This is a genomic window from Streptomyces sp. DSM 15324, assembly GCF_001514285.1.
Classification (GTDB): domain Bacteria; phylum Actinomycetota; class Actinomycetes; order Streptomycetales; family Streptomycetaceae; genus Streptomyces.
In genome coordinates, this window is record NZ_KQ949036.1 from 114,273 (window position 1) to 170,831 (window position 56,559).

Here is a 56,559-nt window from a genome sequence, read left to right on the forward strand (position 1 = left end):
CCGCATGCTCTCCATCGGCCGCACCAGCCGGAAGCCCCGCAGATGGTGGGCGCGCGCCTCCTCCAGCCGCCCCAGCCGCAGCAGCGGCACCAGCGACGAGGCCAGCACCGTGTGCGGCTCGTGCGCACAGGCGTACTCGCCCTCCAGGACCGGCGCCCACACCCGCAGCGCCTCCTCGTCCCGGCCCCGCTCCGCCTGCCACCAGCCCTGGCCGTGCAGCTCGCACGCGTGACAGTCCGCCATCGCGTCCCGGTCCGCGGCCAGCCACGCGGCGAACGCCCGCTCCGCACGCGGGACGTCCCCCACGTGCGCGGCCACACTGAACTCGGCACTGCGCACCGCCCGCTCCGAGTGCCCGGCGAGCCGGTAGCGGTGCTCCATCTCGCCCAGCCACTTCTCCACGGACGCCAGCGGGACGTGCGGCTGGTCGAGCATCCCGGCCGACATCCACTTGAAGACCCAGTGCAGCGCATGCGTCTCGTGGTCGTCGAAGTCCCCGGGCCGCTCGTCCCACAGGCGCAGCAGCCGCGCGAACGGGACGAACATCTTGTCCTTCTCGGAGCTGTAGTTGTAGACCTTCAGCTGGTGCCCGAGCGCCTCGATCACCGCCAGCGGGATGTTCAGCTTCTCGGCCTCCGCCAGCAACTGCTCCGCACGCGCGTTGCGCGCCGGCCCCTCCGGCTGCTCGCCGTTCTCCGCCATCGCCCGGCGGAGCGCATCGAAGTCCCTGATCTCACTCATCGGTGGTCGTCCTCCCCGTGTGCGGACCCCCGTGTGCGGACCCCCCGTGCGTGGCCCATTCCAGAAGGCCGATGAACGCCCGGTTCAACAAGGCCGAGTCCGCGGGCCTGAGCGGCCGCTGCGCCATCAGCAGCGCCTGCCCGTACAGGGACTCCGCGGCGGTGCCGATCAGTTCCGCCTCCCGCAGCGAACTGATCCGCCGGATCAGCGGGTTCAGATGGTTCAGCACCAGACGCGCGCGTGGGGCGCCGCCGCGCAGCGAGCCCAGGATGCCCGCCCACAGATCGTCCGCCTGCGCCTCGGCCTCCGCCCGCGCCTGTTCGTGCCGTGCCGCCCGGTCGTCCAGGTGCAGCGCGGGCACGGACAGCGGATGGAACGCCCGCAGGACGACGTCGCAGCCCAACGGGTCCAGCTTCGCCCGCGCGGCCGCCATGAACCCCGCCAGCGCCAGCTCCTCCGCCGGGTCCACCGCGTCCAGGTGCGCCGTCACCGTGTCCGCGTCCAGCTCGGCGACCACCGTCCCCGGCCGTACCGACGGCAGCGCCTCGACCAGCTCGCTGTCGTACGTGTAACCGCCGTTGACCACACCGACGCCCTGCGCGGCCGCGATCGGCGCCACCTGCCGGTACTCCTCCACCGTCCGCGTGAAGTGCACCACCGGGTGCCGCTGCGCGAACTCCTCCAGCGACAGCGGCCCGTCGCTCGTCTCGAACGGCAGCCACGGCAACATGGTCCGCAGCATCTCCGCATCGTGCCGGGCCAGCGACTTCACCCCCAGGTGGTGCACGGCCAGGAACGCCGAGAGCCGCTCCGGATCACCCGCCGCGAGCCCCGTCAACCAGGACCGGATCCGCTCCCCGAGCGCCTCCCGCACGGCGGCCAGCGTCTCGTCCTCGTACAGCGCCTCGCGCGAGGCCGTCGGCCGCAGGCTGTCCGTGTCGAGGACACAGCGCACGAAGAACGCCCAGTCGGGCAGCAGCTGTTCGGCCCGTTCGGTCAGCAGCATGCCCTTCAGGTGCACCCGGTGCGCCGCCCGCTGGGCCGGGCTCACGGCCGCCGGCAGCACGTACGCCACCCCGCGGATCCCCGCCAGCGGTACGTCCAGATCGATCGTGTCCAACGGCGTGAACCCGAACAACCCGTGGCAGTGCCGCGCCAGCGCCACCCGCCGGTTCGCGGGGGAGGGGTACGGCCGGTCCCAGGGCGCCGGCAGATCGGTGACCGCCTCCTCGCCCACCCGGACGTCGTAGGGCAGCAGCGAGCCGAAGTCCCGCGCCAGCCTCAGCACACGCTCCTCGGTGAGCCACTCCCCGGCCCCGGCGCGCGCCACCAGCTGCACGGTGGTGCCCGGCTCGGGCCGCTCGTCGTGGGGCAGGGTCCGCACGGTGTACGAACCGTCGTCGCGCGCCGTCCACTCCACCGGCGGCGCGGCGGGCGTACGGGCACTGCGGCTGACCACCCGGATCCGCTCGGCGACCACGAAACAGGCCAGCAGCCCGATGCCGAACTGCCCGAGGAAGTCGGACCGCGCCTCCTGGAGGCCCTCCGCCCGCTTGGAGCTGCGCCCGATGGTCGCCAGCAGGTCGTGCACATCGGCCTCGGTGAGCCCGATGCCGGAGTCCTCCACCCGCAGGGTCCCGCCCGAGGCGTACAGCCTGACCCGCGCCGGGGCGCCGGGCTCCTCGGCCCGCCGGGCGGTGATGGCGTCCACGGCGTTCTGCAGCAGCTCCCGCAGATAGACCCTGGGGCTGGAGTAGAGGTGATGGGACAGCAGGTCCACCAGACCACGCAGGTCGACCTGGAACGTGTGAGGTGACGGTGATGCCTGGGATGACTGTGAGGTCTGGGAGTCCATCGCTGCAGCGCCGCGAAGTGGGGACGAGCACGGCGCGGGGTCGGGCGGTCCCGGTGGGGCGGTGACCGCGGATGATGGCCGGAGGCGCGTCATCCTAGAGCCCGAACGAGCCGTCTGACCAGGTGTTTCAGGACACGTATCGAGCAATGTCAGTGGCGTGGTGTGCAATGGATCCCGTGCCCGCACTCGAAGAACCACTGAAAAAGGTGCTCGGCCCACCTACCGCGAAGGTGATGGCCGAGCACCTCGGCCTGCACACCGTCGGCGACCTCCTGCACCACTATCCCCGCAGATACGAGGAGCGCGGCCAGCTCACCCACCTCGCCGACCTCCCCATGGACGAGCACGTCACGGTGGTCGCCATGGTTGCCGACGCCCGCCTGCACTCCTTCGCCTCGGCCAAGGCCCCCCGCGGCAAAGGGCAACGGCTGGAAGTCACCATCACCGACGGCAGTGGCCGAGTCCAACTGGTCTTCTTCGGCAACGGCGTCCACAAACCCCACAAGGACCTCCTGCCGGGCACCCGGGCGATGTTCGCCGGCAAGGTCTCCCTGTTCAACCGCCGTGTCCAGCTGATGCATCCGGCGTACGAACTGCTCCGCGGCGACACCGACGAGTCGGTGGAGACCTGGGCGGGCGCCCTGATCCCCCTCTATCCGGCGACCGCCAAACTGGAGTCCTGGAAGATCGGCAAGGCGATCCAGACCGTCCTGCCCAGCGCCCAGGAGGCCGTCGACCCGCTTCCGCCCGCCCTGCGCGAGGGCCGCGGCCTGGTCACCCTCCCCGAGGCCCTCCTCAAGATCCACCGCCCCCACACCAAGGCCGACATCGCCGACGCCCGCGCCCGCCTCAAGTGGGACGAGGCCTTCGTCCTCCAGGTCGCCCTGGCCCGCCGCCGGCACGCCGACGGCCAACTCCCGGCCGTCCCGCGCCGACCGTCCCCCGACGGCCTCCTCACGGCCTTCGACGACCGCCTCCCCTTCACCCTCACGGAGGGCCAGCGGAAGGTCTCCGCGGAGATCTTCGACGACCTCGCCACCGCCCACCCGATGCACCGCCTGCTCCAGGGCGAGGTCGGCTCCGGGAAGACGCTGGTGGCCCTGCGCGCCATGCTCGCCGTCGTCGACGCCGGGGGGCAGGCCGCCATGCTGGCGCCCACCGAGGTGCTCGCCCAGCAGCACCACCGCTCGATCGTGGAGATGATGGGCGAGCTGGCCGAGGGCGGCCTGCTGGGCGGTGCCGAGCAGGGGACCAAGGTCGTGCTGCTCACCGGCTCCATGGGCGCCGCCGCCCGCCGCCAGGCCCTGCTCGACCTGGTCACCGGCGAGGCCGGCATCGTCATCGGCACGCACGCGCTCATCGAGGACAAGGTCCGGTTCCACGACCTGGGCCTGGTCGTGGTCGACGAACAGCATCGCTTCGGCGTCGAACAGCGCGACGCCCTGCGCGGCAAGGGCAAGCAGCCCCCACACCTCCTCGTCATGACCGCCACGCCCATCCCGCGCACCGTCGCGATGACCGTCTTCGGCGATCTGGAGACCTCCGTCCTCGACCAACTCCCGGCCGGCCGCTCGCCCATCGCCAGCCATGTGGTCCCCGCCGCCGACAAACCCCACTTCCTGGCCCGCGCCTGGGAACGGGTCCGCGAGGAAGTGCAGAACGGCCATCAGGCGTACGTCGTCTGCCCCCGCATCGGGGACGAGGAGGACGACCCGAAGAAGGCCCGCAAGCCCGCGGCGGACGAGGCCGACAAGCGCCCCCCGCTGGCCGTCCTGGAGGTGGCCGACCAGCTCTCCAAGGGCCCTCTGCACGGCCTGCGCGTCGAAGTCCTCCACGGCCGTATGCCCCCCGACGACAAGGACGCGGTCATGCGCCGCTTCGCCGCCGGGGAGACTCACGTCCTGGTCGCCACGACCGTCATCGAGGTCGGCGTCAACGTCCCGAACGCCACCGTCATGGTGATCATGGACGCCGACCGGTTCGGCGTCTCCCAGCTGCACCAGCTCCGCGGCCGCGTCGGCCGGGGCTCCGCCGCCGGTCTCTGCCTCCTGGTCACCGAGACGCCCGAGGCGGGCCCCGCCCGCCAGCGGCTGAACGCCGTCGCCTCCACCCTCGACGGCTTCGAGCTCTCCCGCCTCGACCTCGAACAGCGCCGCGAGGGCGATGTCCTCGGCCAGGCCCAGTCCGGCGCCCGCACCTCCCTGCGGGTCCTCGCCGTGATCGAGGACGAGGAGGTCATCGCGGAGGCGAGACAGGAGGCGGTGGAGATGGTGGCGGCGGATCCGGAGCTGACGGGACTTCCCGGTCTGCGGACGGCCCTGGACGCCCTCCTGGACGAGGAGAGGGAGCAGTACCTGGAGAAGGGCTGACGGGCAGTTCCGGTCAGCGGCGCGGGGACCTGCGCGAGCAACCACGACGTACCTGCTGCCAGACTGAATCCGAAACCACCCCGGACCAAGGACCAAAGATGACCCGCGTGATCGCCGGCGCAGCCGGCGGACGTCGCCTCGCCGTACCCCCGGGCACCGGAACCCGCCCCACCTCGGACCGCGCGCGAGAGGGCCTGTTCTCCACCTGGCAGTCCCTCCTCGGCGGCCCCTTGAACGGCGAACGCGTCCTGGACCTCTACGCCGGCTCCGGCGCCGTGGGCCTGGAGGCCCTTTCCCGCGGCGCCGGGCACACCCTTCTGGTGGAGGCCGACGCCAAGGCCGTCCGCACGATCCGCGAGAACGTGCGGAACCTCGCCCTCCCCGGCGCCGAGGTCCGTGCGGGCAAGGCGCACCAAGTGATCCAGACGGCGCCCACGGAGCCGTACGAACTCGTCTTCCTGGACCCGCCCTACGCCGTCACGGACGACGATCTTCGGGAGATACTCCTCACACTCCGCTCGTTCGGCTGGCTCGCGCCCCAGGCGCTCGTCACCGTGGAGCGCAGCACCAGAGGCGGGGAGTTCGGCTGGCCGGACGGTTTCGAAGCGCTCCGGGCCCGTCGTTACGGCGAGGGAACGTTTTGGTACGGTCGCGCCGCCTCTACGTGCGAAGACGCACGATGACCGGACCGGAGAGCGAGGGATCACAAGTGCGCCGCGCCGTCTGTCCCGGGTCGTTCGACCCGATCACCAACGGACACCTCGACATCATTTCCCGCGCCTCCCGTCTCTATGACGAGGTCTACGTCGCGGTCATGATCAACAAGTCCAAGAAGGGCCTCTTCGAGGTCGACGAGCGGCTCGACCTGATCCGTCAGGTCACCGCCGAGTACGGCAACGTACGGGTCGAGGCCTTCCACGGCCTGCTCGTCGACTTCTGCAAGCAGCGCGACATCCCCGCCATCGTCAAGGGGCTGCGCGCGGTCAGCGACTTCGACTACGAGCTGCAGATGGCCCAGATGAACAACGGGCTGTCCGGGGTCGAGACGCTCTTCGTCCCGACCAACCCCACCTACAGCTTCCTGTCCTCCTCCCTGGTCAAGGAAGTGGCCACCTGGGGCGGCGACGTCTCGCACCTGGTCCCGCCGCTCGTCCTCGACGCTCTCAACGAGCGCCTGCGCAAGGACTGATGGGGCTACAGTCGTCCCGTCCGTCTCCAACACAGCTGTAGAGAGTGGCGAGCACCCGGTGGACGTACAGAAGAAGCTCGACGAGATCGTCACGGCGGTCTCCAGTGCCCGGTCGATGCCCATGTCGGCCTCGTGCGTGGTCAACCGCGCCGAGCTGCTCGCCCTGCTCGAAGAGGTGCGCGCGGCCCTGCCCGACTCGCTCGCCCAGGCCCAGGAGCTGATCGGCGACCGCGACCAGATGGTCGAGCAGGCCCGCCAGGAGGCCGACCGGATCATCTCCACCGCGCACGTCGAGCGCGGCTCGCTGATCTCCGACACCGAGATCGCCCGCCGTTCCCAGGCCGAGGCCGACCGGATCCTCGCCGAGGCCCGCCGGGAGGCCGAAGAGGTCCGCGCGGAGGCCGACGACTACGTCGACTCCAAGCTCGCCAACTTCGAGGTCGTCCTCACCAAGACCATCGGCTCGGTGGGCCGGGGCCGCGAGAAGCTCCTCGGCACCGGTCCCGGGCTGGACGAGCAGGGCTACGAGGACGAGGACGCCCCCGAGCGCAGCCACGACCCCGAGACCCTGCGCCGGGACGCCGACACCTACGTCGACGCCAAGCTGGGCGCCTTCGAGGCCGTCCTCACCAAGACCCTGGAAGCCGTCGGCAAGGGCCGGCAGAAACTGCACGGGCGGATCGCCAGCGACGACCTCGGGGCGCTCGCCGACGACAACACGACCTTCCAGCACTCCTCCGACGCCGACTACCTCGCCGACCTCGCGGCCCTCGCCGAGCAGGACAACGCGGCCGCGGCCGCGGCCGGACAGGGGACGGGGCAGCCGTCGTACGAGGAACAGCCGGTCGCCTACGCCTACCCGCAGCAGGACCAGTACGGCTACGACCAGACGTACGCCCAGCCGGACCCCTACGGATACCAGCAGGCGGACCCCTACGCGGTGGCGTCCTACCAGGGCTACGACGCCCAGCAGACCGGCTACGACCCGCACCAGCAGTCCCACCAGCCCCAGGCGGCCCAGCAGGCCCAGCAGGCCCAGCAGGCCCCGCAGTCCTACGCCCTCGACGAGACCAGCCTCTTCGACACGGGCATGATCACTCCGGAGCAGCTGCGCGCCTACGAACAGGGCCGCGGCCTCTAGAGCCACCCGGATTGGGCTGTGGGCGAAAGCTCCAGTATCCTGGCTCTTCGGTCGCGAGTACGTCCGCGATCTCCGCTGCCCGCACCACCGAAGGGCGGCGGCCCTCAGAGTTCGAAAGACCGAAAGCAGGAATGGCCCCCAACGCTCGCCTCGACCACCGCAACCCCCTCGTGTTCGACACGCACGAGCTGGGCCGGCGTCCCGGCGCGCTGCAGCGGCTGGCCCGCACGGTCGACGCTCCCAAGGACTTCGGCGTCCAGGGAGTCATCGGAGTGCCGGAAGGCGCCCCGGTGGAACTCGAACTCCGCCTCGAGTCGGTCATGGAAGGGGTGCTCGTCACAGGCACCGCCCGTGCACGGGCCGAGGGGGAGTGCGTAAGGTGTCTGGAGCCGCTCGAGCTCGCTCTCGAAGCGGACTTCCAGGAGATGTTCTCGTACCCCGACGCCGACGACCGTGGCCGCGTGAAGGCGGAACCGGTCGACGACGCTGAGGACGACGAGGACACGCTCTTCCTCGAGGACGGCCTGTTCGACCTCGAACCCGTGCTGCGCGATGCGGTGGTGCTCGCACTGCCGATGCAGCCGGTGTGCCAGGACGACTGTCCCGGTCTGTGCTCCGAGTGCGGAGCCCGGCTGGCGGACGACCCGGACCACCATCACGACGCCGTCGACATCCGTTGGGCGGCACTGCAGGGACTCGCCGGTTCACTCGAAGACGGCGAGAAGGACGAGATGAGCGGCGCTGACGCGGAAGCGGGCGTCGACGAGAAGCAGGAGAAGTAGCCGTGGCTGTTCCGAAGCGGAAGATGTCGCGCAGCAACACGCGCCACCGCCGGTCGCAGTGGAAGGCTGCGGTCCCCACCCTGGTTGCGTGCGAGCGCTGCCACGAGCCCAAGCAGCAGCACATCGCGTGCCCGTCTTGCGGCACCTACAACAAGCGCCAGGTCCTCGAGGTCTGAGCGGCTGGTGAGAGGCTCCGTGTCTAGCCCCAAGAAGGCGGAAGACGCCAAGGCGGATTCCACCGCCAAGAAAAAGGCGGACAACACGGCCTCGTCCCACACGCTTCTGGAAGGGCGGCTCGGCTATCAGCTCGAGTCCGCCCTTCTGGTGCGTGCGCTGACCCACCGCTCCTACGCGTACGAGAACGGCGGTCTGCCGACGAACGAGCGGCTGGAGTTCCTCGGGGACTCCGTGCTCGGCCTCGTCGTCACGGACACGCTGTACCGCACCCACCCCGATCTGCCCGAGGGCCAGCTGGCCAAGCTGCGGGCCGCGGTGGTCAACTCGCGTGCGCTGGCGGAGGTCGGTCGTGGTCTCGACCTGGGCTCCTTCATCCGGCTCGGCCGGGGTGAAGAGGGCACGGGCGGCCGGGACAAGGCGTCCATCCTCGCCGACACCCTCGAAGCGGTGATCGGCGCGGTCTATCTCGATCAGGGCCTCGACGCGGCCTCCGAACTGGTGCACCGCCTGTTCGACCCGCTCATCGAGAAGTCCTCGAACCTCGGTGCCGGCCTGGACTGGAAGACCAGTCTCCAGGAGCTCACCGCGACCGAAGGGCTCGGCGTCCCCGAGTACCTGGTCACGGAGACCGGCCCCGACCACGAGAAGACCTTCACTGCTGCCGCCCGCGTCGGAGGCGTCTCGTACGGCACCGGCACCGGCCGCAGCAAGAAGGAGGCGGAGCAGCAGGCCGCCGAGTCCGCCTGGCGGTCCATCCGGGCCGCGGCGGACGAGCGCGCCAAGGCGGCGCAGGCGGCTCTGGCCGCGGCAGCCGTCGAGGCCGACACCGGCGCGGACCCCGAGTCCGCCTCCGCCTGATAGGAACACGACAGTACGGCGCCCGTCCCTCACCACCCGGGGGGCGGGCGCCGCACATCCGGGGGATCGCCATGCCCGAGTTGCCCGAGGTCGAGGTCGTCCGGCGCGGTCTGGAGCGCTGGGTCGCCCACCGCACGGTCGTCGACGCCGAGGTGCTGCACCCGCGCGCCGTACGCCGTCACCTCGCCGGCGCCGCCGACTTCACACACCGGCTCGAAGGCCATCGCATCGGCACCCCGAGCCGCCGCGGGAAGTATCTCTGGCTGCCGCTGGAGGACACCGGTCAGGCGATCCTCGCCCACCTCGGGATGAGCGGCCAGCTCCTGGTCCAGCCGCAGGGTTCCCCCGACGAGAAGCACCTGCGCATCCGCGTCCGCTTCGCCGACGCACTCGCCACCGAGCTCCGCTTCGTCGACCAGCGCACCTTCGGCGGCCTCTCGCTGCACGACACCACCCCCGACGGGCTGCCCGACGTCATCGGGCACATCGCCCGCGACCCCCTCGATCCGCTGTTCGACGACGAGGCCTTCCACCAGGCGCTGCGCCGCAAGCGGACCACGATCAAGCGGGCGCTGCTCGACCAGTCGCTGATCAGCGGCGTCGGCAACATCTACGCGGACGAGGCCCTGTGGCGCTCACGTCTGCACTACGAGCGCCCGACGAGCGGCTTCACCCGGCCCCGCACCCAGGAACTCCTCGGACACGTCCGGGACGTGATGAACGCGGCCCTCGCCGTCGGCGGCACCAGCTTCGACAGCCTGTACGTCAACGTCAACGGCGAGTCGGGCTACTTCGACCGCTCCCTGGACGCCTATGGGCGCGAGGGGCTGCCCTGCAAGCGGTGCGGCACACCGATGCGCCGGCGCCCGTGGATGAACCGGTCCAGCTACTTCTGCCCGAGGTGTCAGAGGGTGCCGCGCGTCCCGTCGTAACGCTCCCGGGCCGCCAGGACGTCGTCCATGCGGCCCTCCACGAAGTGGATGAGGGTCAGCAGCCGCTCGGTGACCTCGCGGCCGAGCGGGGTCAGTTCGTAGTCCACCCGCGGGGGGTTGGACGGCTGGGCCTCGCGGTGCACCAGTCCGTCGCGCTCCAGCGCGTGCAGCGTCTGGGACAGCATCTTCTCGCTCACGCCGTCGATCCGGCGGCGCAGTTCGTTGAAGCGCAGCGATCCTTCGTGGAGCGCGCCCAGGGTGAGACCGCCCCAGCGGCCCGTGACGTGCTCCAGCGTGCCGCGCGAGGGACAGGCCTTGGCGAACACGTTGTACGGGAGGTCCGGGTCCTCCGCGCGCTCCTGGGTGCTGGTCATGTCATCAGCGTACGTGACGGCAGCGCTAACCAACAGGTTGCACTAACCAGAAGTTAGTGCTTTCCTGTGGTCACTGTCTCCGAGCTGCCCTTTCGAGGAGTTCCCATGTCCAAGCCCGTGGTTTCCGTCGCCTACCACTCCGGCTACGGCCACACCGTCGTCCTCGCCGAAGCGGTCCGCGCCGGTGCCCTCGAGGCGGGTGCCGAGGTGCATCTGATCAAGGTCGACGAGATCACCGAGGAGCAGTGGAGCCTGCTCGACGGCTCGGACGCGATCGTGTTCGGGTCACCGACCTACATGGGCACCGCCTCCGGCGCCTTCCACGCCTTCGCGGAGGCCACCTCCGCGCGCTGGGCCACCCAGGCCTGGAAGGACAAGCTCGCCGCCGGCTTCACCAATTCCGGTTCCAAGAGCGGCGACAAACTGCACACGCTCCAGTTCTTCCAGATCCTGGCCGCGCAGCTCGGCATGCACTGGGTCAACCTCGGTCTGCTGCCCGGCTGGAACAGCAGCAACTCCTCGGAGCACGACCTCAACCGCCTCGGCGTGTTCCTCGGCGCGGCCGCGCAGACCAACGTCGACGAGGGCGCCGAGGCCGTCCACAAGGCCGATGTGGCGACGGCGGAGCACCTGGGCCGGCGGGTCGCCGAGACCGCCGCGGTCTTCCTGGCCGGCCGGGCCCAGGCTGCATGATCGTTTCTGCGCCGTTTCGGCGGGCGCGGGCCTAGTAGCCGAAGTCCTGGGTCCACCAGGGGCCGCCGGGCCCGAAGTGCACCCCGACGCCCAGCGTCTTGAAGTCGCAGTTCAGTATGTTCGCCCTGTGGCCGGGGCTGTTCATCCAGGCCTCCATGACGGCGGCCGCGTCGGCCTGGCCGCGGGCTATGTTCTCGCCGCCGAGGCTGGATATGCCGGCCGCCGCGGCCCGGTCCCACGGGGTCTTCCCGTCGGGGTCGGTGTGGTCGAAGAAGCCCCGCGCGGCCATGTCGTCGCTGAACCTCTCGGCCAGCTCCGACAGCGCGCTGTTCGCGGAGAGGGCGCTGCAGCCGACCTTGGCCCGCTCCTCGTTCACGAGTGCGAACACCTCGGCCGCGGCCTGCGCCTCGGCCGAGACCGTCACGGCGGACTCGGACCTCTGGGGCGCCTTGGTGACCGCCTTCGCCTTCGAGGCGGAGGTCTGCGGTTCCTCCGAGGGGGTGACCTCGGGCTTCTTCTCGGCCGTCTCGCTCGGCGCGGCCGAGGCGGAGGACTTCGAGGCGGAGGACTTCGAGGCCGACGGGGTGGGCGAGGTCGAGGTCGAGGCCGGCGCCGAGGCGGAGCGGCCCGCCTCGCGGCCGGCCGAGGTGCCGGCGCGGCCGGGGTCGGCCGAGCCGGAGGTGCCGCCCTGTTCGGCGTGGGAGTTGCCGGGGGTGCCGGCGGCCTGCACCCGGTCGCCGGGACCGGTGCCGCCACCGAGCCGGTAGCCCTCCAGGCCGGGCACCACGCCCGTGGCCACCGCGACGGTGCCGAGGGCGACCGCGGCGGAGACGCCGAGCAGGCCCGCCTTGACCGGGGTGGCCGCCTTCTTCTTGCGGCGGCGGCCGCCCCCGCCCCGCCTACCGCCGTCCGGTGTGAAGCCGTCGGCCGTGAAGCCGTGGGTCGCGAAACCGTCGGCCGTGAAGCCGTAGGCCGTGAAGCCGTCGGCCGCGGGGCCGGTGCCGTACCCCTCCTCCGTCGCGTACAGGTACTCCCTGCTCCTCGCGATGGTGTCGGCGTACGCCTCCGGGTTCAGGTACGGCGCGATGCCGAGCGTGTCGGGGCCGTCCGGGGACGCGTACTGCGGTTCATGGCTGTCCGTGTACGAGCCGTGCGTCTTCGTGACCCCCGTGGCGCGGCCCGTGGCGGCGCGGCCGGCGGCGGAGCGTCGGTGGCGTCCCATGCCTGTGCCTTCCTCGTCCCTCGGTCAACCCATCTCATACGATCTTGGGCGAACCCATCTCACTCGATCGAGTGAGTTTCATATGAGAATCATTGGGTCGGGACGGTACCGCATGGCGCCCGGGGAGGAAGTGCCCCGAAGGGCATCGCCCGGTTAGGTTGCCTCCATGAGTGAGGATGTGCGACTGGTCGCCTGGGTCCGCGGACACGTCCAGGGCGTGGGATTCCGCTGGTTCACGCGGGCCAAGGCGCTGGAGATCGGCGGGCTGAGTGGCTTTGCTCTCAATTTGGCCGACGGTCGGGTCCAGGTGGTCGCCGAGGGGGCCAAGGAGGGCTGTGACGGCCTGCTGGACTGGCTCACGGGTGACGACACGCCCGGACGCGTGGACGGAGTCACCGAGATATGGGACACACCGCGCGGCGGCTACGACGGCTTCGCGATCCGCTGACCACCCCGCACCGGGCGGCAGCCCGAGGGGGAGGGATGTGCCAGTGGCATGTGCCCCGGACGGAAAGGAGCAGGTGGTTGCCAAGAATCGCTTGTGCTGGCATGCTCCGCAGGCAAGGATGATCGCCACGTCTCCCGGGCCCCGCGTCCGTCGCAGCGCCGCCGTTCCGGCCGCGCTCCGGTGGGTTGCCCGCCAATACGGGGCGTGATCGTGTTGACCGTCAAACTTTTTGGTGAGACGCTGAAAGCACCCCGCGCACCTAGCTGTTTGGCATGGATGAACGGCAGCACGAACAAGATCTAGCCAAGACCGCGGGTGCGAATCCCTCACGACCCACACCGCTTCGGTCGGTCACTCAGTGTGGAGGACCATCCATCATGGCAAAGGCGCTTCTCGGTTACGTCGGCGGCTCCGACCCGCGACTCCTCGCCGAGATGCGACGGCTCCAGCAGCGCGTTCAGGATCTGGAATCCGAGCTCGGACGAATCCAGGCCGAGAACGACGCGCTCACGGCTGCCGCTTCTCACGACAGGTTCATGGAGAGCATCGACGCACACCAGGCGGAGCCTGCGCTCACCTGATCGCTGCACCGCTCCACAACAGCACACGCAGTGGTCGGGCGACCCGTCTCAAGCGCGTCGGACCGCTAAGTTGTCAGAAGTTGCAAGGGACGCCTCGGCGTCCCTTCTTTCTTTCCCCCGCGTTGTCCCGCCCGTGTTTCCCCCGCGTCCGGTGGGCCCGTCCCCGTCGTCCAGCGCCCTGCCCCCTCCGTCTTCTTAACGTGTGGTGTGCCCTGTGCGTTCATGGGCGAAACCGCGGGGTCGCCGGGCGTTCATGGAGTGAGACACCCCCGGAAGGTAGAGTCCAGCGCCGTGCACCTCAAGGCCCTGACCCTCCGAGGGTTCAAGTCGTTCGCCTCGGCGACCACGCTCCGGTTCGAACCGGGGATCACGTGCGTCGTCGGGCCCAACGGCTCGGGCAAGTCCAACGTCGTGGACGCGCTCACCTGGGTCATGGGCGAGCACAGCGCCAAGTCGCTGCGCGGCGGCAAGATGGAGGACGTCATCTTCGCCGGCACCACCGGCCGCCCCCCGCTGGGCCGCGCCGAGGTGTCCCTGACCATCGACAACTCCGACGGGGCCCTGCCCATCGAGTACGCCGAGGTCACCATCACGCGGATCATGTTCCGCAACGGCGGCAGCGAGTACCAGATCAACGGCGACACCTGCCGCCTCCTCGACATCCAGGACCTCCTCTCCGACTCCGGCATCGGCCGCGAGATGCACGTCATCGTCGGCCAGGGCCAGCTCGACTCCGTCCTGCACGCCGACCCCATGGGCCGCCGGGCCTTCATCGAGGAGGCGGCGGGCGTCCTCAAGCACCGCAAGCGCAAGGAGAAGGCGCTCCGCAAGCTCGACGCGATGCAGGCCAACCTCGCGCGCGTGCAGGACCTCACCGACGAACTGCGCCGCCAGCTCAAACCGCTGGGCCGCCAGGCGGCGGTCGCCCGCCGGGCCGCCGTGATCCAGGCGGACCTCCGGGACGCCCGCCTGCGCCTCCTCGCCGACGACCTCGTCCGGATGCGCGAGGCGCTCCGGGCCGAGGTGGCCGACGAGGCCGCCCTCAAGGAACGCAAGGAGACCGCCGAGCAGGAGCTGCGCAAGGCCCTCCAGCGCGAGGCGCTCCTGGAGGACGAGGTCCGCCGGCTCTCCCCCCGCCTCCAGCGCGCCCAGCAGACCTGGTACGAGCTCTCCCAGCTCGCCGAACGCGTCCGCGGCACGGTCTCCCTCGCCGACGCCCGGGTGAAGAGCGCGACCTCCGCGCCCCCCGAGGAGCGGCGCGGCCGCGACCCCGGGGACATGGAGCGCGAGGCCGCCCGGGTCCGGGAACAGGAGGCCGAGCTGGAGGCCGCCCTCGAAGCGGCCCAGCACGCCCTCGACGACACCGTCGCCCATCGCGCCGACCTCGAACGCGAACTCGCCGTCGAGGAACGGCGGCTGAAGGACGTCGCCCGCGCCATCGCCGACCGCCGGGAGGGCCTCGCCCGGCTGAACGGCCAGGTCAACGCCGCCCGGTCACGCGCCGCCTCGGCCCAGGCCGAGATCGACCGGCTGGCCGCGGCCAGGGACGAGGCGCAGGAGCGGGCGTTCGCCGCGCAGGAGGAGTACGAGACCCTCCAGGCCGAGGTCGACGGCCTCGACGCGGGCGACGCCGAACTCGCCGAGCAGCACGAGGCGGCGAAACGCCGGCTGGCCGAGGCCGAGGCCGCCCTCACCGCGGCCCGCGAGGCGGCCACCACGGCGGAACGCGAACGTGCGGCGACCAGGGCCCGCCACGAGGCGCTCGCCCTCGGCCTGCGGCGCAAGGACGGCACGGGCGCCCTGCTCGGCGCGCGGGACCGCCTCACCGGCCTGCTCGGCCCGGCCGCCGAACTGCTGACGGTGACACCGGGGTACGAGGTCCAGCTGGCGGCGGCTTTCGGAGCGGCCGCGGACGCGATCGCGGTCACCACCCCGGCCGCGGCCGTGGAGGCCCTGCGCCTGCTCCGCAAACAGGACGCGGGCCGGGCGGCACTGCTGCTCGCCGGTTCACCGGACGCGCCCCTCACCGGCGCGGGGAACGGCATGACCGGCCACCCCGCACCCGTGGACGCCCGACGACAGCACGCGGCCGATCTCGTCCGCGGCCCTGCCGATCTGATGCCCGCCGTACGCCGCCTCCTCCGCGACATCGTCGTGGTCGACACCCTGGAGGACGCCGGACACCTCGTCCGCACCCACCCCCACCTCACCGCGGTCACCGCCGAAGGCGACCTGCTGGGCGCCCACTTCGCCCACGGCGGTTCCGCCGGCGCCCCCAGCCTCCTGGAAGTACAGGCCTCGGTGGACGAGGCGGCGGCACAGCTCGAAGAACTGGCCGTACGCTGCGCGGAACTCGGCGAGGCCCAGCAGGAGGCCGGCGCACAGCGCAAGCGGTGCGCCGCGCAGGTGGAGGAACTGGGGGAGCGGCGCCGGGCCGCCGACCGGGAGAAGTCGGCCGTGGCCCAGCAGCTCGGCCGGCTGGCCGGGCAGGCGCGCGGCGCGGCGGGCGAGGCCGAGCGGTCCACGGCGGCCGCCGCCCGCGCCCAGGACGCCCTCGACCGCGCCCGGGAAGAGGCCGAGGAACTCGCCGAACGGCTGGCCGTGGCCGAGGAGATGCCCGTCGAGGAGGAGCCCGACACCTCGGTGCGCGACCGGCTCGCCGCCGACGGCGCCAACGCCCGCCAGACCGAGATGGAGGCGCGGCTGCAGGTCCGTACGCACGAGGAGCGGGTGAAGGGCCTGGCCGGCCGGGCCGACTCGCTCGACCGGGCCGCCCGCGCGGAACGCGAGGCACGCGCGCGTGCCGAACAGCGGCGCGCCCGGCTGCGTCACGAGGCCGCCGTCGCCGGGGCCGTCGCCTCGGCCGCCCGCCAGCTGCTCGCGCACGTCGAGGTGTCCGTCGGCCGGGCGCAGGCGGAGCGGGCCGCCGCCGAGGCCGCCAAAGCCCGCGGGGAGCAGGAGCTGGCCGCCGCCCGCACCGCGGGGCGCGACCTCAAGGCCGAGCTGGACAAGCTCACCGACTCGGTCCACCGCGGTGAGGTGCTCGGCGCCGAGAAGCGGATGCGGATCGAGCAGCTGGAGACCAAGGCGCTGGAGGAGCTGGGCGTGGAGCCCGAGGGGCTCGTCACCGAGTACGGGCCCCATCAGCTCGTCCCGCCGTCGCCGCCCGCCGAGGGCGAGGTGCTGCCCGACGACCCGGAGCACCCCCGCAACCAGCCGGTGCCCTTCCGCCGCGCCGAGCAGGAGAAGCGGCTGAAGGCGGCCGAGCGGGCGTACCAGCAGCTCGGCAAGGTCAACCCGCTGGCGCTGGAGGAGTTCGCCGCGCTGGAGGAGCGGCACAAGTTCCTCAGTGAGCAGCTGGAGGACCTGAAGAAGACCCGCGCCGATCTCCTCCAGGTGGTGAAGGAGGTCGACGAGCGGGTCGAGCTGGTCTTCACCGAGGCGTTCCGGGACACGGCCCGGGAGTTCGAGGGCGTCTTCGGCCGGCTCTTCCCGGGCGGGGAGGGGCGGCTGATCCTGACCGACCCGGACAACATGCTGACCACCGGCGTGGACGTGGAGGCCCGCCCGCCGGGCAAGAAGGTCAAGCGGCTCAGCCTGCTCTCCGGCGGGGAGCGGTCGCTGACGGCCGTCGCCATGCTGGTCTCGATCTTCAAGGCGCGGCCCAGCCCGTTCTACGTCATGGACGAGGTCGAGGCCGCGCTCGACGACACCAACCTGCAGCGGCTGATCCGCATCATGCAGGAGCTCCAGGAGTCCTCGCAGCTCATCGTGATCACCCACCAGAAGCGCACCATGGAGGTCGCCGACGCGCTGTACGGCGTGTCCATGCAGGGTGACGGGGTGTCGAAGGTGATCAGCCAGCGGCTGCGTTAGCCCTTCCGGGTACCCCGCCCTCGCTTCTTCATTCCTTGAACGCACCTCCCCCTTTCGTGCCTCTTTTCTCACACAACCCCGGCTGGTGGCTTCAGAAATTGAAGGCATAGGGTCGGCAACGTTGTTCTTGCCTTCAGGCAGCGTTGCCGATGGCCTTAGGAGTGGAACGTGACGAGCACAGCGCAGGCACGGAAGTCGGGAGCCGCGACGGCTCCTCCCGATCATCTCGGGCACGTCATCTTCATCGCTGCGGCAGCGGCGATGGGCGGGTTCCTCTTCGGCTACGACAGCTCCGTGATCAACGGCGCCGTCGAGGCCGTCCGGGACCGCTACGACATCGGCTCCGCCGCCCTCGCCCAGGTCATCGCCATCGCCCTGATCGGCTGCGCCGTCGGCGCCGCGACCGCCGGCCGGATCGCCGACCGCATCGGCCGCATCCGGGTCATGCAGATCGCCGCCGCGCTGTTCACCGTCAGCGCCGTCGGCTCGGCGCTGCCCTTCTCGCTGTGGGACTTCGCCCTGTGGCGGGTCGTCGGCGGTTTCGCCATCGGCATGGCCTCCGTCATCGGCCCCGCCTACATCGCCGAGGTCGCCCCGCCCGCCTACCGCGGTCGGCTCGGCTCCTTCCAGCAGGCCGCGATCGTCATCGGCATCGCCGTGTCGCAGCTGGTCAACTGGGGTCTGCTCAACGCGGCCGGCGGCGACCAGCGCGGCCGGCTGATGGGCCTGGAGGCCTGGCAGGTCATGCTCGGCGTGATGGTCGTCCCGGCCGTCCTCTACGGCATGCTCTCCTTCGCCATCCCCGAGTCCCCGCGCTTCCTGATCTCCGTCGGCAAGCGGGAGCGGGCACGGGAGATCCTCGCCGAGGTCGAGGGCGAGAGCGGTGATCTCGACGCGCGGGTGACCGAGATCGAGCACGCCCTGAACAGCGAGCACCGCTCCACGTTCAAGGACCTGCTCGGCGGCGGCTTCTTCTTCAAGCCGATCGTCTGGATCGGCATCGGCCTCTCCGTCTTCCAGCAGTTCGTCGGCATCAACGTCGCCTTCTACTACTCCTCCACGCTCTGGCAGTCGGTCGGCGTCGACCCGGCGGAGTCGTTCTTCTACTCCTTCACCACCTCGATCATCAACATCGTCGGCACCGTCATCGCGATGATCTTCGTGGACCGCATCGGCCGCCGCCCGCTCGCGATCATCGGCTCGGCCGGCATGGTGATCGGCCTCGCCCTGGAGGCCTGGGCCTTCTCCTACGACCTGGTCGACGGCAGGCTCCCGGCCGCCCAGGGCTGGACCGCCCTGGTCGCCGCCCATGTCTTCGTCCTCTTCTTCGCCCTGTCCTGGGGCGTGGTCGTCTGGGTCATGCTCGGCGAGATGTTCCCCAGCAGGATCCGAGCCGCCGCCCTGGGCGTGGCCGCCTCCGCGCAGTGGATCGCCAACTGGGCCATCACCGCGAGCTTCCCGTCCCTCGCCGACTGGAACCTCTCCCTCACCTACGTCGTCTACACGGCCTTCGCGGCCCTCTCGATCCCCTTCGTCCTCAGGTACGTCAAGGAGACAAAGGGCAAGGCCCTGGAGGAAATGGGCTGACCGCCCCCACACGCCGGGGGGAAAGGGCTCCCACCCCGCCGCCCCTCTCCCCGACCCCAGCCCCGCCCCCGCCCCGGCCACCCCGGAGCGGGGGCGGAGGCGTGCGGGCCGCCGAAGCCAAGGGGGATGGGCCTACGGGGGTGGCTGGTCGCCGCGGGAGGGCGGGGGATCGGTGGGGGGATTCGGGGTGGGAGTGCGGGAGTGCTGGGGGGTGTGGGGCGCGGGGCGTCGAGGTCTGGTGGTGGGCGTGGGGCGCGGGGCCCCGGTCCGGTGGTGGGGTGTTGGGTGCGGCGGCCCGGTCCGGTGAAGGGCGTTCGGCCCGGGTGCCAAAGCCCGGTGGTCCGGGTGTCCCGCGTCGGCGGTTGCGGTACCCCGTCCTCGCACACCGTCGGCCTCCGGAGATCCCCGCATGGAGGCGAGGTGAAGGAAAGCCGGCTGCCGAGGGCTTCGCCGCCGAGGACAACATGCGGCACCCTCAACCGGCGCCGGCATCGCGAAGTCCTCCGCGGATCTACCGGATCTCCCTCACGACGTGGGGAAGGATGCTCGCCGGCGAACCGCCGCCGGCGAACCGCCGCCGACGGAGAGCGGGCCGTGCGCGGGGGCGGTCAGGCGGGGGAGGGTGCTGGGGTGGCTTTCAGGTCTCCAGTGCCGGGAGTACCCGTTCCGCGAACAGGCGCAGGCTCCGCCACCCCTCCTCCAGCGGCATCCCGCCCGCCAGTGGATGCAGGACCAGGTTGTCCAGGTCCTGCGCCACGCACTCGTCCGGGGTGAGGATCCGGTAGACGCCCTCCGCGCGGAGCTCCTCGACCGTCGCCGCCCCCGAACGCACCGCCGAGTGGATCTCGCCGGACTGCCAGGAGGCGTAGGTGCGGGCCTCGTGCAGGAAGTGGCCGCCGTACTCGGCCCAGGCCCGGTCCGGGTCCTCCGCGATGTGCAGCAGCGGCGTCTCGGCGCCCGGCATCATCGTCCAGCCCTGCGTCCCGTACTCCACGAGCCGCTCCTTGTAGTACGTCTCCAACTCCGGCAGGTGCGCGCTGGGAAAGAACGGCAGGCCGAGCCGGGCGGCCCGGCGGGCGGCGGCCTTCGAGGAGCCGCCGACCAGCAGCAGGGGGTGCGGATCGGACGCCGGGCGCGGGGTGACCCGTACCGTGCGGCCCCGGTACTCGAACTCCTCGCCGGTCCACGCCTTCAGGACGGTCTCCAGCAGCTCGTCCTGGAGCCGGCCGCGCCGCGTCCAGTCGACGCCCGCGCGGTCGTACTCCTCGCGCCGGTAGCCGATCCCGGCGACCGTGAGCAGCCGGCCGCCGCTGAGCAGGTCCAGCACCGCGATGTCCTCGGCGAGCCGCAGCGGGTCGTGCAGCGGGCCGATCACCGCCGACACGGTGACCGCCAGCCGCCGGGTCGCCCCCAGCACCGCGCCCGCGAAGACGAACGGCGACGGCAGCCAGTTGTTCCCGACACCGTGGTGCTCCTCGGTCTGCACGGTGGTCACCCCGTGCTCGTCGGCGTACGCGGCCATGGCCAGCGCGGCCCGGTAGCGGGCGCCCAGCTCGGCGGGGGAGGCGCCGGGTGCGACGAGGTTGAAACGGACTACGGTGACGGGCATGACGGACCCCCTTCGGCGGATGTGGGGGGACCGTAGCTGACGGCTCGTCAGGTGGCCAGGGGTGTGAGACACCCGCCCCGGGGAGCCGGGCCGCCGCCGGGGGCGGGATGGATACTGGACGGGTTATGGAAACCGTCATCCTTGCTGTAGTCATCGCCGTGGTCGTGCTCGCGGTGCTCGGCGGGCTCGTCGTCGGCAGCCGGCGCAAGAAGCCGCTGCCCCCGCCGCCGCCCGCAGCGCCCGACATCACCGCGCCTCCGGCCGAGCCGCACGTCGGCGACGAGGCCGAGACGCCGCGCGAAGAACCGCGCCGCACGATCGAGGAGGTGGATCTTCCCGACGGCGGCCCGGCCGGGGTCGTCGTCGAGGAACCGCCCGCCGTCGAGGCCCCGGAGATCGAGATCCCGGAGCCCACCGCGGGGCGTCTCGTACGCCTGCGCGCCCGTCTCTCCCGCTCCCAGAACGCCCTGGGCAAGGGGTTGCTCACGCTGCTCTCGCGCGAGCACCTCGACGACGACACCTGGGAGGAGATCGAGGACACCCTGCTCACCGCCGACGTCGGCGTCCTGCCCACCCAGGAGCTGGTGGACCGGCTGCGCGAGCGGGTGAAGGTGCTCGGCACCCGCACCCCCGAGGAGCTGCGCGGCCTGCTGCGCGAGGAGCTGCTCAAGCTGGTCGGCACCGACCTCGACCGCACGGTGCGGACCGAGCCCGAGGACCGCAAGCCCGGCATCGTGATGGTCGTCGGCGTCAACGGCACCGGCAAGACCACCACCACCGGCAAGCTCGCCCGGGTACTGGTCGCCGACGGCCGCACGGTCGTCCTCGGCGCCGCCGACACCTTCCGCGCCGCCGCCGCGGACCAGCTCCAGACCTGGGGCGAGCGGGTCGGCGCGCACACCGTGCGCGGGCCCGAGGCCGGCGACCCCGCCTCCGTCGCGTTCGACGCGGTGAAGGAGGGCAAGGAGATGGGCGTCGACGTGGTGCTCATCGACACCGCCGGGCGGCTGCACACCAAGACCGGGCTCATGGACGAGCTGGGCAAGGTCAAGCGGGTCGTCGAGAAGCACGCCCCGCTCGACGAGGTGCTGCTCGTCCTCGACGCCACCACCGGGCAGAACGGCCTGGTCCAGGCCCGGGTGTTCGCCGAGGTCGTCGACATCACCGGCATCGTGCTGACCAAGCTCGACGGCACCGCCAAGGGCGGCATCGTTGTCGCCGTCCAGCGTGAGCTGGGCGTCCCGGTCAAACTCATCGGCCTCGGCGAGGGCGCGGACGACCTGGCGCCGTTCGAGCCGGAGGCGTTCGTCGACGCCCTCATCGGAGAGTGACCCGCGCTGAGCGAAGAGCCCGGTGAGCCAGGTGATCCCGAATTCGGGACCGGCTCCGGACCAGCGAGAAGCGCCCGCCCCCAGGTGCAGTGGGAGCGGGCGCTTCGCTGTGTACGGCCGGGGCCCGCGGCTATGCGCGGGAGCGGTGCGCCACGTACGCCAGGGTCCCGAGCAGCAGCCGGGCCTCCGGGGGCCGGGTCGCCGAGTCCAGGGCCGGCGGGCGCAGCCAGTGGACCGGGCCGAGGCCGCCGCGGTCGGAGGGCGGGGCCGTGACGTACGTGCCGGGGCCGAGGCCGCGCAGGTCGAGGGCGGCCGGGTCGTCCCAGCCCATGCGGTAGAGGAGGCCGGTCAGCCCGGCCGCGGCGCCGGGGGCGACGAAGAACTGGGTGCGGCCCTCGGGGGTGGCGGTGACCGGACCGAGCGGCAGGCCCATGCGCTCCAGCCGGACCAGGGCGCGGCGCCCGGCGGGCCCGGGGACCTCGATCACGTCGAAGGCGCGCCCGACCGGCAGCATCACCGCGGCGCCCGGGAACTCCGCCCAGGCCCGCGTCACGTCGTCGAGGGTGGCGCCGGCCGGCACCCGGGGCGCGAACGCCAGGGGGTGGGCACCGGGTGCGCGGCAGTCACCACGGCCGCAGGAGCAGACACCGGCCGCGGCCCGGGCGCCCGGTACGACGTCCCAGCCCCACAGTCCCGTGAACTCGGCGACGGCGGTGCACTCGGACGAGCGACCACGCCTGCGCGTGCCGGAGCGGATCTCGCGGATGCCGCCGATCGTGAAGCCCATGCCCCCTCCAACGGGTGTGCGGCGCCGGTGGTTACGTAACGGTCGCATGTCGTAACTCTGCGTGCTTTCGCTGCCCGGCGGCCGCCCGTTGCAGACGGCGTCCGGAAGCACGCCGGGTGGTGTGGTCGGCGACACGCGCCCCTGAGTGCTTCCCTCCGCTCATCCCCACCCGCCCTGTGTCAAGTGAATCGCGCATGGGTCATCGGTAGTTCATTCGAAGGGGTGGCGAATGGTGGCGTTTCCGGGATCCTCGTGGCTGCGTCCGTGATCGTAGGATTACTTTGAGTGTGCGGGTCCTGGAGGCACATGCGCTTGTGGGTATGCCGGAGGCAAGTCGACTTCCCGTTCGAAGGGTGACAACTCCCGGACGAGGGGCCGTATTTACCGGCATTCTGATAAGGCTTGGCGCACTCAGTGACAAGTGGTCTCAGGGATGGGGGCGTTCCAGTGAGCGGCAACGACGGAAGCGGGAGCGGTGCTTCGCATGCGGACAAGCGCCCGAACGAGCTGCTCACCTCCTGGTTCGTGCGCAGCGGCTGGTCCAAGGGCGAACTGGCCCGGCAAGTCAACCGTCGTGCACGCCAGTTGGGCGCCAACCACATCTCCACCGACACCTCACGCGTGCGCCGCTGGCTGGACGGCGAGAACCCCCGCGAGCCCATCCCCAGGATCCTCTCCGAGCTGTTCTCCGAGCGGTTCGGCTGTGTCGTCTCGGTCGAGGACCTCGGTCTGCGCGCCACCCGTCAGGCGCCCTCCGCGACCGGCGTCGACCTGCCCTGGACGGGCCCGCAGGCGGTGGCCCTGCTCAGCGAGTTCTCGCGCAGCGACCTGATGCTGGCGCGGCGCGGCTTCCTCGGAACCTCGCTGGCGCTGTCCGCGGGCCCGTCGCTGATCGAGCCGATGCAGCGCTGGCTCGTCCCCACCCCGCCCGCACCCCTCACGGAACCCGAGTCCGTGCCCACCAGCCGGGCCCGCGGCCGGCTCTCCAGGCCAGAGCTGGACCTGCTGGAGTCCACCACCGTGATGTTCCGGCAGTGGGACGCCCAGTGCGGCGGCGGACTGCGCCGCAAGGCCGTCGTGGGCCAGCTCCACGAGGTGACCGACCTCCTCCAGGAACCCCAGCCCGAGGCCACCTCCCGCAAGCTGTTCAAGGTCGCCGCCGAGCTGGCCGAACTCGCCGGCTGGATGAGCTACGACGTGGGGCTCCAGCCGACCGCCCAGAAGTACTTCGTGCTCGCCCTGCACGCCGCCAAGGAGGCCGGCGACCGGCCGCTCGGCTCGTACATCCTGTCCAGCATGAGCCGTCAGATGATCCACCTGGGACGGCCCGAGGACGCGCTGGAACTGATCCACCTCGCGCAGTACGGCAGCCGGGACTGCGCGAGTCCGCGCACCCAGTCCATGCTGTATGCGATGGAGGCCCGCGCCTACGCCAACATGGGCCAGCCGGGCCGCTGCAAACGGGCCGTGCGGATGGCCGAGGACACCTTCGCCGACGCCGACGAGTGGGACGAGCCGGACCCCGACTGGATCCGCTTCTTCTCCGAGGCCGAGCTGTACGGCGAGAACAGCCACTCCTTCCGCGACCTCGCCTATGTCGCCGGGCGCAGCCCCGCCTACGCCTCCCTCGCCGAACCCCTGATGCAGAAGGCCGTACGCCTGTTCGCCGACGACAGCGACCACAAGCGGTCGTACGTGCTGAACCTCATCGGCATGGCCACCGTCCACCTGCTGCGCCAGGAGCCCGAGCAGAGCGCCGTCCTGGCCGCCCAGGCCATGCAGGAGGCCAAGAAGGTCCGCTCCGAGCGGGTCAACACTCGTATTCGAAAGACCGTCGACAGCGCCGTCCGCGAGTTCGGCGACCTGACCGAGGTCGTGGACCTCACCGAGCGGCTCGCCATGGAGCTGCCGGAGACGGCCGAGGCCGTCTGACACCCCCGATCCACCCTGGGAAACCCATGAACCCCGGCCGCGGCCTGCCTTCCCGAAGTGCCCGACTCGGCTCCCCCATGCCAGGTCATCGGAAGGCCGTCCGCGGCCGGTTTCCTCCCCCGAAAGAAGGTTGCGCCACCATAACGATCCGCTCGGCGAACATCAGCCAGTTCACCGACGCGTAACGCACCAGGCGCCTTCGTCACGGCGGCGAAACAACGAGGGGCTTCGACCGAAACCGCGCTGCGTCAATCTCGTGGCGCATAACCGGCCCACCCCTCTTTTCCGCTCTGGCTTCGCCCGCACGGGGCCGTACTACGACGAGGAGACGCCGATGGCACCAGCCATCACGCTCGCCGCAGACAAGCTGTCTGTGGCCAACACAGGTTTCATGCTCATCTGTTCCGCCCTGGTGCTGATCATGACCCCCGGTCTGGCCTTCTTCTACGGAGGCATGGTCCGCGTCAAGAGCACCCTCAACATGCTGATGATGAGCTTCATCAGCATGGGCATCGTCACGATCCTGTGGGTGCTGTACGGCTTCTCCATGGCGTTCGGCACGGACCACGGTTCGATCATCGGCTGGGAGTCCGACTTCGTCGGATGGGCCGGCATCGACAAGGCGGACATCTGGTCCGGGTACACGATCCCGGTCTTCGCCTTCGCCGTCTTCCAGATGATGTTCGCCATCATCACCCCCGCCCTGATCAGCGGCGCGATCGCCGACCGCGTGAAGTTCTCCGCCTGGTCGATCTTCGTCGTCCTGTGGGCCACGGTCGTGTACTTCCCGGTCGCCCACTGGGTCTGGGGCACCGGCGGCTGGGCCTTCGACCTCGGCGTGATCGACTTCGCCGGTGGTACCGCGGTCCACATCAACGCGGGCGCCGCGGCGCTCGGTGTGATCCTGGTCATCGGCAAGCGCGTCGGCTTCAAGAAGGACCCGATGCGCCCGCACAGCCTCCCGCTGGTCATGCTCGGCGCCGGTCTGCTGTGGTTCGGCTGGTTCGGCTTCAACGCCGGCTCGTGGCTCGGCAACGACGACGGCGTCGGCTCCCTGATGTTCGTCAACACCCAGATCGCCACCGCAGCCGCCATGCTCGCCTGGCTCGCCTACGAGAAGATCGCCCACGGCGCGTTCACCACGCTGGGCGCCGCCTCCGGCGCGGTCGCCGGTCTGGTCGCCATCACCCCGTCCGGCGGCGCGGTCACCCCGATCGGCGCGATCGCCGTCGGCGCCATCGCCGGTGTCGCCTGCGCCGCGGCCGTCGGCCTGAAGTACAAGTTCGGCTACGACGACTCGCTCGACGTCGTCGGCGTCCACATGGTCGGCGGCATCATCGGCTCCCTGCTGATCGGCTTCTTCGCCAGCGGCAAGGGCCAGTCCGACGTCAAGGGCCTCTTCTACGGCGGCGGCCTGGACCAGTTCTGGAAGCAGTGCGCCGGTGTCTTCGCCGTCCTCGCCTACTCCCTGATCGCCTCCGCGGTGCTCGCCTTCCTCCTCGACAAGACCATCGGCATGCGGGTCGACGAGGACCAGGAGATCTCCGGCATCGACCAGGCCGAGCACGCCGAGACCGCCTACGACTTCAGCGGTGCCGGTGGCGGCGCCGCCCGGACCGCAGTACCGGCCGCCGCCGGCGCCACGAGCAAGAAGGTGGACGCATGAAGCTCATCACCGCCGTCGTCAAGCCCCACCGGCTCGACGAGATCAAGGAAGCCCTCCAGGCCTTCGGCGTGCACGGCCTGACGGTCACCGAGGCGAGCGGTTACGGTCGTCAGCGGGGACACACCGAGGTCTACCGCGGCGCCGAGTACACGGTCGACCTGGTCCCCAAGATCCGCATCGAGGTGCTGGCCGAGGACGACGACGCCGAGCAGCTGATCGACGTCATCGTCAAGGCGGCCCGCACCGGCAAGATCGGTGACGGCAAGGTCTGGTCCCTCCCGGTCGAGACGGCCGTCAGGGTCCGCACCGGCGAGCGCGGCCCCGACGCGCTCTGACCGCAGAACAGAACAGGAGTCGCTGGGTGACGGGCACGGACGTGCGAAACGAAGCAGAGGACTCGGGACCCAGCGGCTATGCGGCGGCCCGGCTGCGCCTCCTCACCGAGGAGGCGCGGTCCGGGCCGCCGCGCCGTGCCGCCCTCTCCGCGCTCACGGACGACTGGCTGGCCGGGCTGTTCACCGCGGCGGCCGACGGACTGGCCGGCGTCTCCCTCGTCGCCGTCGGCGGCTACGGCCGCGGTGAGCTCTCCCCCCGCAGCGACCTCGACCTGCTGCTCCTGCACGACGGCAGCGACCCCAAGGCCGTCGCCGCCCTCGCCGACCGCCTCTGGTACCCCGTCTGGGACCTCGGCCTCGCCCTCGACCACTCCGTGCGCACCCCCGCCGAGGCCCGCAAGACCGCCGGGGAGGACCTGAAGGTCAACCTCGGTCTCCTCGACGCCCGCCACCTCGCCGGCGACCTGGCCCTGACCTCCGGACTGCGCACCACCGTCCTCGCCGACTGGCGCAACCAGGCCCCCAGACGCCTGCCCGAGCTCCAGGAACTCTGCGCCGAGCGCGCCGAGCGCCAGGGAGAGCTCCAGTACCTCCTGGAACCCGACCTCAAGGAGGCCCGCGGCGGCCTCCGGGACGCCACCGCCCTGCGCGCCGTCGCCGCCTCCTGGCTCGCCGACGCGCCCCGCGAGGGCCTCGACGACGCCCGCCGCCGCCTCCTCGACGTCCGTGACGCCCTCCACCTGGCCACCGGCCGCGCCACCGACCGCCTCGCCCTCCAGGAGCAGGACCAGGTCGCCGCAGGACTCGGCCTCCTCGACGCCGACACCCTGCTGCGGCAGGTCTACGAGGCCGCGCGCGTCATCTCCTACGCCAGCGACGTCACCTGGCGCGAAGTCGCCCGCGTGCTGCGCTCACGCGCCGTACGGCCGCGGCTGCGCGCCATGCTCGGCGGCGGGAAGCCCGTCCCCGAGCGGTCCCCGCTCGCCGAGGGCGTCGTGGAGCAGGACGGCGAGGTGGTGCTCGCCCGTGCCGCCCGCCCCGAACGCGACCCCGTGCTGCCGCTGCGCGCCGCGGCCGCCGCCGCCCAGGCCGGCCTCCCGCTCTCCCTGCACGCCGTACGGCGTCTCGCCGCCACCGTGCGCGCCCTGCCGACCCCCTGGCCGGCCGAGGCCCGCGAACAGCTGGTCACCCTGCTCGGCTCCGGCCGGCCCACCGTGGAGGTCTGGGAGGCGCTGGAGGCCGAGGGCCTGATCACCCGGCTGCTGCCCGACTGGGAGCGGGTGCGCTGCCGGCCGCAGCGCAACGCCGTGCACATCTGGACCGTCGACCGGCACCTCATCGAGACCGCCGTCCGCGCCTCCGAGTTCACCCGCCGGGTCAGCCGCCCCGACCTCCTCCTGGTCGCCGCGCTGCTGCACGACATCGGCAAGGGCTGGCCCGGCGACCACTCGGTCGCGGGCGAGATCATCGTCAAGGACGTCGCCGCCCGCATCGGCTTCGACCGCGCGGACGTGGCGGTGCTCTCCTCCCTCGTACGGCACCACCTGCTGCTCGTCGAGACGGCCACCCGGCGCGACCTGGAGGACCCGGCCACGGTCCGCTCGGTCGCCGACGCCGTCGGCTCGCAGAGCACCCTGGAACTGCTGCACGCGCTCACCGAGGCGGACGCGCTGGCCACCGGCCCCGCCGCCTGGTCCTCCTGGCGGGGTTCGCTCGTGACGGACCTGGTCAAGCGGGTCGGGGCGGTCCTCGCCGGCGACGAACCGGAGGTGCCGGACACCGCCGCGCCCACCGCCGAGCAGGAACGGCTCGCCATCGAGGCGGTCGCCACCGGCAGCCCCGTCCTGGCCCTGCGCGCCCAGACCGAACCGCCCGCCGACGCGGGGGAGCAGCCGCCCGGCGACCCCGAGCCGCTCGGCGTGGAACTGCTCATCGCCGTACCCGACCAGGAGGGCGTGCTGCCCGCGGTGGCCGGTGTGCTCGCCGTGCACCGGCTGACCGTGCGCACCGCCGAGCTGCGCGCCCTGGACCTGCCGGACGGCGTCGAGGGCTCGGTCCTGCTGCTGAACTGGCGGGTCGCCGCCGAGTACGGCTCGCTGCCGCAGGCCGCCCGGCTGCGCGCCGACCTCGTGCGCGCCCTCGACGGCTCCCTGGACATCGCCGGGCGGCTCGCCGAGCGCGACGCGGCCTACCCCCGGCGCCGGGGCGTGGTCGCGCCCCCGCCGCGCGTGACGGTCGCCCCGGCCGCCTCCCGGCACGCCACCGTCATCGAGGTCCGCGCCCAGGACGCGCCGGGGCTGCTGTTCCGGATCGGCTCGGCCCTGGAGGACGCGGGGGTACGGGTGCGCAGCATGCACGTCAGCACCCTGGGCGCCAACGCCGTCGACGCCTTCTACGTCACCGGCGCGCAGGGGGCGCCGCTGCCGGTCGACGAGGCGGCGGCCGTCTCCCGCAAGCTGGAGGAGACCCTGCGGGGCTGAACCCGGCACACCCGCGGGACCGGGTCGCGGCACGACCGTGACCCGGTCTTGCCCGTCCGGGATACCCTTGAAGACGCTCCTACGCCCCCGACCCCGAGGACCGACGCCGCCGTGTTCGATACTCTCTCCGATCGCCTCTCAGCGACTTTCAAGAACCTGCGCGGCAAGGGACGGCTCTCCGAGGCGGACATCGACGCCACCGCGCGCGAGATCCGCATCGCGCTGCTCGAGGCCGACGTGGCCCTCCCGGTCGTGCGCTCGTTCATCAAGAACGTCAAGGAGCGGGCGCTCGGGGCCACTGTCTCGCAGGCGCTGAAGAACCCCGCCCACCAGATCCTGAAGATCGTCAACGAGGAACTCGTCACGATCCTCGGCGGGGAGACCCGACGGCTGCGCTTCGCCAAGCAGCCGCCCACCGTCATCATGCTGGCCGGCCTCCAGGGCGCCGGTAAGACCACCCTCGCCGGCAAGCTCGGCCGCTGGCTGAAGGAGCAGGGCCACTCGCCGCTGCTCGTCGCCTGCGACCTCCAGCGCCCCAACGCCGTCAACCAGCTCAGCGTCGTCGCCGAGCGCGCGGGCGTCGCGGTCTACGCGCCCCAGCCGGGCAACGGCGTCGGTGACCCGGTGCAGGTCGCCAAGGACTCCATCGAGTTCGCGAAGGCCAAGGTCCACGACATCGTGATCGTGGACACCGCCGGCCGCCTCGGCATCGACCAGGAGCTGATGCAGCAGGCCGCGGACATCCGCGACGCCGTCTCGCCCGACGAGATCCTCTTCGTCGTGGACGCGATGATCGGCCAGGACGCCGTCAACACCGCCGAGGCCTTCCGCGACGGCGTCGGCTTCGACGGCGTGGTGCTCTCCAAGCTCGACGGCGACGCCCGTGGCGGCGCGGCCCTGTCGATCCGCCAGGTCACCGGCAAGCCGATCATGTTCGCGTCGAACGGCGAGAAGCTCGAGGACTTCGACGCCTTCCACCCGGACCGGATGGCCTCCCGCATCCTCGACATGGGTGACCTGCTCACCCTGATCGAGCAGGCGGAGAAGACGTTCAGCCAGGAAGAGGCCGAGAAGATGGCCTCCAAGCTGGCGTCGAAGAAGGGCCAGGACTTCACCCTGGACGACTTCCTGTCCCAGATGGAGCAGGTCAGGAAGATGGGCAGCATCAGCAAGCTGCTCGGCATGCTGCCCGGCATGGGGCAGATCAAGGACCAGATCAACAACCTCGACGAGCGGGACGTCGACCGCACCGCCGCGATCATCAAGTCGATGACCCCGGCCGAGCGCCAGGACCCCACGATCATCAACGGCTCGCGCCGCGCCCGTATCGCCAAGGGTTCCGGGGTCGAGGTCAGTGCGGTCAAGGGGCTGGTCGAGCGGTTCTTCGAGGCCCGCAAGATGATGTCCCGCATGGCCCAGGGCGGCGGTATGCCCGGCATGCCGGGGATCCCGGGCATGGGCGGCGGCCCCGGCCGGCAGAAGAAGCAGCCGAAGCAGGCCAAGGGCAAGCAGCGCTCCGGCAACCCGATGAAGCGCCGGCAGCAGGAGCTGGAGGCGGCCCAGCGCCGCGAGGCCCAGGCCCAGGGCGGCAACGCGTTCGGGGTGCCGCAGCAGGGCGCCAAGGACTTCGAGCTGCCCGACGAGTTCAAGAAGTTCATGGGCTGAGGTTCCTGACGGGCGTTCGCGGTCCGCGGTCCGCGGTTCATGGGCTGACGCCGTTCGGGTGTACGTCGCCGAGGGCGCCCTTCCACCGGGAGGGGCGCCCTCAGCGCATGCCGAGGCCCGGTGTCTGCCGTAACGTCCAGATATGAGCAATGCCGCTCCGCCGCGCAGGGCGCCCGACCAGCCATGGCGCTCCGAGGGCACCCCGGACGAGGGAACCCCGCCCCCCGTCGGCCCCGGTGGCCGGCGTCCCCGGGGCCGCTGGTGGGGCCTCGCCGTCACCGCGGTGATCGTCTTCCTGATCGTCTACATCGGACTGAACTACCTCGGCCAGGGCAACGAGCCGACCATCTCCTACACCGAGTTCAGCAGGCAGGTCGACGAGGGCAACGTCGCGAAGATCTACTCCAAGGGCGACGCGATCCAGGGCGAGTTGAAGAAGGCCCGGGACAACCCCGACGACGACGGCACCTACACCCGGTTCAGGACCCAGCGCCCCGCGTTCGCCGACGACAACCTCTGGCAGAACCTGAGCAGCCACGACGTCACGGTCACCGCCCGGCCGGTCGTGCAGCAGCGCAGTCTGCTCTCCAACCTGCTGATCTCGCTGATCCCGATCGTGCTGCTGGTCGCGGTGTGGGTCTTCTTCGCCCGCAGGTTCACCGGGGGCCTCGGCGGGGCCGGCGGCATGCTCGGCCGCAAGGCGCCGCCCAAACCCGTCGAGCTGCGCCCCGGCACCGAGCGCACGACGTTCGCCGACGTGGCCGGCATCGACGAGGTCAAGGGCGAGCTGGACGACGTCGTCGACTTCCTGGAACACCCGGACGCCTACCGCAGGATGGGCGCCAAGATGCCCCGCGGGGTGCTGCTCGCGGGCTCGCCCGGCACCGGCAAGACCCTGCTGGCCCGCGCGGTGGCCGGCGAGGCGGGGGTGCCGTTCTTCTCGGCCTCCGCCTCCGAGTTCATCGAGATGATCGTGGGCGTCGGCGCCTCCCGGGTCCGGGAGCTGTTCGCCGAGGCCCGCAAGGTGGCGCCGTCGATCATCTTCATCGACGAGATCGACACCATCGGCAGGGTCCGCAGCGGGGGCGCGTCGGTGAGCGGTCACGACGAGCGCGAGCAGACGCTGAACCAGATCCTCACCGAGATGGACGGCTTCTCCGGCTCCGAGGGCGTGATCGTCATCGCGGCCACCAACCGCGCCGACATCCTCGACCCGGCCCTGACCCGGCCCGGCCGCTTCGACCGGGTCGTCAGCGTCTCCCCGCCCGACCGCGGCGGACGCGAGGCGATCCTGCGCATCCACACCCGCCGGATCCCGCTCGCCCCCGACGTGGACCTGACCCAGGTGGCCCGCACCACCCCCGGCATGACCGGCGCGGATCTGGCCAATCTCGCCAACGAGGCCGCCCTGCTCGCCGTCAAGCGCAAGCAGAGCCAGGTCACCCCGGCGCACCTGTCGGAAGCGCTGGAGAAGGTGCAGCTCGGAGCCGAACGCACCCTGGTGATGCCCGAGGAGGACCGTCGGCGCACCGCCTACCACGAGAGCGGCCACGCTCTCCTCGGCATGCTCCAGCCGGGCGCCGACCCCGTCCGCAAGGTCACCATCGTGCCCCGCGGCCGCGCCCTCGGCGTGACCATGTCGACCCCGGAGGTCGAGCGGTACGCGCACTCCGAGCAGTATCTGCGCGGCCGCATCATCGGCGCCCTCGGCGGGATGGCGGCCGAGGAGGTGATCTACGGGGTCGTCACGACCGGCGCCGAGAACGACCTCGAACAGGTCACCAACATCGCCCGCGGGATGGTTGCCCGCTGGGGCATGAGCGACCGCGTCGGCCGGCTCTCCGCCCTGCCGAGCGACGCCCAGCAGGCCTACGGCCTCGCCGCCGCGCCCGCGACCCTCGACGTCATCGACGACGAGATGCGCCGGATCGTCGACGAGTGCTACGCGGAGGCGCTGACCAAACTCCGCGACCACCGCGGCCAGTTGGACGCCCTCGCCGAGGCGCTCCTGGAGCACGAGACCCTGGAGGAGGCAGACGCCTACCGCATCGCGGGGATCACCCGGCTCCGCAAGGACGAGGACTGAGTCCCGGCAGAGACGTCACGGCGTCCGGGCGATCAGGTACCGGAACACGTTCGGCATCCACACCGTGCCGTCCGGCCTGCGGTAGGGGTGCAGTGCCTCCGCCAGCTCCTTGCCGACCTGGTCCTGGTCGGTCGCCGCGACCGCCGTGTCGAACAGCCCCGTCGACAGCAGGCCCCGGACGGCGCTGTCCACCCCGGCGTACCCGAAGGGACAGGCCACCCGGCCGGAACCGTCCGGCCTGAGCCCCGCACGCTGCGCGGTCTCCTCCAGGTCGTCCCGCAGGGCGTGCCGCGGCCGGCCCGTGCCGCCGTCGGCCTCGGCGCCGCGCGTCAGGGCGTCCGGTCCGGCCACCGCGCGCAGCACGTCCCAGGTGGCGCAGCGCTCGGGCGGGCCCCAGCCGACGAGCACCACCGGCGCCCCCCGCTCGGCCAGCGGGACCGCCGCCGCGAGCGGCCCGGCCAGCGCCTCCGCGTCCCCGGCGAGGGCGCCGATCGGTTCGAAGGCGGTCACCAGGGTGTACGCGGGCGTCTCCACGCCGGCCGCGTCCCCCGGTGACCGGCCGGTCAGCCGGATGTCCTTCCGCGCGGGTCCCTCCCCGGCCGAGGGCAGCAGCCGCTCGCGGGCGAGGGCCAGCCGCTCGGGGGAGCCGGGCTCGGCCCCCGTCAGGGACGCGCCCCGGGAGGCGGCCATCAGCAGGGCGAGCCCGGAGCCGCAGCCGAGGGCGAGCAGCCGGGTGCCGGGGCCCACTTCCAGCCGCTCGTAGACGGCCTCGTAGAGCGGAACCAGCATCCGTTCCTGGATCTCGGACCAGTCACGCGCGCGTGCACCCAGGTCCGTACGGGGCACCGGCCCCGCGGTGGGAAGGTGCTGCCGCACGAGCACAGGTGTCATGAATAAGCGCCCCATTCCGCCGAGAATTTGCCGCAGTACCGATCAGGTGACCCCCGTGAAGTGCCCTCGCACTTCCCCCGTATGCCAGGTAACTCCCCCTCTGCGGCCGCGTCCAGGGGTCTCGGGGCCCCGCTTGTGGACGCGCGGGGGGAGTGGCGAGAATTCACATTCCGGCAACGTGGGCCCGTAGCATCGCGTCATGGCCAAGGCACCCGTTCTCACGCCACGGGCGGACGACTTCCCCCGGTGGTACCAGGATCTGATCGGCAAGGCGGAACTGGCCGACAACGGTCCGGTGCGCGGCACCATGGTCATCCGGCCGTACGGATACGGGCTGTGGGAGCGGATGCAGGCCGAGATGGACGCCCGCATCAAGGAGACGGGCACCCAGAACGCGTACTTCCCGCTGCTGATCCCGCAGTCGTACCTCACCCGCGAGGCCGACCACGTCGAGGGCTTCGCCCCGGAACTGGCGGTGGTCACGCACGGCGGCGGCAAGGAGCTGGAGGAGCCGGCGGTGGTCCGCCCCACCTCCGAGATGATCATCAACGAGTACTTCGCCAAGTGGGTGCAGAGCTACCGCGATCTGCCCCTGCTCATCAACCAGTGGGCGAACGTGGTCCGTTGGGAGCTGCGCCCCCGGCTGTTCCTGCGGACGACCGAGTTCCTCTGGCAGGAGGGGCACACCGCGCACGCGACGTACGAGGACGCCCGAGACTTCGCCGCGCACATCCACCGCCGGGTCTACGAGGACTTCATGGTGAACGTCCTCGCGATGGACGTGGTGGCCGGCCGCAAGACCACCCGGGAGCGGTTCGCCGGAGCCGTCAACACCCTCACGCTCGAAGGGATGATGGGCGACGGCAAGGCGCTCCAGATGGCCACCAGCCATGAGCTCGGCCAGAACTTCGCCCGGGCCTTCGACACCACCTACCTGTCCAAGGACGGCACGCAGGAGCTGGTCTGGCAGACCTCCTGGGGTTCGACGACCCGCATGATCGGCGCACTGGTGATGATGCACGGCGACGACGACGGGCTGCGGGTGCCGCCCCGGCTGGCGCAGATCCAGGCCGTGCTTCTCGCGGTCAAGGGCGAGGAGGCGGTTCTGGCCAAGGTCCGCGAGCTGGGCGACCGGCTGCGGGCGGCCGGGATCCGGGTGCACGTCGACGACCGCACCGACGTGCCCTTCGGGCGGCGCGCGGTCGACTGGGAGCTGAAGGGGGTGCCGGTGCGAGTGGAGATCGGGCCGCGCGACCTGGCGACCGGCACCGCGATGCTGGCCCGCCGCATCCCGGGCGGCAAGGAGCCGGTGGCCCTCGACAGCCTCGTACAGCTTCTGCCGTCCGTGCTGGAGGAGGACCAGGCGCTGCTGCTGACGCAGTCCCTCCAGCGGCGCGAGGCGGGGACGGTGGAGACGGCCACGGTGGGGGAGGCCGTCGAGGCGGCCACGGCCGGCCGCTGGGCGCGGATCCCCTGGGCCGTCCTGGGCACGCAGGGCGAGGCGGCCCTCGCCGAGCACGCCGTGACCGTACGGTGTCTTCTCGCCGAGGACGGGTCGGTGCCGGACGCCGAGGACGCGCCCGGTAACGTCGCGGTCGTCGCGCGCGCCTACTGAGACGGCGCGCTCCGGCGGGCGGCGCGACCGAAACGCCCCTTGCGCCCCGCCGTACACCTGTTCCCCGGCGCGCGGACAGCGGCTACGCGCCGGGGCGTACGGCCGACTACGCACCACCTTGGGGTGAGCTGTGCGGCTTCTCCGCAGATCAGCGCACCCGCCCTCGTCTCCACGCATCAGCGGCAACTGACGGGTACGTGCAAATTATTTGGGATGCCCCGGAATAGGAACACAGCGGCACTCCCGCTCGTTGTCATTACGTGAGCACGACACAGACACCACCTGTTCTCGCCGCAGAGCTGGCACAGGCGTGGGCCGACATTCAGCGGTACCACCCCGAGCTGCCGGACCTTGCCGCGCCAGAGTCCCTGATCGGGGAGTCGTCGTCCGCCTGCGGTCACGAGCTCTCCTTCGAGCGACTGCTCCATGAGGCAGTCCATGGCATCGCCGCCGCCCGCGGCGTTCGCGACACCTCCCGCGCCGGCCGATACCACAACCGCAGATTCCTCGCCATCGCCGAGGAGCTGGGCCTGGACCACCCCGAGGAACCGCACCCCAGCAGCGGTTTCTCGCTGGTCACGCTCAACCCCGAGGCCAAGCGCCGCTACCGTCCGACGATCGAGCGCCTCCAGCGGGCACTCAAGGCCCACACGGCGGCCACCTCCGCCGACAGCACCACCCGCACCTTCCGCGGCCCCGCCGCCCGCCACGGCTCCTCCGGCGGCGGCGTCCGGGTCAAGGCCGTCTGCGACTGCGGTCGCAACGTCCGGGTGGTGCCGTCGGTCCTGGCCCAGGCCCCGATCGTGTGCGGCGGCTGCGGCAAGCCGTTCCGCATCCCCGAGATCGCGGGCGCCGCATAAGTCGTACGACAGTAGGACGGTCATGCACCGGCATCTCGTGGCTGCCGGTTCAGCGTGGTGCGGGGAGCCGTGGCCCCAGGGCTCCCCGCCGAGCGCCGGGCGCTGCCGAGGCATGCCCGCACACACCCTCGGCGCGAGGCGACCCGCGGGGTGTGGCACAATGGCTAGCTGTACTCGACAGCCGCACAGGACCCCTCTCTCCTCCGGCTGACGCGTCCATCGGGCACTCGGGTACCGCAACCCCACGCGGCTCTCTCGCCGTGCCCAACCACGTCAAAATCAGGAGAGTCCACTCCCGTGGCAGTCAAGATCAAGCTGAAGCGTCTGGGCAAGATCCGTTCGCCTCACTACCGCATCGTCGTCGCCGACTCCCGCACCCGCCGTGACGGCCGTGCGATCGAGGAGATCGGCAAGTACCAGCCGACGTACAACCCCTCGATCATCGAGGTCGACGCGGACCGCGTCGCGTACTGGCTGGGTGTCGGCGCGCAGCCGACCGAGCCCGTGCTCGCCATCCTGAAGAAGACCGGCGACTGGCAGAAGTTCAAGGGCGAGCCCGCCCCGGCTCCGCTGCTCGTGGCCGCGCCCAAGAAGGCGCGCCCCTCGTTCGAGGCCCTCGGTGGCGACGACGAGGGCAAGGGTGAGGCGATCACCCAGAAGAAGAAGGCCGAGAAGAAGGACGAGGCCGCCGCTGAGTCCGAGTCGACCGAGGCCTGAGCATGCTCGAGGAGGCTCTCGAGCACCTCGTGAAGGGCATCGTCGACAACCCTGACGATGTGCAGGTCGCCTCGCGCAACCTGCGCCGCGGGCGCGTTCTCGAGGTCCGGGTCCACCCGGAAGACCTCGGCAAGGTGATCGGCCGCAACGGCCGCACCGCGCGCGCTCTGCGCACCGTCGTGGGCGCCATCGGCGGCCGCGGAGTGCGCGTCGACCTCGTCGACGTGGACCACGTCCGCTGACGTATCGCAGCACCGGCTCGGGCCGGGGAGGGCCATGGGCCGTCCCCGGCCCGTAGTTGTATGACAGTGGTTGCAGGACAGTGGTTGCAGGACAGGAGAACAAGCACAGTGCAGCTGGTAGTCGCTCGCGTCGGACGCGCCCACGGCATCAAGGGCGAGGTCACCGTCGAGGTCCGCACCGACGAGCCGGAACTCAGGCTCGCGCCCGGCGCCGTACTCGCCACCGATCCCGCCGCCGCGGGACCGCTCACCATCGAGACCGGCCGGGTCCACAGCGGCCGGCTCCTCCTGCGCTTCGAGGGCGTCAGCGACCGCAACGGCGCCGAGGCCCTGCGCAACACGCTCCTGATCGCCGAGGTCGACCCGGAGCAGCTGCCGGAGGAAGAGGACGAGTACTACGACCACCAGCTCATCGACCTCGACGTGGTCACCGAGGACGGCACGGAGGTCGGCCGCATCACCGAGATCTCGCACCTGCCCTCCCAGGACCTCTTCATCGTCGAACGCCCGGACGGCACCGAGGTGATGATCCCCTTCGTCTCGGAGATCGTCGTCGAGATCGACCTGGAGGAGCAGCGGGCCGTCGTCGCCCCGCCGCCCGGTCTCATCGACGACCGCGCGGAGATCGCCTCCTCGCGCGACGACGCCGCCGGGGACGAGTCGTAATGCGCCTCGACGTCGTCACGATCTTCCCCGAGTACCTCGAGCCGCTGAACATCTCCCTCGTCGGCAAGGCACGCGCGCGCGGACAGCTCGACGTCCGCGTCCACGACCTGCGGGAGTGGACCCACGACCGGCACAACACGGTCGACGACACCCCCTACGGCGGCGGGCCCGGCATGGTCATGAAGACCGAGCCCTGGGGCGAAGCCCTGGACACGGTCCTCGCCGACGGCTACGAGACCGGCTCGACGCTCCCCGCCGTCGTCGTCCCCACCCCCAGCGGCCGCCCCTTCACCCAGGAACTCGCCGTCGAACTCTCCGCCCGGCCCTGGCTGATCTTCACCCCGGCCCGCTACGAGGGCATCGACCGCCGGGTCGTCGACGAGTACGCCACCCGCGTCCCCGTGTACGAGGTCTCCATCGGCGACTACGTCCTCGCCGGCGGCGAGGCGGCCGTCCTCGTGATCACCGAGGCCGTGGCCCGGCTGCTGCCCGGGGTGCTCGGCAACGCCGAGTCGCACCGCGACGACTCCTTCGCCCCCGGCGCCATGGCCGCCCTCCTGGAGGGCCCCGTGTACACCAAGCCCCCTGTGTGGCGCGACCGGGAGATCCCGGACGTGCTGCTCAGCGGCCACCACGGGAAGATCGCCCGCTGGCGCCGCGACGAGGCCCTGCGCCGTACGACGGCCCACCGGCCCGACCTGATCGAGCGCTGCGCACCCCGCGCCTTCGACAAGAAGGACCGCGAGATGCTCTCCATCCTGGGCTGGGCACCCGACCCGGAGGGCGAGCCGTACGGCCGATTTTGGCGCAGGCCCGAGGCCATGGAACAATAGACCGCTGTTGTGCGCCGTCCGGCGTGCGCCCCTGCCACAGGGGGACACGACGCCCGCCCTGACGCCGCCGGCAGACCTTCCGGTAACCCTCTCCCGCTGATGACCTGTGGCATCGGCGAAGAAAGCAGACGAAATGTCTCACCTGCTCGACTCCGTCGACGCCGCGTCGCTGCGCAGCGACGTCCCGGCCTTCCGCCCGGGCGACACCGTCAACGTCCACGTCCGCGTCATCGAGGGCAACCGCTCTCGTGTGCAGCAGTTCAAGGGCGTCGTCATCCGCCGCCAGGGCGCCGGTGTCCGCGAGACCTTCACGGTCCGCAAGGTCTCGTTCTCCGTCGGCGTCGAGCGCACCTTCCCGGTGCACACCCCGATCGTCGAGAAGATCGAGCTCGTCACCCGCGGTGACGTCCGTCGCGCCAAGCTGTACTACCTCCGTGAGCTGCGCGGCAAGGCCGCGAAGATCAAGGAGAAGCGCGACAACTGAGCCCGCACGGTGGATCCACTGGTATCCACCGAGCGCACCCGGGTGATCCACAGGAGGGCCGGATAGCATCTGACCCCGATGGACACCGAAGCTCAGCCGACGACGGAGCGCGACCGCTCCTCCCGCCCCGCTCAGGGGACCGTGGAGGGCCGGTCGCGTTTCTCGTTGACGGCCTGGATCGCCGAGCGGCTGCCGGGCGGGCGCATCAGCCTCACCCTGCTGATCTGCCTGGTGTTTTTGCTGCTCCTCAACGCTTTCGTGGTCCAACCATTCCAGATCCCCAGCGGATCCATGGAAAAGGGATTGAGGATCGGCGACCGCGTTCTCGTAAACAAGTTCGCGTACCGTTTCGGTGCCGGGCCGCGGCGCGGCGACGTCGTCGTGTTCGACGGCACCGGGTACTTCGGGAACTCCGACTACGTCAAACGCGTCGTGGGGGTAGGCGGGGACCACGTGGTCTGCTGCGACAAGGAGGGGAGGATCCGGGTGAACGGCCGGTCGGTCGACGAGTCGTCCTTCCTGTATCCGGGCGACAGCCCGTCCACGGTGGACTTCGACGTCGAGGTCCCCGCGGGCACCCTGTTCGTCCTCGGCGACCACCGCGGCGCCTCCAGTGACTCCCGCGACCACCTGGGCTCACCGGGCGGCGGCATGATCCCCGTGGACCGGGTGATCGGCCGCGCCGACTGGATCGTCCGGCCGTACGGCCACCTCACCCGGCTGTCCCGCCCGAGCGCCTACGCGCGCGTGCCCGCCGCGAGCGCCCAGGGGGCGAGCGGTACACCGACGGCGGCGGCCGCCCATGGGTAACCGAGGCAAACCCCGCGGCACCCCCAGCTCGCCCGTGGACCAGCTCCTGCCCACCGGCGTCCGGCGCACTTCCGGCTCGTCCGGCTCCTCCGGCGGCCGCACCCGCGCGGAACGGCGCAAACTCCAGCGCAAGGTCAAGCGCAAGCGCAGGCGGTCCGCCGTCCGCGAGGTGCCGCTGCTGGTCGGCGTGGCCGTCCTGATAGCGCTGGTCCTGAAGACCTTCCTGGTGCAGGCCTTCGTGATCCCCTCCGGGTCGATGGAACAGACCATCCGCATCGGCGACCGGGTCCTGGTGGACAAGTTCACCCCCTGGTTCGGCTCCAAGCCGAAGCGCGGGGACGTGGTCGTGTTCAAGGACCCCGGCGGGTGGCTCAACGACGAGACGACCACGACGAAGAAGAAGGACCCCGTCGTCGTCAAGCAGGTCAAGGAAGGGCTCACCTTCATCGGTCTGCTGCCGTCCGAGAACGAGAAGGACCTCATCAAGCGGGTCGTCGGCGTGGGCGGCGACCACGTCAAGTGCTGTGACACGGAAGGGCGAGTCACCGTCAACGGCGTTCCCCTGGAAGAGGGAAGCTACCTCTACCCCGGGAACAACCCCTCCGACGCCGCGTTCGACATCACCGTGCCCCAGGGCCGGCTCTGGGTGATGGGCGACCACCGGGCCAACTCCGCCGACTCCCGATCCCACCAGAACACGGACTACGGCGGCACGGTCGCCGAGGACGAGGTGGTCGGCCGGGCCATGGTCATCGCCTGGCCGTTCGGACACTGGGTCCGTCTCAAAGAACCGCAAACTTTCTCTTCCGTCACCGGCGCGACCGCCACGGCGGCTTCCGCCGACCTGCCGTCGCATAGGGTTGCCCAGGACGATCCGAACGGAACGATCCGACAGCTCCCGATCCCTGCGGAACTCCCGCTCGTTATGGGAGTGGTGGGCCTGCGTCGAGCATGGGGCAGGCGGCGGCACGGAGTGAGGAGTTGGCGTGGGGGATGTGGCGGTTGGCGCACGGTCCGGGCACGAAGGCGAGGAGCACCGCGGACGTCCCGTGGACACTGCCGACCCGGCTGGAGACGGCGCCGTGACCTCCGGGAATGACCCGGCGGCGGGCGGCGAGGGCCCGCCGGCGGACGAGCCCCCCCGGGGCGGTGGCGACGGTCCGGGCGACCGGACCCCGAACCAGAAGAAGCCGCGCTCCTTCTGGAAGGAGCTGCCGATCCTGATCCTGATCGCGCTCGTCCTCGCGCTGATCATCAAGACCTTCCTGGTGCAGGCGTTCTCCATCCCGTCGGCGTCGATGGAGAACACGCTCAGGATCGGCGACCGGGTGCTCGTCGACAAACTGACCCCGTGGTTCGGCTCCGAGCCCGAGCGCGGCGAGGTCGTGGTCTTCCACGACCCGGACAACTGGCTGGCGGGCGAGGCGACCACCGAGCCGAACGCCGTGCAGACCTTCCTCAGCTGGATCGGCCTGATGCCGTCCGCGGAGGAGAAGGACCTGATCAAGCGGGTCATCGGCGTCGGCGGCGACACCGTCTCCTGCAAGGGCACGGGCCCCCTGAAGGTCAACGGCAAGGCCCTCGACGAGCCGTACGTCTACCCGGGGAACACCCCGTGCAGCCAGGACGACCAGGGCGGCCAGTTCACGGTGAAGGTCCCCAAGGGCTACGTCTGGGTCATGGGTGACCACCGGCAGAACTCGCGGGACTCCCGCTACAACCAGTCGGACAAGAACCACGGCATGGTGCCCGTCGACCAGGTCGTCGGCCGCGCCATCGTCAAGGCCTGGCCGATCACCCGCTGGGGCACGCTGCCGGTGCCGGACACCTTCGAGCAGTCCGGCCTGAACGACCAGTCGGCGGCCTCCGCGGCCCTGACGGTCGCCCCGGAGGGCCTCGCGCTCGTCGGCGCGGTCCCGGTGGTCCTGTGGCGCCGCCGCCGCGCGACGGCGGACGCCGAGCGCGGCTGATCCTTCATCCCGTCCGTAAACGCTTTCCCAAGCTTGTGACCATGGCCGGGGAAGAGGGGACGAAGGGCTGACCCGTTCGGTACCGCCGGGTAGGGTGCGGACCCATGGGCGGCGAGAGCACGACACGTACGGCCCCGCGCAGCGGCGGAGGCACCAGCAGTGGCCCGGTGGGCAGCCGGACCGGACAGCGCCTGTCCGGTCTGGTCGTCGCGCTGGGCCTCGCGCTGTTCCTGGGCGGTTTCGGCTGGGCGGCCCTGGTCTACCGGCCCTACACCGTCCCCACCAGCTCCATGAGCCCCACGATCGAGGGCGGCTCGCGGGTTCTGGCCCAGAAGGTGGGCGGCGACGAGGTACGCCGCGGTGACGTCGTGGTCTTCAGCGACAAGGAGTGGGTCAGCAACGCCCTCGTGGTCAAGCGCGTGGTCGCGGTCGGCGGTGACACGGTCGCCTGCTGCACCGAGGGCAAGCTGACCGTCAACGGCAAGCAGATCGAGGAGCCGTATCTGCGCGAGGGCAGCCTGGCCGAGATCCAGGACTTCCCGACCGTGAAGGTTCCCGAGGGCCGTCTCTTCCTGCTCGGCGACGAGCGGCAGGGCTCCCTGGACTCCACCGCCCACCTCACGGACGCGGCCCAGGGCACGGTCGCGCGCAGCGCGGTCAGGGCCCGGGTGGACGCCGTCGTCTTCCCCTGGAAGGGCATGCTCAAGAGCCCCACGGGCTTCGAGGAACTCGGCACGCTCTCCCGGCCGGGTCCGCTGCGGCCGATCCTGTGGATGATCGCCGGCGGGACCGTGCTGATCTTCGGCGGCGCCGCGTACGGCCCGATCGCCACACGGGCCTCCGCCCGCCGTCCGCGCCCCCGGCCGGAGCCCGCCGGTGCCCGCTGAGGCGCCGGAGGGGGCGCCGGAGGCCTCCGGGACCGTCTCCGGCACCGGGCTGCGCAAGGTCGCCCGGGTCGTGCTCCTCGACCCTCAGGACCGCATCCTGCTCCTGCACGGGCACGAGCCGGACGACCCCTCCGACGACTGGTGGTTCACGCCCGGCGGCGGAGTCGAGGGCGACGAGACCCGTGAGCAGGCCGCATTGCGGGAACTCGTGGAGGAGACCGGGATCACAGAGGTCGAACTCGGCCCGGTGCTGTGGCGCCGGACCTGCTCCTTCCCGTTCGCCGGCCGCCGCTGGGACCAGGACGAGTGGTACTACCTGGCCCGTACGACGGTGACGACCACCCGGGCCACGGCCCTGACCGAGCTGGAGCGTCGCAGCGTCGTCGGAGCGCGCTGGTGGACGTGTCAGGAACTGGGCCGGGCGCATGAGACGGTGTATCCGACCAGACTCGCCGAACTGCTGGGCAGGCTGCTACACGAAGGTCCCCCGGCCAGACCCGTAACCCTCGACACGGAAATCGTCTAGGGCCCCGCGGGACTGGCGCACAATGGGGGGATCGCACGGCTGAAGGGGAACATGCCATGAGCGCCGAGGACCTCGAGAAGTACGAGACCGAGATGGAGCTGAAGCTCTACCGGGAGTACCGCGATGTCGTCGGTCTGTTCAAATACGTGATCGAGACCGAGCGACGGTTCTACCTGACCAACGACTACGAGATGCAGGTGCACTCGGTCCAGGGCGAGGTGTTCTTCGAGGTCTCGATGGCCGACGCCTGGGTGTGGGACATGTATCGGCCGGCGCGCTTCGTGAAGCAGGTGCGGGTGCTCACGTTCAAGGACGTGAACATCGAGGAGCTGAACAAGAGCGACCTGGAGCTGCCGGGCAGCTGACCCGGGGCTGTCGGCCCGCCGATGTGTCCCGCTTGTGGGTGACGGAGTTGTCCACACCGGGTGACTCATCCACCAAGATCCACTGCGGGCGGTCGGGTGCGTGACTGTGGGCGCCGGAGGTGGTGCCTGCATGAACGCACGACGTGCGATGGGCCGCTACGGCGAGGACGTGGCCGCCCGGCGGCTGTCCGAGGCCGGGATGACGATCGTGGAGCGCAACTGGCGCTCCGGCAGGACGGGCGAGATCGACATCGTCGCCCGCGACGGGGACGTCCTCGTCGTCTGCGAGGTGAAGACCCGCAAGGGCGGCTCCTACCAGCACCCGATGGCCGCGGTGACCCCGCGCAAAGCCCGGCGGCTGCGGGACCTCGCGGAGCGCTGGATCCAGACCCACGGCGCGCCGCCCGGCGGCGTCCGCTTCGACCTGGTCGGAGTCCTGCTCCCGGACCGCGGAGCCCCCGTCGTCGAGCATGTGCGGGGGGTGGTCTGAGATGGGCTTCGCGCGTGCGTGTTCGGTGGCACTGGTCGGCGTCGAGGGCGTCGTCGTCGAGGTCCAGGCGGACCTGGAGCCGGGGGTGGCGGCGTTCACCCTGGTGGGCCTGCCGGACAAGAGCCTGACGGAGAGCAGGGACCGGGTGCGGGCGGCGGTCGTGAACTCGGGAGCCGAGTGGCCGCAGAAGAAACTCACCGTCGGACTCAGCCCGGCGTCGGTGCCCAAGGCCGGAAGCGGCTTCGACCTGGCCGTCGCCTGCGCCGTACTCGGCGCGGCGGAGCGGATCGACCCCCGGGTCCTCGCCGACATCGTGATGATCGGGGAGCTCGGGCTGGACGGCCGGGTCCGCCCGGTCCGGGGCATCCTGCCCGCCGTGCTGGCCGCGGCCGAAGCGGGCTACGAACAGGTCGTCGTGCCCGAGTGCGCGGCGGCCGAGGCCTCGCTGGTGCCGGGCGTCTCCGTGCTCGGCGTGCGCAGCCTGCGCCAGCTGATCGCGGTCCTCGCGGACGAACCCGTCCCCGAGGAGGAACCGGACGACCCGGGCCGCCCGGATCCCCTCCTCGCCGGTCTGCGCATGCCCGGCACCGGCGCCGCCACGGGCATGCACAGCCTCGGCGCCGCCCACCACGACCAGGGGCACGATCTCGCCGACGTGGTGGGCCAGCGCTCGGCACGGACCGCGGTGGAAGTCGCCGCGGCCGGTGGCCACCACCTCTTCCTGGAAGGACCGCCGGGGGCGGGCAAGACCATGCTCGCGGAGCGGCTGCCGGCCGTCCTGCCCCCGCTGACCAGGGAGGACTCCCTGGAGGTCACCGCGGTCCACTCGATCGCCGGGCTCCTGCCACCGGGCAAACCGCTGATCGACGCGGCCCCGTACTGCGCCCCGCACCACTCGGCCACCATGCAGTCCCTGGTCGGCGGCGGGCCGGGGTTCGCCCGTCCCGGCGCCGTCTCCCTCGCCCACCGGGGCGTGCTCTTTCTGGACGAGGCCCCCGAATTCAGCACCCAGACCCTGGACGCCCTGCGGCAGCCCCTGGAGGCGGGCCATGTCGTGATCGCCCGTAGTGCGGGCGTGGTGCGCTTCCCGGCGCGCTTCCTGATGGTGCTCGCCGCCAACCCCTGCCCCTGCGGCCGCTTCTCGCAGCGCGACACCCTGTGCGAGTGCCCGCCCTCGGCGATCCGCCGCTACCACGCCCGGCTTTCCGGACCCCTCCTCGACCGGGTCGACCTGCGGGTCGAGGTGGACCCCGTCGGCCGGCACGAGCTCGCTCACCGCGGTCCCGGAGGCGAGTCCACGGCGACGGTGGCCGACCGGGTCCGGGCCGCGCGCGAGCGGGCGGCGGCCCGGCTCGCCGGCACCCCCTGGCGGACCAACAGCGAGGTGCCGGGACGCGAGCTGCGCAGCCGCTGGCACGCGCGGTCCGGCGCGATGGACGAGGCCGAGCGGAACCTGGAGCGGGGGGTGCTCACCGCGCGCGGGCTCGACCGCGTCCTGCGGGTCGCTTGGACCGTCGCCGACCTCGTCGGCCACGACCGGCCCGACGCCACCGATGTCGCCCTCGCCCTGCAACTGCGGACCGGGGTCCCGCGCGGTGTGCCGATGGCTCTCGGGGCCCGGGCATGAACCGCACCGGCGAGCCCGACTCCGACCGCCTCGCCCGGGTCTTCCTCTCCCGCGTGTTCGAGCCCGGCGACGAGGTCGGGGGGCGGTGGGTGCGGGAGTGGGGGTGCGCGGAGGTGGTGCGGCGGTTGCGGGAGCGCCGGGAGCCGCCCCCCGGGACGGGCGAGCGGCGGTGGGCGGGGCTCAGGGCACGGGCCGCGGCGGCCGGACCGGAGCGGGACCTGGCGGTGGCCGAGGCCGCCGGGGTGCGGTTCCTGTGCCCCGGGGACACGGAGTGGCCCGGCACCCTGGACGACCTCGGGGACGCCCGCCCGCTCGGGCTGTGGGTGCGGGGCCGGCCCAGCCTGCGGATGTGGGGCCTGCGCTCGGTCGCCGTGGTCGGCGCCCGCGCCTGCACGGAGTACGGCGCCCACATGGCCGCCACCCTCGCCGCGGGCCTCGCCGAGCGCGGCTGGGTGGTGGTCTCCGGCGGCGCCTACGGCGTGGACGGCGCCGCCCACCGGGGCGCCCTCGGCGCCGGCGGCGCCACCGTCGCCGTCCTGGCCTGCGGGGTCGACCGGCCCTACCCGCGCGGCCACACCGAGCTGATCAACCGGGTCGCCGAGCAGGGACTGGTCGTGGGGGAGCTGCCGCCGGGGGACCATCCGACGCCCAGCAGATTCGTCCTGCGCAACCGGGTGATCGCCGCGCTCACCCGCGGCACCGTGGTCGTCGAGGCCGCCCACCGCAGCGGCTCCCTCGTCACCGCACGGGCGGCCCAGCGGCTCGGCCGGCACACCATGGGCGTCCCCGGTCCCGCGACCAGCGGACTGTCCGCCGGGGTGCACGAGCTGCTGCGCGGCGAGGCCGAACTCGTCACCGACGCCGCGGAAGTCGTCGAACTCGTCGGTGACATGGGCGAACTCGCCCCCGCCCGCCGCGGCCCCGTCCTCCCGCGCGACCTCCTGGAGCCCGGCGCCCGCCGCGTCCTCGCGGCGCTCCCCGCCCGCCGCCCCGCCCGCGCCGAGGAGATCGCCCGCGGCGCCGGGACCACCCCGGACGACGCGATCGCGAGGCTGTACGAACTCAGGGCACTCGGTTACGTCGAACGACACGGCGACGGCTGGAAGTTGACACGCCAGGCGATCGTCTCCGTTCGAGGGGCTCCCGGGTCGTCCTGAGCGACGGTGTTCGGCCGTCCGGGGGAACGCCGAAGGCCTTGCGGTTTCGGCCGAGTTGACGCCGCGCGAGGGTCACCCGACGCCACCTCCGCGACCCGGCGGGGCGGTCGGCGGAACGTATCTGCGTACCCGCGCGGACCCGCTCTTCGCGCACCGCGACACTCCAGTCACGCTACGCTCACGAGGATTCCGGTACGAAACGGCAGCAGAGCGACTTCAGACCAGCAGGACACCCAGGTACCCCCGACTCCACGTACTTCACGGCAGAACGGCACAAGGCGACGAATGCCCCAGCACACCTCCGGGTCCGACCGGGCGGCGGTCCCCCCAGCCGCCCGCGACGGTGGCAGCGTGCGGCCGCCCGCTCCCTCGACGCTCGACGAGCTGTGGCGGTCGTACAAGGCGACGGGGGACGAGCGGCTGCGGGAGCAGCTGATCCTGCACTACTCGCCGCTGGTCAAATACGTGGCCGGCCGGGTGAGCGTCGGTCTGCCGCCCAATGTGGAACAGGCCGACTTCGTCTCCTCGGGGATCTTCGGGCTGATCGACGCGATCGAGAAGTTCGACCTCGACCGGGAGATCAAGTTCGAGACGTACGCGATCACCCGTATCCGGGGCGCCATGATCGACGAGCTGCGTGCGCTCGACTGGATCCCCCGGTCGGTGCGGCAGAAGGCGCGCAACGTCGAGCGGGCGTACGCGACGCTGGAGGCACGGCTGCGGCGGACCCCCACGGAGGGCGAGGTGGCCGCCGAGATGGGCATCGGCGTCGACGAGCTGCACGCCGTCTTCAGCCAGCTCTCGCTCGCCAACGTGGTCGCCCTGGAGGAACTGCTGCACGTCGGCGACGAGGGCGGCGACGGGCTCAGCTTCATGGACACCCTGGAGGACACCGCCGCGGACAACCCCGTGGAGGTGGCGGAGGACCGCGAGCTGCGACGCTTCCTGGCCCGGGCGATCAACACCCTGCCCGACCGCGAGAAGACCGTCGTCACGCTCTACTACTACGAGGGCCTGACCCTCGCGGAGATCGGCAACGTGCTCGGGGTCACCGAGAGCCGGGTCAGCCAGATCCACACCAAGTCGGTGCTCCAGCTGCGCGCGAAACTGGCGAGCTTCGGTCGCTGACCGGGACAGCTGACCGGGACAACGGGCGGCGGAGCGGGCGCAGTCACTCCCGTACGGCGGGGAGCGTCCGTAAAGTGGTCGGCGTGCCAAGGATTCGAGCGGCCTCCGTGGCCGAGCACCGGTCGATGCAGCGTGCCGCCCTGCTGGACGCGGCACGCTCTCTGTTGTCCGAGGGTGGGACGGAGGCGCTGACCTTCCCCGCGCTGGCCGAGCGGACGGGGCTCGCCCGCTCCTCCGTCTACGAGTACTTCCGCTCGCGGGCGGCCGTGGTCGAGGAGCTGTGCGAGGTCGACTTCCCCGTATGGGCGGCGGAGGTCGAGGCGGCGATGACCGCCGCCGACGGGCCGCGGGCCCAGGTCGAGGCCTATGTGCGGCGGCAGTTGGCGCTGGTCGGGGACCGGCGGCACCGGGCCGTGGTGGCGATCTCGGCCAGCGAACTGGACGCCGGCGCCCGGGAGAAGATCCGCGCCGCGCACGGGGCGCTGGTGGCGATGATCGTGGACGCGCTGGCGGAGATGGGGCATGCCGAGCCCCGGCTGGCGGCGATGCTGGTCCAGGGGGTCGTGGACTCGGCGGTGCGCAGGATCGAGCTGGGGGCCGCGGAGGCGCCGGAGACGATCACCGAGGCCGCGGTGCGGATGGTCCTGCGGGGCGTCTGCGGCTGAGCCGCGAGCGGGAGCAGCCGGGCCGGACCTCTCCGCAGGAGCCGGGGCGGCAGCAGGCCGAGTGGGTTCAGGTAGGCCCGGGCCCGCCGCAGGCCCCAGTGCAGACAGGTGGTCGCGCAGTGGGAGCCCGCGGGTTCCAGTTCGGCGATCACCTCACCCGCGGCCACCTCGGCGCCCTTGCGGACCAGGGGCCGTACCGGCTCGTACGTCGTTCTGAGGTCCGTGCCCGTCAGCTCCACCGACACCACGCCCCGTCCCGCGACCCGCCCCGCGTACGACACGCGGCCCGCCGCCACCGCGCGGACCGGGGTGCCGGGTGCGGACGCCAGGTCGACCCCGCGGTGGCCGCGGGCGTAGGGCGTCGCCGGCGGCTCCCAGCCGCGGAGCACCGGCGGGCGGGTGCCCACCGGCCAGGTCCGGGCGATCGCCGGGGGGCGCGGGGGGTGGTCCGGGGGACCGGGTGGGGTGTCCGCCCAGGCCGGCAGGGCCGTCAGGACGAACAACAGGAGCAACAGCAGGCAGGTGCGGCGCGGCGCGTTCATGGGAGAACCGTCCCGCGGCCGCGCCGATCACGTCCGGGCCTGTGGACAACCCGCCGGTTGTGGAGAGCGGCGTCACCCGGTGCCCCGTCGGTCCCGTACACTTCTTCTGGCGATCCGGGTCACCGGGTCGACTTCGCACGCCCCGGTATCGGGAGCCCGGCCCAGGTCGGTCCTCCGGTATCCGCGCCCCTCGGTCCTTCGTGGCTCGGCGCACCGCGGGCGTCAGGCGCGGGAGCCGTCCGGTTCCCGCGGCACAACCGAGAAACCCAAGGAGAACGGCCATGGCCGTCGTCACGATGCGGGAGCTGCTGGAGAGCGGCGTCCACTTCGGTCACCAGACCCGTCGCTGGAACCCGAAGATGAAGCGCTTCATCTTCACCGAGCGCAACGGCATCTACATCATCGACCTGCTCCAGTCGCTGTCGTACATCGACCGCGCCTTCGAGTTCGTCAAGGAGACCGTCGCCCACGGCGGCACCGTCATGTTCGTCGGCACGAAGAAGCAGGCGCAGGAGGCCATCGCCGAGCAGGCCACCCGCGTCGGCATGCCCTACGTCAACCAGCGCTGGCTGGGCGGCATGCTCACCAACTTCTCCACCGTCTACAAGCGTCTGCAGCGCCTCAAGGAGCTGGAGCAGATCGACTTCGAGGACGTCGCCGCGTCCGGTCTGACCAAGAAGGAGCTTCTCGTGCTCTCGCGCGAGAAGGCCAAGCTGGAGAAGACCCTCGGCGGTATCCGCGAGATGTCCAAGGTTCCCAGCGCCGTCTGGATCGTGGACACCAAGAAGGAGCACATCGCGGTCGGCGAGGCCCGGAAGCTCAACATCCCGGTCGTCGCCATCCTCGACACGAACTGCGACCCCGACGAGGTCGACTACAAGATCCCGGGCAACGACGACGCGATCCGCTCCGTCACCCTGCTCACCCGTGTGATCGCCGACGCCGTCGCCGAGGGCCTCATCGCCCGCTCCGGCGTCGCCACCGGCGACAAGGGTGAGAAGGCCGCGGGCGAGCCGCTCGCCGAGTGGGAGCGCGACCTGCTCGAGGGCGAGAAGAAGGCCGACGAGGCTCCGGCCGCCGAGGCCCCCGCCGCTGAGGCTCCCGCCGCCGAGGCCCCCGCCGCTGAGGCTCCGGCCGCCGAGGCCCCCGCCGCCGAGGCGACCGAGGCCCCCGCCGAGGCTCCGGCCGCGGACGCCGAGCAGGCCTGACCGTCCAGCGTCACGGTTGACGGCGGGGGCGGCGACATCAAGTCCGCCCCCGCCGTTCACCCGTAGGTCGGCACAGAGTCGGAGAGCTCCTGCCCACTGGAGTTCCCAGACCGTGCAGATCTTCGATCTTCCAGACTTCGAGAAAGATTCACAGACTCATGGCGAACTACACCGCCGCCGACGTCAAGAAGCTCCGTGAGCTCACCGGCGCCGGCATGATGGACTGCAAGAAGGCGCTGGACGAGGCCGAGGGCAACGTCGAGAAGGCCGTCGAGGCGCTCCGCATCAAGGGCCAGAAGGGCGTCGCCAAGCGCGAGGGCCGCTCCGCCGAGAACGGCGCCGTGGTCGCGATCATCGCCGACGACAACGCCTCCGGTGTCCTGGTCGAGCTGAAGTGCGAGACGGACTTCGTCGCCAAGGGCGAGAAGTTCCAGAGCGTCGCCAAGGCCATCGCCGACCACGTCGCCGCGACCTCCCCGGCCGACCTCGCCGCGCTCCTCGCCTCCGAGATCGAGGCCGGCAAGACCGTCCAGGCGTTCGTGGACGAGGCCAACGCCAACCTCGGCGAGAAGATCGTCCTGGACCGCTTCGCGCAGTTCAACGACGGTTTCGTCACCGCGTACCTGCACCGCACGATGCCCGACCTGCCCCCGCAGATCGGCGTCCTCGTCGAGTTCGACAAGCCGAACGCCGAGGTCGCCCGCGGCGTCGCCCAGCACATCGCCGCCTTCGCGCCGAAGTACCTGGCCAAGGAGGACGTGCCGGCCGAGGTCGTCGAGTCCGAGCGCCGCATCGCCGAGGAGACCACCCGCGCCGAGGGCAAGCCCGAGGCCGCGATCGCCAAGATCGTCGAGGGTCGCCTCAACGGCTTCTTCAAGGACGCGACGCTGCTCGGTCAGCCGTACGCGCTCGACAACAAGAAGTCCGTCCAGAAGGTCCTGGACGAGGCCGGTGTCACCCTGAAGCGCTTCTCGCGCATCAAGGTCGGCATCTGAGTCCGTACCGCGACGGACGCCCGGCCCCCTATAGGGTCGTAGGCAGTCGTCCCGGTACGCCGTCACGCGCGCGTGCGTGACGGACGACAGCAGATCTGACGAGGAGGCCATTGCCGCGCACGGGTTGCGAACGACACCCCACCGGCAATGGCCTTCTTCGTATGTGCACCACGTGAAAAGGCGGGATCTCCCATGACCACCAAGGCCCAGAAGAGCGACGACGGCAAAGTACACGGCCGGTTTCTGCTGAAGCTGTCCGGTGAGGCATTCTCCGGCGGTGGGGGCCTGGGCGTGGACCCCGACGTGGTGCACAAGATCGCCCGCGAGATCGCGGCCGTGGTGCGCGACGGCGCCGAGATCGCCGTTGTCATCGGCGGCGGCAACTTCTTCCGCGGCGCCGAGCTCCAGCAGCGCGGCATGGACCGCGCCCGCTCGGACTACATGGGCATGCTCGGCACGGTCATGAACTGCCTCGCCCTCCAGGACTTCCTGGAGAAGGAGGGCATCGACAGCCGCGTGCAGACCGCCATCACCATGGGACAGGTCGCCGAGCCGTACATCCCGCTGCGGGCCGTGCGCCACCTGGAGAAGGGCCGCGTGGTCATCTTCGGCGCCGGTATGGGCATGCCGTACTTCTCCACCGACACCACCGCCGCCCAGCGAGCCCTGGAGATCGACGCCCAGGCGCTGCTCATGGGCAAGAACGGGGTCGACGGCGTCTACGACTCCGACCCCAAGACCAACCCCGCGGCCGTCAAGTTCGACGCCCTCGGCTACGGCGAGGTCATCACGCGCGACCTGAAGGTCGCCGACGCCACGGCCATCACGCTGTGCCGCGACAACAAGCTCCCCATCCTCGTCTTCGAGCTTCTGGCGGAGGGCAATATCGCCCGCGCCGTCAAGGGTGAGAAGATCGGCACGCTGGTGGGTGAGCAGGGCAGCCGGGGCTGACCGGGCTGTCCCCGGGTTCGTACGACAACACCTGACCGGGGGACGGACCCCGGTCGGAGGATGGACAATGTCCTGCCGGACGGTAACCGTGCAGGAAGAAGACGCGACGCAGCCGGCCGCCGCCACCGACAGTGAACCGCAGCCGGGCCTTACTCAAGACACGCAGGAGCAAGTGGTGATCGAAGAGACCCTCCTCGAGGCCGAGGAGAAGATGGAGAAGGCCGTCGTGGTCGCCAAGGAGGACTTCGCCGCGATCCGCACCGGCCGTGCGCACCCGGCGATGTTCAACAAGATCGTGGCCGACTACTACGGCGCGCTGACGCCGATCAACCAGCTGGCCTCGTTCTCCGTGCCGGAGCCGCGCATGGCGGTCGTGACCCCGTTCGACAAGACGGCGCTGCGCAACATCGAGCAGGCCATCCGCGACTCCGACCTGGGGGTCAACCCCAGCAACGACGGCAACATCATCCGGGTGGTGTTCCCCGAGCTCACCGAGGAGCGCCGCCGCGACTACATCAAGGTCGCCAAGGGCAAGGCCGAGGACTCCCGGGTGTCCATCCGTTCCGTGCGCCGCAAGGCCAAGGACGCGATCGACAAGCTCGTCAAGGACGGCGAGGTCGGCGAGGACGAGGGCCGTCGTGCGGAGAAGGAGCTCGACGACACCACCGCGAAGTACGTCGCTCAGGTGGACGAGCTCCTCAAGCACAAGGAAGCGGAGCTGCTCGAGGTCTGATGAACGACTCTTCCTGGGGCTCTCCGCCACCAGCCGGGACACAGGCCGGGTACTGGGGGCCCACCGACCAGGGGCCCTACCAGGGCCGGGGGCCTGTCCAGGGAGCCGCCCCGGCGGGTCCCGCGTACGATGCGCCTGAGGCGCAGCAGACTCGCCCCATGCCCATCGTCCCCGACGTACCCGCGCACGGCGGAAACCAGGATGACGACCCGGGGGCCGCCCGGCTGGGCGGCCCCTCGTTCCGCGACGAGGCGTACCGCCCCATGACGCCCGACCAGGCGTCCTTCGGTGCGGAGACGTTCCGCCACGAGACCCCGTCGGCACCGCCCCATGCGGCGGTGCCGCAGAATCCGGAGCCCATGCCCGCAGCCCCACAGCCCGCGCCCGCACCGCAGAAGAAGAGTGCGGGCCGAGACCTGGGCGCGGCCATAGGGGTCGCGGTCGGCCTCGGTGTGGTGATCGTCGCGTCGCTGTTCATCGTCAAGGCCGTGTTCGTCGGCGTGATAGCGGTCGCCGTCGTCGTCGGGCTGTGGGAACTGACCAGCAGGCTTCAGGAGCGCAAGCAGATCAAGGCACCGCTGGTGCCGCTGGCGATCGGCGGCGCCGCGATGGTCGTCGCCGGGTACGTCCGGGGGCCCGAGGGTGCCTGGGTCGCCATGGCCCTGACCGCGCTGGCGGTCCTGGTCTGGCGGATGACGGAGCCGCCGGAGGGCTACCTCAGGGACGTCACGGCCGGTGTCTTCGCCGCCTTCTACGTCCCCTTCCTGGCCACGTTCGTCGCCCTGATGCTCACCGCGGACGACGGCGCGCAGCGCGTCCTGGCGTTCTTCCTCCTCACGGTCGTCAGCGACACCGGCGCTTACGCCGTCGGCTGGCGCTTCGGCAAGCACAAGCTCGCCCCGCGCATCAGCCCCGGCAAGACCCGCGAGGGCCTGCTGGGCGCGGTGTCGTTCGCGATGGTCGTGGGCGCGCTGTGCATGGAGTTCCTGATCGACGGCGGGCACTGGTGGCAGGGGCTGCTGCTGGGCCTCGCGGTCGCGGCCAGCGCCACGCTCGGCGACCTCGGCGAGTCCATGATCAAGCGGGATCTGGGCATCAAGGACATGGGCACGCTGCTGCCGGGTCACGGCGGCATCATGGACCGGCTGGACTCCCTGCTGCCGACGGCTCCGGTCGTCTGGCTGCTGTTCGTGCTGTTCGTCGGATCGGGCTGACCCGGCGCCGGCCCGTCCACCCTGCCCGCGGGCCCCGACCTGAACCCTCAGGTCGGGGCCCGCGGCCTTTGCTGGACGTCGCCCGCAGTGGGACGATTTCCCCCGGAGGTCCTTTTTGTGGGCAATCGTCTCATCGGCAATCGTCCGGAAAGGGGGCGGACATCATGTCCGGCTTCCGTGAATCGATCGACGTCGACCGCAGCCCCGACGACGTGTGGGCGTATCTCATCGACCCGTCCCACCTGCCCGAATGGCAGGCGAGCGCGGTCTCGGCCGAACAGCTCGACCCCGGCCCGGTCCAGGTCGGCTCCCGGCTGCGCGTCACGCGGCACGTGGGCCGACGCCGGGAGATCCCGATGACCATGGAGTACACCGAGTACGACCCCCCGCACGCCTGGGGCCTGCGAGGCATCGACGGTCCCGTGCGCGGTCACGTCCACGGCGAGATCACCCCGCTCGACGACGGCCGCCGCTCCCGCGTGACGATGGAACTCGACTTCGAGGGCAGGGGCATGGGCAAGGTCCTCCTCCCCCTGATCGTCCGCCCCCAGGTCCGCAAGGAACTGCCACTGAACGAACGCCTCCTGAAGAGCCACCTGGAGCAGCCGGCGACCTAGAAGATCTTCATCGATCTTCCAGGACCTGTCATTGAGGAAGGCCTTCCCGGGCGCGCGACCGGGGCACCGGATTCGATCTGCGACACTGGTGGGGCCATGCCTAAGCCCGGAGAACTCACTTTTGTCGCGCCGCGCGGAGCCAAGAAGCCGCCGCGGCATCTTGCCGATCTCTCGCCAGCGGAGCGGAAGGACGCCGTCGCGGAGATCGGTGAGAAGCCGTTCCGCGCCAAGCAGCTCTCGCAGCACTACTTCGCGCGGTACGCGCACGACCCGGCGGAGTGGACCGACATCCCCGCCGGTGCGCGGGAGAAGCTGCGGGAGGCGCTGCTGCCCGAGCTGATGACCGTCGTACGGCATCTGTCGACCGACGAGGGCACCACCCGCAAGACGCTGTGGCGGCTGTTCGACGGGACCCTCGTCGAGTCGGTGCTGATGCGCTACCCGGACCGGGTGACGATGTGCATCAGCTCGCAGGCGGGCTGCGGGATGAACTGCCCGTTCTGCGCGACCGGGCAGGCCGGGCTCGACCGGAACCTGTCCAGCGCCGAGATCGTGCACCAGATCGTGGACGGGATGCGGGCGCTGCGGGACGGCGAGGTCCCCGGCGGGCCGGCGCGGCTGTCCAACATCGTCTTCATGGGGATGGGCGAGCCGCTCGCCAACTACAAGCGGGTCGTCACCGCGATCCGGGCGCTCACCGATCCCGCTCCGGACGGGCTCGGGCTGTCGCAGCGCGGGATCACCGTCTCCACGGTCGGGCTCGTGCCCGCCATCCACCGGTTCGCCGACGAGGGCTTCAAGTGCCGGCTCGCGATCTCGCTGCACGCCCCGGACGACGAGCTGCGCGACACCCTCGTCCCCGTGAACACGCGGTGGAAGGTGCGCGAGGTGCTCGACGCGGGCTTCGACTACGTGGAGAAGTCCGGGCGCCGGCTGTCGATCGAGTACGCGCTGATCCGGGACATCAACGACCAGGCCTGGCGTGGTGACCGGCTCGGCCGGCTGCTCCGTGGAAAGCCCGTGCACGTCAATCTCATCCCGCTGAACCCGACCCCGGGCTCGAAGTGGACGGCCTCGCGGCCCGAGGACGAGAAGGCGTTCGTCGAGGCCATCGCGGCCCACGGGGTGCCCGTCACCGTCCGGGACACCCGTGGCCAGGAGATCGACGGAGCCTGTGGTCAGCTGGCGGCCACCGAGCGCTAAGATCTGGCCACGTCACATCTTCATATTCCGACAGGGGAGCGCCACAGCGCTGAGAGTGCGGCAATCGGGCCGCAGACCCTCTGAACCTCGCCCAGGTCATTCTGGGTAGGAAGTTCGGTCATCGCTCAAGCTGTTGTGCCCTGCCCGGGCGTCCCCGGGCGGGGCCGCGTTCTTCCTGGTCAACCCCAGGAGGACATCCAGTGCACATCAAGACACTCGTGGCGGCGACGGTCGGCCTCGGCCTCGTCACCCTGTCCGCGTGCGGCGGGGAGTCGTCCGGCACCTCGAGCGCGGCGGACTCCAAGACCGTCACCCTCGTCAGCCACGACTCATGGGCCGTCTCCAAGAACGTGCTCGCCGACTTCGAGAAGAAGTCCGGCTACAAGGTCAAGGTCCTCACGGACGGCGACGCGGGCCAGGCCGTCAACAAGGCCGTCCTGACGAAGG

At 71.4% G+C, this 56,559-nt stretch carries 53 protein-coding genes, 1 pseudogene and 1 riboswitch (2 of these 55 running past the window's edge); of the genes and pseudogenes, 46 read left to right on the forward strand and 8 right to left on the reverse strand.

What is annotated here, in order from left to right:
- Positions 1 to 741 carry the 5' end (the start) of a methyl-accepting chemotaxis protein gene (locus AQJ58_RS34475; protein ID WP_067257374.1) on the reverse strand. It extends 2,232 nt beyond the left edge of the window, so the window shows 741 of its 2,973 coding nt (coding positions 1–741); it begins with the start codon at positions 739 to 741; the stop codon falls past the left edge of the window.
- Positions 734 to 2,596 (reverse strand): HSP90 family protein, encoded by a 1,863-nt coding sequence (locus AQJ58_RS34480; protein ID WP_067257376.1) that lies wholly within the window; start codon positions 2,594 to 2,596, stop codon positions 734 to 736. Before AQJ58_RS34480 ends, AQJ58_RS34475 begins: the two co-directional genes overlap by 8 nt.
- Before the next feature lie 167 nt (positions 2,597 to 2,763).
- Here AQJ58_RS34480 and recG point away from each other — a divergent pair, with 167 nt between their 5' ends.
- The 8 genes from recG to mutM all read left to right on the forward strand — a co-directional run bounded on the left by recG (position 2,764) and on the right by mutM (position 10,044).
- A complete protein-coding gene (gene recG / locus AQJ58_RS34485; protein ID WP_067257379.1) occupies positions 2,764 to 4,965 on the forward strand; it encodes an ATP-dependent DNA helicase RecG in 2,202 nt (733 codons plus the stop codon).
- 98 nt (positions 4,966 to 5,063) lie between these two features.
- Complete coding sequence (gene rsmD / locus AQJ58_RS34490; RefSeq protein WP_067257382.1) at positions 5,064 to 5,648, forward strand: 16S rRNA (guanine(966)-N(2))-methyltransferase RsmD; 585 nt, start codon at positions 5,064 to 5,066, stop codon at positions 5,646 to 5,648.
- Between the two features lie 26 nt (positions 5,649 to 5,674).
- On the forward strand, positions 5,675 to 6,154 hold the full coding sequence (gene coaD, locus AQJ58_RS34495) for a pantetheine-phosphate adenylyltransferase (RefSeq protein ID WP_067257385.1): 480 nt from the start codon (positions 5,675 to 5,677) through the stop codon (positions 6,152 to 6,154).
- A gap of 58 nt (positions 6,155 to 6,212) precedes the next feature.
- Positions 6,213 to 7,295, forward strand: coding sequence for a F0F1 ATP synthase subunit B (locus AQJ58_RS34500; RefSeq protein ID WP_067257386.1), 1,083 nt, complete (start codon positions 6,213 to 6,215; stop codon positions 7,293 to 7,295).
- 131 nt (positions 7,296 to 7,426) lie between these two features.
- The gene (locus tag AQJ58_RS34505) at positions 7,427 to 8,077 is read left to right on the forward strand and encodes a YceD family protein (RefSeq protein ID WP_067257389.1); all 651 of its coding nucleotides are present in this window, start codon (positions 7,427 to 7,429) and stop codon (positions 8,075 to 8,077) included.
- A gap of 2 nt (positions 8,078 to 8,079) precedes the next feature.
- A complete protein-coding gene (rpmF, locus tag AQJ58_RS34510; protein WP_003951102.1) occupies positions 8,080 to 8,253 on the forward strand; it encodes a 50S ribosomal protein L32 in 174 nt (57 codons plus the stop codon).
- 7 nt (positions 8,254 to 8,260) lie between these two features.
- Positions 8,261 to 9,112: a ribonuclease III gene (gene rnc / locus AQJ58_RS34515; RefSeq protein ID WP_067257391.1), complete on the forward strand. Its 852-nt coding sequence runs from the start codon at positions 8,261 to 8,263 to the stop codon at positions 9,110 to 9,112.
- A gap of 71 nt (positions 9,113 to 9,183) precedes the next feature.
- Positions 9,184 to 10,044 (forward strand): bifunctional DNA-formamidopyrimidine glycosylase/DNA-(apurinic or apyrimidinic site) lyase, encoded by an 861-nt coding sequence (gene mutM / locus AQJ58_RS34520; protein ID WP_067257394.1) that lies wholly within the window; start codon positions 9,184 to 9,186, stop codon positions 10,042 to 10,044.
- Here the strand turns inward: mutM and AQJ58_RS34525 are convergent.
- Positions 10,017 to 10,418, reverse strand: coding sequence for a winged helix-turn-helix transcriptional regulator (locus AQJ58_RS34525; protein WP_067257396.1), 402 nt, complete (start codon positions 10,416 to 10,418; stop codon positions 10,017 to 10,019). The genes mutM and AQJ58_RS34525 overlap by 28 nt on opposite strands.
- Before the next feature lie 105 nt (positions 10,419 to 10,523).
- Here AQJ58_RS34525 and AQJ58_RS34530 point away from each other — a divergent pair, with 105 nt between their 5' ends.
- Complete coding sequence (locus AQJ58_RS34530; RefSeq protein WP_067257399.1) at positions 10,524 to 11,111, forward strand: flavodoxin family protein; 588 nt, start codon at positions 10,524 to 10,526, stop codon at positions 11,109 to 11,111.
- A gap of 31 nt (positions 11,112 to 11,142) precedes the next feature.
- On the opposite strand, the gene AQJ58_RS34535 is transcribed toward AQJ58_RS34530, so the two are convergent.
- The gene (locus AQJ58_RS34535; RefSeq protein WP_067257402.1) at positions 11,143 to 12,333 is read right to left on the reverse strand and encodes a CAP domain-containing protein; all 1,191 of its coding nucleotides are present in this window, start codon (positions 12,331 to 12,333) and stop codon (positions 11,143 to 11,145) included.
- Positions 12,334 to 12,499: 166 nt separating this feature from the next.
- On the opposite strand from AQJ58_RS34535, the gene AQJ58_RS34540 reads away from it, so the two are divergent.
- From AQJ58_RS34540 to AQJ58_RS34555, 4 genes are all read left to right on the forward strand, one after another.
- Positions 12,500 to 12,781: an acylphosphatase gene (locus AQJ58_RS34540; RefSeq protein WP_067257404.1), complete on the forward strand. Its 282-nt coding sequence runs from the start codon at positions 12,500 to 12,502 to the stop codon at positions 12,779 to 12,781.
- A 377-nt stretch (positions 12,782 to 13,158) separates the two neighbouring features.
- On the forward strand, positions 13,159 to 13,362 hold the full coding sequence (locus AQJ58_RS34545; RefSeq protein ID WP_030793895.1) for a hypothetical protein: 204 nt from the start codon (positions 13,159 to 13,161) through the stop codon (positions 13,360 to 13,362).
- A gap of 291 nt (positions 13,363 to 13,653) precedes the next feature.
- Entirely contained in the window at positions 13,654 to 17,238 is a 3,585-nt protein-coding gene (gene smc, locus AQJ58_RS34550; RefSeq protein ID WP_067257407.1) for a chromosome segregation protein SMC, read from the forward strand.
- 168 nt (positions 17,239 to 17,406) lie between these two features.
- Positions 17,407 to 18,825 (forward strand): sugar porter family MFS transporter, encoded by a 1,419-nt coding sequence (locus AQJ58_RS34555; protein WP_067257410.1) that lies wholly within the window; start codon positions 17,407 to 17,409, stop codon positions 18,823 to 18,825.
- Positions 18,826 to 19,462: 637 nt separating this feature from the next.
- On the opposite strand, the gene AQJ58_RS34560 is transcribed toward AQJ58_RS34555, so the two are convergent.
- The gene (locus AQJ58_RS34560) at positions 19,463 to 20,434 is read right to left on the reverse strand and encodes an LLM class flavin-dependent oxidoreductase (RefSeq protein ID WP_067257412.1); all 972 of its coding nucleotides are present in this window, start codon (positions 20,432 to 20,434) and stop codon (positions 19,463 to 19,465) included.
- A 125-nt stretch (positions 20,435 to 20,559) separates the two neighbouring features.
- Here AQJ58_RS34560 and ftsY point away from each other — a divergent pair, with 125 nt between their 5' ends.
- Positions 20,560 to 21,765: a signal recognition particle-docking protein FtsY gene (ftsY, locus tag AQJ58_RS34565; RefSeq protein ID WP_067257415.1), complete on the forward strand. Its 1,206-nt coding sequence runs from the start codon at positions 20,560 to 20,562 to the stop codon at positions 21,763 to 21,765.
- A 130-nt stretch (positions 21,766 to 21,895) separates the two neighbouring features.
- Here ftsY and AQJ58_RS34570 read toward each other — a convergent pair whose 3' ends face one another.
- Positions 21,896 to 22,552 carry a bifunctional DNA primase/polymerase gene (locus AQJ58_RS34570; protein WP_067257418.1) on the reverse strand — a complete coding sequence of 219 codons (657 nt, stop codon included), beginning with the start codon at positions 22,550 to 22,552 and terminating at the stop codon, positions 21,896 to 21,898.
- Between the two features lie 447 nt (positions 22,553 to 22,999).
- On the opposite strand from AQJ58_RS34570, the gene AQJ58_RS34575 reads away from it, so the two are divergent.
- From AQJ58_RS34575 to ftsH, 6 genes are all read left to right on the forward strand, one after another.
- Positions 23,000 to 24,484, forward strand: a complete 1,485-nt coding sequence (locus AQJ58_RS34575; protein ID WP_067257421.1) for a transcriptional repressor NsdA — start codon at positions 23,000 to 23,002, stop codon at positions 24,482 to 24,484.
- 334 nt (positions 24,485 to 24,818) lie between these two features.
- Entirely contained in the window at positions 24,819 to 26,150 is a 1,332-nt protein-coding gene (locus AQJ58_RS34580; RefSeq protein ID WP_067257423.1) for an ammonium transporter, read from the forward strand.
- Positions 26,147 to 26,485 (forward strand): P-II family nitrogen regulator, encoded by a 339-nt coding sequence (locus AQJ58_RS34585; protein WP_003997576.1) that lies wholly within the window; start codon positions 26,147 to 26,149, stop codon positions 26,483 to 26,485. The genes AQJ58_RS34580 and AQJ58_RS34585 overlap by 4 nt, the downstream gene beginning before the upstream one ends.
- Positions 26,486 to 26,511: 26 nt before the next feature.
- On the forward strand, positions 26,512 to 28,965 hold the full coding sequence (locus AQJ58_RS34590; protein WP_067257426.1) for a [protein-PII] uridylyltransferase: 2,454 nt from the start codon (positions 26,512 to 26,514) through the stop codon (positions 28,963 to 28,965).
- A gap of 111 nt (positions 28,966 to 29,076) precedes the next feature.
- On the forward strand, positions 29,077 to 30,630 hold the full coding sequence (ffh, locus tag AQJ58_RS34595; RefSeq protein WP_067257428.1) for a signal recognition particle protein: 1,554 nt from the start codon (positions 29,077 to 29,079) through the stop codon (positions 30,628 to 30,630).
- 142 nt (positions 30,631 to 30,772) lie between these two features.
- A complete protein-coding gene (gene ftsH / locus AQJ58_RS34600; protein ID WP_079079409.1) occupies positions 30,773 to 32,716 on the forward strand; it encodes an ATP-dependent zinc metalloprotease FtsH in 1,944 nt (647 codons plus the stop codon).
- 15 nt (positions 32,717 to 32,731) lie between these two features.
- Here ftsH and AQJ58_RS34605 read toward each other — a convergent pair whose 3' ends face one another.
- Positions 32,732 to 33,607: an SAM-dependent methyltransferase gene (locus tag AQJ58_RS34605; protein WP_067257431.1), complete on the reverse strand. Its 876-nt coding sequence runs from the start codon at positions 33,605 to 33,607 to the stop codon at positions 32,732 to 32,734.
- Positions 33,608 to 33,806: 199 nt separating this feature from the next.
- On the opposite strand from AQJ58_RS34605, the gene proS reads away from it, so the two are divergent.
- From proS to AQJ58_RS34695, 18 genes are all read left to right on the forward strand, one after another.
- Positions 33,807 to 35,222, forward strand: a complete 1,416-nt coding sequence (gene proS / locus AQJ58_RS34610) for a proline--tRNA ligase (protein ID WP_067257434.1) — start codon at positions 33,807 to 33,809, stop codon at positions 35,220 to 35,222.
- 260 nt (positions 35,223 to 35,482) lie between these two features.
- Positions 35,483 to 36,082, forward strand: a complete 600-nt coding sequence (locus AQJ58_RS34615) for a hypothetical protein (protein WP_067257435.1) — start codon at positions 35,483 to 35,485, stop codon at positions 36,080 to 36,082.
- 297 nt (positions 36,083 to 36,379) lie between these two features.
- Positions 36,380 to 36,799 carry a 30S ribosomal protein S16 gene (gene rpsP, locus AQJ58_RS34620; protein ID WP_067257438.1) on the forward strand — a complete coding sequence of 140 codons (420 nt, stop codon included), beginning with the start codon at positions 36,380 to 36,382 and terminating at the stop codon, positions 36,797 to 36,799.
- A gap of 2 nt (positions 36,800 to 36,801) precedes the next feature.
- Positions 36,802 to 37,041, forward strand: a complete 240-nt coding sequence (locus AQJ58_RS34625; protein ID WP_009190870.1) for an RNA-binding protein — start codon at positions 36,802 to 36,804, stop codon at positions 37,039 to 37,041.
- Between the two features lie 108 nt (positions 37,042 to 37,149).
- Positions 37,150 to 37,707 carry a ribosome maturation factor RimM gene (gene rimM, locus AQJ58_RS34630; RefSeq protein ID WP_067257440.1) on the forward strand — a complete coding sequence of 186 codons (558 nt, stop codon included), beginning with the start codon at positions 37,150 to 37,152 and terminating at the stop codon, positions 37,705 to 37,707.
- Positions 37,707 to 38,540 carry a tRNA (guanosine(37)-N1)-methyltransferase TrmD gene (trmD, locus tag AQJ58_RS34635; protein WP_067257444.1) on the forward strand — a complete coding sequence of 278 codons (834 nt, stop codon included), beginning with the start codon at positions 37,707 to 37,709 and terminating at the stop codon, positions 38,538 to 38,540. The genes rimM and trmD overlap by 1 nt, the downstream gene beginning before the upstream one ends.
- 133 nt (positions 38,541 to 38,673) lie before the next feature.
- Complete coding sequence (gene rplS, locus AQJ58_RS34640; protein WP_020128707.1) at positions 38,674 to 39,024, forward strand: 50S ribosomal protein L19; 351 nt, start codon at positions 38,674 to 38,676, stop codon at positions 39,022 to 39,024.
- A 78-nt stretch (positions 39,025 to 39,102) separates the two neighbouring features.
- Positions 39,103 to 39,834 (forward strand): signal peptidase I, encoded by a 732-nt coding sequence (gene lepB / locus AQJ58_RS34645; protein ID WP_067257445.1) that lies wholly within the window; start codon positions 39,103 to 39,105, stop codon positions 39,832 to 39,834.
- Entirely contained in the window at positions 39,827 to 40,933 is a 1,107-nt protein-coding gene (gene lepB, locus AQJ58_RS34650; protein WP_067257705.1) for a signal peptidase I, read from the forward strand. The genes lepB (AQJ58_RS34645) and lepB (AQJ58_RS34650) overlap by 8 nt, the downstream gene beginning before the upstream one ends.
- Positions 40,821 to 41,804 (forward strand): signal peptidase I, encoded by a 984-nt coding sequence (gene lepB, locus AQJ58_RS34655; RefSeq protein ID WP_079079410.1) that lies wholly within the window; start codon positions 40,821 to 40,823, stop codon positions 41,802 to 41,804. Before lepB (AQJ58_RS34650) ends, lepB (AQJ58_RS34655) begins: the two co-directional genes overlap by 113 nt.
- Before the next feature lie 104 nt (positions 41,805 to 41,908).
- Positions 41,909 to 42,691 (forward strand): signal peptidase I, encoded by a 783-nt coding sequence (gene lepB / locus AQJ58_RS34660; protein ID WP_067257451.1) that lies wholly within the window; start codon positions 41,909 to 41,911, stop codon positions 42,689 to 42,691.
- Positions 42,681 to 43,217, forward strand: coding sequence for an NUDIX hydrolase (locus AQJ58_RS34665; protein WP_067257452.1), 537 nt, complete (start codon positions 42,681 to 42,683; stop codon positions 43,215 to 43,217). Before lepB (AQJ58_RS34660) ends, AQJ58_RS34665 begins: the two co-directional genes overlap by 11 nt.
- Positions 43,218 to 43,273: 56 nt before the next feature.
- Positions 43,274 to 43,582 (forward strand): DUF2469 domain-containing protein, encoded by a 309-nt coding sequence (locus AQJ58_RS34670; RefSeq protein WP_005311352.1) that lies wholly within the window; start codon positions 43,274 to 43,276, stop codon positions 43,580 to 43,582.
- A gap of 100 nt (positions 43,583 to 43,682) precedes the next feature.
- Positions 43,683 to 44,072 carry a YraN family protein gene (locus AQJ58_RS34675; RefSeq protein WP_079079411.1) on the forward strand — a complete coding sequence of 130 codons (390 nt, stop codon included), beginning with the start codon at positions 43,683 to 43,685 and terminating at the stop codon, positions 44,070 to 44,072.
- Position 44,073: 1 nt separating this feature from the next.
- Positions 44,074 to 45,699, forward strand: a complete 1,626-nt coding sequence (locus tag AQJ58_RS34680) for a YifB family Mg chelatase-like AAA ATPase (RefSeq protein WP_067257457.1) — start codon at positions 44,074 to 44,076, stop codon at positions 45,697 to 45,699.
- The gene (dprA, locus tag AQJ58_RS34685) at positions 45,696 to 46,856 is read left to right on the forward strand and encodes a DNA-processing protein DprA (RefSeq protein WP_067257459.1); all 1,161 of its coding nucleotides are present in this window, start codon (positions 45,696 to 45,698) and stop codon (positions 46,854 to 46,856) included. The genes AQJ58_RS34680 and dprA overlap by 4 nt, the downstream gene beginning before the upstream one ends.
- 285 nt (positions 46,857 to 47,141) lie before the next feature.
- Positions 47,142 to 47,984 (forward strand): RNA polymerase sigma factor WhiG, encoded by an 843-nt coding sequence (gene whiG, locus AQJ58_RS34690; RefSeq protein WP_067257462.1) that lies wholly within the window; start codon positions 47,142 to 47,144, stop codon positions 47,982 to 47,984.
- Between the two features lie 107 nt (positions 47,985 to 48,091).
- Entirely contained in the window at positions 48,092 to 48,649 is a 558-nt protein-coding gene (locus AQJ58_RS34695) for a TetR/AcrR family transcriptional regulator (protein ID WP_067257464.1), read from the forward strand.
- Here AQJ58_RS34695 and AQJ58_RS41870 read toward each other — a convergent pair.
- Positions 48,643 to 49,191: pseudogene (locus AQJ58_RS41870) on the reverse strand (murein hydrolase activator EnvC family protein); the annotation flags it as partial. The gene AQJ58_RS34695 and the pseudogene AQJ58_RS41870 overlap by 7 nt on opposite strands.
- 281 nt (positions 49,192 to 49,472) lie before the next feature.
- On the opposite strand from AQJ58_RS41870, the gene rpsB reads away from it, so the two are divergent.
- The 8 genes from rpsB to AQJ58_RS34740 all read left to right on the forward strand — a co-directional run.
- Entirely contained in the window at positions 49,473 to 50,399 is a 927-nt protein-coding gene (gene rpsB / locus AQJ58_RS34705) for a 30S ribosomal protein S2 (protein ID WP_067257468.1), read from the forward strand.
- Positions 50,400 to 50,557: 158 nt separating this feature from the next.
- Positions 50,558 to 51,394 (forward strand): translation elongation factor Ts, encoded by an 837-nt coding sequence (gene tsf / locus AQJ58_RS34710; RefSeq protein ID WP_067257470.1) that lies wholly within the window; start codon positions 50,558 to 50,560, stop codon positions 51,392 to 51,394.
- A 192-nt stretch (positions 51,395 to 51,586) separates the two neighbouring features.
- The gene (gene pyrH / locus AQJ58_RS34715) at positions 51,587 to 52,345 is read left to right on the forward strand and encodes a UMP kinase (protein ID WP_067257473.1); all 759 of its coding nucleotides are present in this window, start codon (positions 51,587 to 51,589) and stop codon (positions 52,343 to 52,345) included.
- Between the two features lie 175 nt (positions 52,346 to 52,520).
- Positions 52,521 to 53,078 (forward strand): ribosome recycling factor, encoded by a 558-nt coding sequence (gene frr / locus AQJ58_RS34720; RefSeq protein ID WP_055633754.1) that lies wholly within the window; start codon positions 52,521 to 52,523, stop codon positions 53,076 to 53,078.
- Positions 53,078 to 54,292, forward strand: coding sequence for a phosphatidate cytidylyltransferase (locus tag AQJ58_RS34725; protein WP_079079412.1), 1,215 nt, complete (start codon positions 53,078 to 53,080; stop codon positions 54,290 to 54,292). Before frr ends, AQJ58_RS34725 begins: the two co-directional genes overlap by 1 nt.
- Positions 54,293 to 54,456: 164 nt before the next feature.
- Positions 54,457 to 54,909, forward strand: a complete 453-nt coding sequence (locus AQJ58_RS34730) for an SRPBCC family protein (RefSeq protein ID WP_067257478.1) — start codon at positions 54,457 to 54,459, stop codon at positions 54,907 to 54,909.
- A 96-nt stretch (positions 54,910 to 55,005) separates the two neighbouring features.
- Positions 55,006 to 56,112 carry a dual-specificity RNA methyltransferase RlmN gene (rlmN, locus tag AQJ58_RS34735; protein ID WP_067257479.1) on the forward strand — a complete coding sequence of 369 codons (1,107 nt, stop codon included), beginning with the start codon at positions 55,006 to 55,008 and terminating at the stop codon, positions 56,110 to 56,112.
- 22 nt (positions 56,113 to 56,134) lie between these two features.
- Positions 56,135 to 56,242, forward strand: a riboswitch (TPP riboswitch).
- Positions 56,243 to 56,312: 70 nt separating this feature from the next.
- Positions 56,313 to 56,559, forward strand: partial view of a thiamine ABC transporter substrate-binding protein gene (locus AQJ58_RS34740; RefSeq protein WP_067257482.1) — the 5' end (the start) only. It continues 833 nt past the right edge of the window; the window shows 247 of its 1,080 coding nt (coding positions 1–247); the start codon lies at positions 56,313 to 56,315; its stop codon lies beyond the right edge, outside the window.

Bases quoted from the DNA above. Each gene is read 5' to 3' on its own strand.
- AQJ58_RS34625 (WP_009190870.1), top strand. From the start codon at position 36,802: ATGCTCGAGGAGGCTCTCGAGCACCTCGTGAAGGGCATCGTCGACAAC.
- AQJ58_RS34730 (WP_067257478.1), top strand. From the start codon at position 54,457: ATGTCCGGCTTCCGTGAATCGATCGACGTCGACCGCAGCCCCGACGAC.
- AQJ58_RS34725 (WP_079079412.1), top strand. From the start codon at position 53,078: ATGAACGACTCTTCCTGGGGCTCTCCGCCACCAGCCGGGACACAGGCC.
- rlmN (WP_067257479.1), top strand. From the start codon at position 55,006: ATGCCTAAGCCCGGAGAACTCACTTTTGTCGCGCCGCGCGGAGCCAAG.
- rpsB (WP_067257468.1), top strand. From the start codon at position 49,473: ATGGCCGTCGTCACGATGCGGGAGCTGCTGGAGAGCGGCGTCCACTTC.
- proS (WP_067257434.1), top strand. From the start codon at position 33,807: ATGGCCAAGGCACCCGTTCTCACGCCACGGGCGGACGACTTCCCCCGG.
- lepB (WP_067257451.1), top strand. From the start codon at position 41,909: ATGGGCGGCGAGAGCACGACACGTACGGCCCCGCGCAGCGGCGGAGGC.
- AQJ58_RS34545 (WP_030793895.1), top strand. From the start codon at position 13,159: ATGGCAAAGGCGCTTCTCGGTTACGTCGGCGGCTCCGACCCGCGACTC.
- rplS (WP_020128707.1), top strand. From the start codon at position 38,674: ATGTCTCACCTGCTCGACTCCGTCGACGCCGCGTCGCTGCGCAGCGAC.
- AQJ58_RS34670 (WP_005311352.1), top strand. From the start codon at position 43,274: ATGAGCGCCGAGGACCTCGAGAAGTACGAGACCGAGATGGAGCTGAAG.
- rsmD (WP_067257382.1), top strand. From the start codon at position 5,064: ATGACCCGCGTGATCGCCGGCGCAGCCGGCGGACGTCGCCTCGCCGTA.
- AQJ58_RS34580 (WP_067257423.1), top strand. From the start codon at position 24,819: ATGGCACCAGCCATCACGCTCGCCGCAGACAAGCTGTCTGTGGCCAAC.
- AQJ58_RS34680 (WP_067257457.1), top strand. From the start codon at position 44,074: ATGGGCTTCGCGCGTGCGTGTTCGGTGGCACTGGTCGGCGTCGAGGGC.
- AQJ58_RS34560 (WP_067257412.1), bottom strand. From the start codon at position 20,434: ATGCCCGTCACCGTAGTCCGTTTCAACCTCGTCGCACCCGGCGCCTCC.
- trmD (WP_067257444.1), top strand. From the start codon at position 37,707: ATGCGCCTCGACGTCGTCACGATCTTCCCCGAGTACCTCGAGCCGCTG.
- mutM (WP_067257394.1), top strand. From the start codon at position 9,184: ATGCCCGAGTTGCCCGAGGTCGAGGTCGTCCGGCGCGGTCTGGAGCGC.
- lepB (WP_067257445.1), top strand. From the start codon at position 39,103: ATGGACACCGAAGCTCAGCCGACGACGGAGCGCGACCGCTCCTCCCGC.
- AQJ58_RS34505 (WP_067257389.1), top strand. From the start codon at position 7,427: ATGGCCCCCAACGCTCGCCTCGACCACCGCAACCCCCTCGTGTTCGAC.
- AQJ58_RS34585 (WP_003997576.1), top strand. From the start codon at position 26,147: ATGAAGCTCATCACCGCCGTCGTCAAGCCCCACCGGCTCGACGAGATC.
- AQJ58_RS34570 (WP_067257418.1), bottom strand. From the start codon at position 22,552: ATGGGCTTCACGATCGGCGGCATCCGCGAGATCCGCTCCGGCACGCGC.
- ftsY (WP_067257415.1), top strand. From the start codon at position 20,560: ATGGAAACCGTCATCCTTGCTGTAGTCATCGCCGTGGTCGTGCTCGCG.
- AQJ58_RS34540 (WP_067257404.1), top strand. From the start codon at position 12,500: ATGAGTGAGGATGTGCGACTGGTCGCCTGGGTCCGCGGACACGTCCAG.
- AQJ58_RS34480 (WP_067257376.1), bottom strand. From the start codon at position 2,596: ATGGACTCCCAGACCTCACAGTCATCCCAGGCATCACCGTCACCTCAC.
- pyrH (WP_067257473.1), top strand. From the start codon at position 51,587: ATGACCACCAAGGCCCAGAAGAGCGACGACGGCAAAGTACACGGCCGG.
- whiG (WP_067257462.1), top strand. From the start codon at position 47,142: ATGCCCCAGCACACCTCCGGGTCCGACCGGGCGGCGGTCCCCCCAGCC.
- AQJ58_RS34525 (WP_067257396.1), bottom strand. From the start codon at position 10,418: ATGACCAGCACCCAGGAGCGCGCGGAGGACCCGGACCTCCCGTACAAC.
- tsf (WP_067257470.1), top strand. From the start codon at position 50,558: ATGGCGAACTACACCGCCGCCGACGTCAAGAAGCTCCGTGAGCTCACC.
- AQJ58_RS34530 (WP_067257399.1), top strand. From the start codon at position 10,524: ATGTCCAAGCCCGTGGTTTCCGTCGCCTACCACTCCGGCTACGGCCAC.
- dprA (WP_067257459.1), top strand. From the start codon at position 45,696: ATGAACCGCACCGGCGAGCCCGACTCCGACCGCCTCGCCCGGGTCTTC.
- lepB (WP_067257705.1), top strand. From the start codon at position 39,827: ATGGGTAACCGAGGCAAACCCCGCGGCACCCCCAGCTCGCCCGTGGAC.
- recG (WP_067257379.1), top strand. From the start codon at position 2,764: ATGGATCCCGTGCCCGCACTCGAAGAACCACTGAAAAAGGTGCTCGGC.
- AQJ58_RS34605 (WP_067257431.1), bottom strand. From the start codon at position 33,607: ATGACACCTGTGCTCGTGCGGCAGCACCTTCCCACCGCGGGGCCGGTG.
- AQJ58_RS34535 (WP_067257402.1), bottom strand. From the start codon at position 12,333: ATGGGACGCCACCGACGCTCCGCCGCCGGCCGCGCCGCCACGGGCCGC.
- ftsH (WP_079079409.1), top strand. From the start codon at position 30,773: ATGAGCAATGCCGCTCCGCCGCGCAGGGCGCCCGACCAGCCATGGCGC.